Origin of the sequence: Nocardia xishanensis NBRC 101358 (genome assembly GCF_001613365.1) — a bacterium.
Classification (GTDB): Bacteria; Actinomycetota; Actinomycetes; order Mycobacteriales; family Mycobacteriaceae; genus Nocardia; species Nocardia xishanensis.
Window position 1 is genome coordinate 1 of the sequence record NZ_BDCF01000003.1, and the last position, 57,671, is coordinate 57,671.

Below are 57,671 nucleotides of genomic sequence, written 5' to 3' on the forward strand. Positions count from 1 at the left end.
GATGGGCGGGGTGCCCGGGGTGCGGCCCGCGAAGGTCGTCGTGCTCGGCGCGGGCGTCGCGGGCCGCAACGCGATCGCCGTCGCGGTCGGGATGCGCGCCGATGTCACCGTGCTGGACGTGAACATCGGCCGGTTGCGCGAGGTCGACGAGCAGTACCGCGGGCACGTGCGCACCGTCGTCTCCAACGCGCTCGAGGTCGAGAATCTGGTGCGCGAGGCGGATCTGGTGATCGGCGCGGTGCTCGTGCCTGGCGCGAAGGCTCCCGAGCTGGTATCGCACGACCTCGTCGAACAGTTGAAACCGGGCTCCGTGCTGGTCGACATCGCCATCGACCAGGGCGGCTGCTTCGCCGATTCCCGCCCGACCACTCACGCCGAACCCACCTACCGGGTGCACGATTCGGTGTTCTACTGCGTCGCGAACATGCCTGGCGCGGTGCCGAACACGTCCACGGTGGCGCTCACCAATGCCACCCTCCCGTACGTCATCGCGGTGGCCGAGCGCGGCTGGCGCGCCGCGGCCGCCGCCGATCCCGGCCTGGCCGCGGGGCTGAGCACCCACGAGGGGATGCTGCTGTCCGAATCCGTCGCCGCCGCACACGGTTACACCGCGAAGCGGCTCGTCGCCGCCTGAGCGTCGCGCGCCCGGTCGCGGCACTCAGCGGCCGGGAACCGGCGTCTGCGGACGTAGGTGCTCGAAGATGAGGATCGTCTCCGTCGAGGACACCGCGGGATCGGCGCTGAGGTGCTCGAGGACGAAAGCGCGCAGCTCGTCGGTGTTCTCGGTGGCGACGTGGATGAGGTAGTCGTCGGCGCCCGCGATGAAATACACATTGAGCACTTCGGGCAGCGCCGCGAGCCGCTGACCGTATTCGGCGAGCTGCCTGCGCGAATTCCCGTGCAGCCGTAACGCGATCATCGCCTGCAAGCCGCGTCCGAGGGCGGCCGGATCGATATCGGCGTGGAAGCCGCGGATCACGCCACGCTCCACCAGCGCCCGCACCCGCCCCAGGCAGGTCGACGGCGCGATACCGGCCGCGGCCGCCAGTGCGTTGTTGGTGATGCGGCCGTCGCGGGCCAGCTGATCGAGCAGCACGCGGTCGACATCGTCGAGGGGGGCAGGCGCGCGGGTGCGGCTCGAGGCGGCCTGCGATCGAGGTGCGGCTGAATCCTTGCTGGTCACCGACCCGATCGTAGCGAACGGGATTCGATTCCGAGCGTGATCTCCGAACGATCCTCGATGGGGGGAGCGATGGCGCGCGGCCCCGAGGGCGTAGTTATCATCGGTTCGTGGACACCTACTGGCACGCTGTCACGCCGCCGCCGGTCGCCTGACGGGCGCACCCGCGGCGAATCCGTTTCGCACTCCGGCCTGCCACAGGGCGGTCAGGAGTTCGGCCGTGCGCCCGTTTCGATTCCCACCCCCCGGAATCCGAGAACGGAAGTGCACCGTCGTGTCCGACCACGTCACCCTCCCGCTGCGCGGGCCCCTGCCCATCCTCACCGCCGCCGTCCTGTGGGGCAGCACCGGAACAGCCAGTTCGCTCGCGCCGGGCGGCGCGCCCGCGGCGGCCGTCGGCGCCGCCGGGCTCGCGCTCGGCGGCCTGCTGCTCGTCCTGAGCGGCCTCGGCGTCCGTCCCTCTTTCAGCGGCCCCGAGTGGCGGTCGCTGACCGTGGGCGCGGTCGCCGTCGCGGGATATCCGCTCACCTTCTACCCGGCGGTCGCGCGCACCGGCGTCGCCGTCGCCACTGTCGTAGCGCTCTGTAGCGCACCGGTTTTCGCCGGCCTGATCGCCGGGATGCGCGACCGCTCACTGCCGAGTACCCACTGGCTGTGCGCCACTACGGCCGCGGTGCTCGGCTGCGCCGTCCTCGTGCTCGGCCCGCGTTTCACCGGAGCGCAGGGCGGGGTGGACGGGCTCGGTGTCGCGCTCGCCGTCCTCGCCGGGCTGACCTACGTGCTGTACTCGCGCATCGGCGGGGAGCTGATCGGTCGCGGCCACCCCTCCGGCGCGGTGATGGGCGTACTGTTCGGCGTGGCCGGGCTGCTGGTCCTTCCGGTATTGCTCGCGGCGGACACCGCCTGGCTCGGCACGGTCCGCGGGGCGGCGGTCGCCGTGCATCTGGCCTTCTTCACCACATTCCTGGCCTACCGGCTCTTCGGATACGGTCTGCGGCACACGCCGGTGGAGGTGGCCACCACACTGACACTCGCGGAGCCCGCCGTCGCCGCGGTGCTGGGCGTGGTGATCGTCGGAGAACGCCTTCCGCTCGTATCATGGTGCGGCCTGGCGGTTTTGGGTGCGGGCCTGGCGTTGCTCACGCTCGCGCCCGCTCGGCCGAGCCGCGCGGTGTGAACAGTCGCGGGTCCGGGGCCGGACCCGCGCCGGTCGCGCGGTCGAATCGCGGATTCGCGGGTCGGTCGATTCGGCTCGAGCGATAATTGCACCGCTTTTCGAATTGGCGTTTCGCAGCAGTTTTCCGTGGAAGACGTAAAAGCTCTCTACACCGCGATGGAGGGTCTCTTGCGAATTCTTTTGGTGGCCAGTGCGTTCAACAGCCTCACCCAGCGCATCCACGCCGAACTGCGTGCCCGCGACCACCACGTCGGCGTCGAACTGGCGCTCGGCGACGAACCGCTGCGGGCGGGGCTGGCGGCGTTCGGCCCGGAAGTGATCGTGGCGCCCATGCTCACCACCGCGATACCGAAGGACATCTGGTCCGCGCACACAGTCCTCATCGTGCACCCGGGACCCGTGGGTGACCGCGGGCCATCATCCCTCGATTGGGCCATTCACGAAGGCGAACGCGAGTGGGGTGTCACCGTGCTTCAGGCGGTCGAGGAGTTCGACGCGGGACCCGTCTGGGCTTCTGTGCCCTGCACCCTCGCGGCGTGTGGGAAGAGCGATCTCTATCGCAACGAGATCGCGGACGCCGCGGTGCGCGCCGTGCTGATCGCGCTCGACCGATTCGCCTGCGGCCGTTTCGAGCCGGAACCGCCGGACTACCGCCGGCCGGACGTCGGTGGGCGCCTTCGGCCCTATCACGATCAGCGATACCGCCGGATCGACTGGGCGGTCGACGAGACGGCCGTCGTGCTGCGCAAGTTGCGCGCCGCTGATTCGCAGCCGGGCGTCCTCGACGAGCTGTACGGGCGAAAGTTCTACCTGCACGGCGGCCACGACGAGGATCGGCTGCGCGGCAGCCCCGGCACGATCGTCGCCACTCGCGACGGAGCGATCTGCCTGGCGACCGTCGACGGCGCGGTGTGGGTGCCGCAGCTGCGTCCCCGCCGCGCGGCCTGCGGCCCGCCGACGTTCAAGCGACCCGCGACCGACGCGCTCGGTTCGGCGTTGCCCGCGTCCGTCCCGGAGGTACCCGTGACACCCGCGCAGGCCGCCGTCCGGAACACCTGGTCGGAGCTGCGGTACCGGGAGGAGGGCGCCGTCGGCTATCTCGAGTTCTCCTTCCCCGGCGGCGCGCTGAGCACCCGCCAATGCCGCGCGCTGCTGGCGGCGTACCGGCAGGCTTGCGCGCGACCGATCGACGTGCTCGTCTTGGGCTCGGCCCGTGACATCTTCTGCAACGGCATCCACCTGAACGTCATCGAGGCGGCCGACGACCCGGCCGTGGAATCCTGGCTCAACATCACCGCGATGAACGACGTGGTGGAGGCGATCCTCACCACCACGGACAAACTCGTGATCTCGGCGCTCGCGGGAAACGCGGCGGCGGGCGGCGTCATGCTGGCACTGGCCGCGGACGAGGTGTGGTGTCGCGAGTCGGTGGTGTTGAACCCGCACTACCGCCTGATGGGCCTGCACGGTTCGGAGTATTGGACCTACCTGCTGCCCCGGCGCGCCGGGGCGACCGAGGCCGAGCGTCTGACCCGGGAGGCGCTCCCCGTCGGAGCCGCCGCGGCGGCGGCGCTCGGGCTGGCGGACCGCGTGGTCCCCGGCGATGCCGAAACCTTCTGGGACTCGACACGACGAGAGGCCGCACGCCTCGCGGGCAGCGCGGAGCTGGTACACCGCCTGGTGGCGAAGAAGCAACACCGCGCCACCGACGAGTCGGCCGAACCGCTGCACGCCTACCGCGACGAGGAACTGGCCCGGATGCGCCGCGACTTCGCTCCGGACCGGCCGTACCACGCGCTACGGCGCGACTTCGTGCGCAAAGTGCCGCCGCGCGCGACCCCGCCGCACCTCCTCGGCTGACCCGCCGGCGCTCGCCTCGAACAGTCGGCTTACGCCCGAGCTCGTTCACCGGCCGGGGGCGGCGCGGCCGGACCGGTCTGCTGGAGCTTCGAGTGAGTGCGCGAGTACCCGAAATAGATCACCAGGCCGACCACCAGCCAGACCCCGAAACGCACCCAGGTCTGCCATGGCAGCGAAAGGATCAGCCACACCGAGAACACCACGCCGACGATCGGAACCATCGGCATGAACGGCAGTCGGAAGGTACGCGGCACCTCGGGCCGGGTGTAGCGGAAGACCAGCACCGCCACGCAGACCACGACGAACGCGCTGAGGATGCCGATGTTGGTGAGCTCGGCGACCAGGTTTATCGGCAGCACTCCGGCGAGGGCGGCCGAGCCGAAGCCGACGATCCACGTCACCCGGGTCGGCACCTTGCGCTCCGGATGGGTCTTGGCGAACCACTCCGGCAGCAGGCCGTCGCGGCTCATCGAGTACCACACCCTGGTCACCCCGAGCATGAAGGTGAGCACCACGGTGATGATGCCGATGATCGCGCCGACCGCGATGACGTTGGCGATGCCTGGCATGCCGACGGATTCGAAGGCGGTGGAAAAGCCGCTCTCCGGGTCGATTTCGGTGTACTTCTGCATGCCGGTGAGCACGAGGGTGGCCAGCACGTACAGCACCATGGCGATGGCCAGCGAGTAGAGGATCGCCTTGGGCAGGTGCTTCTTGCCGTCGACCGACTCCTCGGCCGCGGTGCTCATCGCGTCGTAGCCGAACACGGCGAAGAACACGGTGGCGGCGCCGGTCATCACCGCGCCCGTGCCGTACGGGAAGTACGGGGTGTAGTTCGCGCTGTCGATCTGGAAGACGCCGAGCACGATGATCAACAGCACGAGGGCGACCTTGATGGCGACGGCCACCGTCTCGAACCGGCCGACGCTGCGGATGCCGCGGGAGAGCACCCACGCGGTGCCGAGGCAGAACACCATCGCGAACACGTCGACCACGTGACCTTCCCCGGTCCCGGAGGCGCCGAGCATCCAATCCGGCAGCGTGATGCCCACCTGATCCAGCAGGAACCCGAAATATCCTGAGACGCCGATCGCGACCACCGCCGCCACCGCGATGTACTCCAGCAGCAGATCCCAGCCGATGAACCAGCCGACGAACTCCCCGAGCGAGACGTAGCCGTAGGTGTAGGCCGATCCGGCCTTGGGCACCATGCCCGCGAATTCGGCGTAACACAGCGCCGCCGCCGCGCTGGCCAGGCCGGCCACCAGGAAGGACAGCAGCACGGCGGGACCGGTGGTCTTGTTGGCGACGCTGCCCGCGAGGGTGAAGATGCCCGCACCGATGATGCCGCCGACGCCGATCGCGGTGAGCTGCCACACGCCGAGGTGTTCGGCCAACCGTTCGTCGGTGGGCGTCTCGTCCTCGACTTCGGCGAGGGGCTTGCGGCGCAACATCTGGTGGCGCAACTCCGCGAGGGACATGCGGCTTCCTTTCTCCGCTGCGTTCGGCTCGGCACGCCCCGGGTCGCGGGGCGTGCGCCGTAACGCGGATCACACTGGTGGCTGTCAGCTAATCGGACCACGAACGCGGTGTGATCGGTGAGTTGGATAAATAATGTTCCGCCCGGCTTGGCCGATCGGACAACGCCGGGCGGAACGCGGGGCGATCAGCGCCGGTTGGCGGGCGCCAGCGCGCGCAGGAAGAACGCCAGGTTGGCGGGTCGTTCGGCGAGCCTGCGCATGAAGTAGCCGTACCACTGGTCGCCGTAGGGCAGGTACACGCGGACCTGGCGGCGGTCTGCGGCGAGGCGGCGCTGCTCGGCGTCGCGGATGCCGTAGAGCATCTGGAACTCGAACTCGTCCGCCTTCCGGTCGGCTTCGTCGGCATAGCGCCGCGCCGCCTCGATCATGGCGGGGTCGTGGGTGGCCACCATCGGATAACCCGCGCCGTCCATCAGAATCCGCAGGCACCGCAGGTAGGCGGCGTCCACCTCGGCGGCCGCCCGAAACGCCACCGACTCCGGCTCCCGGTACGCCCCTTTGCACAGCCGGATCCGCGAACCCGGCCCCGCGAAATCGCGGCAGTCGGCCTCGGTGCGGCGCAAGTAGGCCTGGAGCACGGTTCCGGTGCCGGAGAAGTCCGCGCGCAAGTCGCGCACGATCGACAGCGTCGAGTCCGTGGTGGTGTGGTCCTCGGCGTCGACGGTGACCGCGACGCCCGCCGCGTCGGCGGCGGCGCAGATCTCGCGGGCGTTGTCGAGGGCGATGCGGTGCCCGTCGCGCGGCAGGGCTTGGCCGAGCGCCGAGAGCTTCAGCGAAACCTCCAGCGGCCGAACGGTTCCCGGCTCCTCGGCGGCGGGCAGCTCGGCGAGCGCCGCGAGCAGCTCGCGATAGTGCGACACGGTGTCGCGCGCCATGGCCGGGTCGGTGGTGTCCTCGCCGAGGTAGTCGATGGTGACGAAACGGCCGGAGCTCCGCAGCGCCTCGGCGGCGGCGATGGCCTGCGGTTCGGTCGACCCGGCGACGAACCGGTCGACGAGTGAGCGGGTGGCGCGCATCCGCGTGACGCCGCGCTCCAACCGTGGCGAGCGAGCGGCCGCGAGCAGTGCGGGCCGCAGCAGTCCGGCGGGCATCACCGCACCTCCGTCTCGGTGCCGGTCGTCGGGGCCTGATGCGGATAGCGGTGGTCGGTGGGCGGCACGAAGGTCTCCTTGATCGTGCGGGCGGAGGTCCAGCGCAGCAGGTTCTGCGGCGACCCCGCCTTGTCGTTGGTGCCCGACGCGCGCGCTCCGCCGAACGGCTGCTGGCCGACCACGGCGCCGGTGGGTTTGTCGTTGACATAGAAATTGCCCGCCGCGAAGCGCAGCCGCTCGGTGGCCGCGGCGACGGCGGCGCGGTCGTCGGCGACAATCGAGCCGGTGAGGCCGTAGGCCGATCCGCGATCGACGAGTTCCATTGCCGCGTCGAAGGATCCGGGCGCGGCATCGTCGTAGACGTGCACCGCCAGTATCGGTCCGAAGTACTCGGTGCGGAACGCCTCGTCGGCCGGATCGTCACCGAGCAGCACCGTCGGATCGACGAAATAGCCCACGCTGTCGTCGGTTCGGCCGCCGGCCGCGATCGTCAGCCCCGGCGTCGCCTTCGCGCGGGCGATGGCGTCGGCGTTCTTGTCGAAGGCCCGCCGATCGATGAGCGCGCCGCCGAAATTGCCGAAATCGGTGACGTCGCCATACGTCAGCGCGCCCACCTTGTCGATGAAATCGGCGCCCATCCTCGCCCACACCGACGCAGGGACGAACGCGCGCGAGGCGGCCGAGCACTTCTGGCCCTGATAGTCGAACGCGCCGCGGATCAGCGCGGTGGTGAGCACGTCCGGATCGGCGGAGCTGTGCGCGAGCACGAAGTCCTTGCCGCCGGTCTCGCCGACCAGGCGCGGATACCCTTGGTAGCGATCGAGATTCATCGCCACTGTGCGCCACAGGTGGCGGAAGGTCGCGGTCGATCCGGTGAAATGCACGCCGGCCAGTCGCGCGTCGGCCAGCGCCACCTCCGAGACCTCCGGGCCCGCCCCGTGCACCAGGTTGATCACGCCGGGCGGCAGTCCGGCCGCCTCCAGCAGCTTCATGGTCCAGTACGCGGCCACCGCCTGGGTCGGCGCGGGCTTCCACAGCACGGTGTTGCCCATCAGCGCGGGCGCGGTGGGCAGATTGCCCGCGATTGCGGAGAAGTTGAACGGGGTGATCGCGTAGACGAAGCCCTCCAGCGGCCGGTACTCCAGCCGATTCCACACGCCGGACGTCGAGATCGGCTGTTCGGCCAGGATCTGGCGCGCGAAATGCACATTGAAGCGCCAGAAGTCCACCAGCTCGCACGGGGTGTCGATCTCGGCCTGGTAGGCGGTCTTGGATTGGCCGAGCATCGTCGCGGCGGCGAGGGTTTCGCGCCACGGCCCGGCGAGCAGATCGGCGGCGCGCAAGAACACCGCGGCCCGGTCCTCGAACGAGAGTGCGCGCCAACCGGGAGCGGCCGCGCTGGCTGCCTCGATGGCGTCCCGCGCATCGCGGTGGTCGGCGAACGTGACGGTGCCGAGTACCGCGGCGTGCCGGTGCGGCTGCACCACCTCGACGACCGGGCCCGCCGTGCGGCGATGCCTGCCGCCGATGACGTGGTGCACCTCGGTCGGTGTCGCCGCGAGTCGGTCCAGTTCGGCGCGCAGCCGCTCCCGTTCGGGTGTGCCGGGGGCGAAGCTGCCGACCGGTTCGTTGACGGGCGTGGGTGTGGTCGCGATGGCGTCCATGAATCCTCCTGCCTGGTCGGAGCTGGTCAGCGCAGTCAACTCCGGGAAGCCGAGCGCGGGATCGGCCGATGGGACAAAGATGGGAGCGAGTTGTTGTCCGATCGGCCGAAGCCGAGCGGAGCGAAAGGTATGAGCGTGGTCACCGAGGAACCGGGCCGATGGGCGGGCGTGCCGCTGCGCGAACTGCTCGACGCGCTCGACAGCACCGTCATCGATCTGGTCGAGGCGCCCGAAGGCGACGCGGTCGGTATCGGCTCGGTGGCGTTGCTGGACGGCGACGATCTCGGCGAGGCGCCCGCGACGCCGGTGGACATGGCGCTGCTGGTGGGTGTGCGGGAGTCGGCGGTGCGGCGCTGGCTCGGTGAGCTGGCCGCCCGCCCGCCCGAGCGCCGCCCGAGCGTGGTGCTGCTCAAGTCGACCGCCGAATCCGCCGCGGTGCGCGGGGCGGCCCGCCGGTCGCGGGTCGCGGTGGTCGTCGTGCACCGCAAGGCGCGCTGGGACGCGGTGCTGGCGCAGGTCCGCAGCCTGCTCGACCGGGCGAGCCGGGCTCGCACGGCAGACGACCCGCTCACCACCGACACCGACCTGTTCGGCTTGGCGCAGATCGTCGCGCAGAACGCGGGCGGGATGGTCTCCATCGAGGACGCGCATTCGCACGTGCTCGCCTATTCGGCCTCCGACGACTCGGCCGACGAGTTGCGAATCTTGTCCATCCTCGGCCGCGAGGGTCCGCGCGACTACCTGCGGGTGCTGCACGAGTGGGGCGTTTTCGACCGGCTGCGCCGCGGCGACGAGGTGATCGACCTGCCCGCGCACGAGGAGCTGAACATCAAACGACGCTTGGTCGTCGGCATCCACGCGACGGCGGTCGACGGCGGGTCGCGCACGCTCGGCTCGATCTGGTTGCAACAAGGGGACCGGCCGTTCGAGCCGGACGCCGCGGAGGTGCTGCGCGGGGCGGCCGCCGTCGCCGCCCGCGTCATCGCGCGCTCCTTGGACGCGCCGTCCACCGAAACACTGTTGTTGCAAAGGCTTTTCGGGGCACACGGCGAGGGCGTCGACATACCGTCCGTGGCGGGCGCGTTGCGCGTCCCGGTGCACGGACCTGCGGCCGTCGTCGGATTCGCGGTGCATTCGCCCGCGCGGAAACGGCATTCGGCGCTCGGCAGCGTGATCCGATTGCACGCCAGCTCGTTTCGGCCCGACTCGATCGCGACCGTGCTCGGCGACCGCGTCTACGTACTGCTGCCCGGATACCGGTCCGCGCCTTCCGTCATCGCGTGGACCCGGCAGCTGGTCGACCAGCTGGAGACCGGGCGCGGCGCGGTCCTGCGCGCGGGCATCGCCATTCCCGTCGCCGATCTCACCGAGGTGGCCGCCGCCCGCGCCGAGGTCGACCGGGTGCTGGACAGCACCGCCGCCACCTTTCCGCGCGGCCGGGTGACCACTCTCGCCGAATCCCGCACCACCGTGCTGCTCGGCGAGATCCTCGACCTGCTCGCCACCCGCGACGATCTTCGCGACCCCCGTGTGCGCGCCCTGTTCGACTACGACCGCGACCACGGCTCGCAACTCGGCGAGAGCGTCGAGGGCTACCTGCGCGAGCACGGCGACGTGCGCCGTGCGGCCGCCGCGCTGAGCGTGCACCCGAACACGTTGCGCTACCGCCTGCGCCGCGCGGAGTCCATCACCGGCATCGGCCTGACAGACCCCGCCGACCGCCTGCTGCTCGAACTCCAGCTCGCCCTGCACCGCCGAGGGAATCGCCCGGCGTCGAACTGACCTTTCGATCGAGGGCTTTCGACAGCCGGATCAGCTGGGCCGCGTCATGGTGGCGCCACCGGATTCGAGCGACTCCACCGCCGAATCGCAAGTCCCCACCGGTCGGCGGCCTCAGTGCGCTCGGCGCGGGTGCAGTCCCGCGGCGGTAGCCGCCTCGGCGAGCACTTGCTCGAGCATCGCCGGTGTCAGCCGCCCGGTGAAGGTGTTCTGCTGGCTGACGTGGTAGCAGCCGAACAGTTCCAGCTCGGCGCGGTCCGCGACGGCGGGCGGCAGCGTGTAGCGCACGCCGTGGCCGAACTTCGGGCGCGGGCGCGGCACCACCCAGCCCGCCTCGGCGAGCGCGGGCAGCGCCGCCTGCCACCCGAAAGCCCCGAGCACCACGACCGCCCGCACCGTCGGCGCCAGCAGGCCGAGCTCGAGGTCGAGCCAGCCGCGGCACCGATCGCGTTCGTCGGGAGCGGGTTTGTTGTCCGGCGGCGCGCAGTGCACGGGCGCGGTGACGCGAGCGCCGAGCAGCGCGAGCCCGTCGTCGCGGCGCACGGAGGTCGGCTGATTGGCGAGGCCGACGGCGTGCATGGCGGCGTAGAGCACGTCCCCGCTGCGGTCGCCGGTGAACATGCGTCCGGTGCGGTTGCCGCCGTGCGCGGCGGGCGCCAGGCCGATGATCAGCAGCCGGGCGTCGTCCGGGCCGAAGCCGGGAACCGGACGACCCCAATAGGTTTCGTCGCGGAAGGCGGCGCGTTTCTCGCGCGCCACCCGTTCCCGCCATGCCACGAGGCGCGGGCAGGCGAAGCAATCGGAGACCGAGGCGTCGAGTTCGGCGAGAGTTCGGCACATGGGTACCACTCGATCACGGCCGTCGCCCGGTCGCGGCGGTACGGTCCCGATGCCGGTCGCCATGCCTGCAGGATAGGTTCGCCCGGCGGATAGCGGCCGAGTAGCCAGTATCGACTTGGTCACGAACCGGATGGTTGCCACCCGGCCTGAAACGGCGGTACGTTGCGATGAAGCGGGAGGTCGATTTCCCGTGGTCGCACCTGCGTCAGAGACGCGATGCGCACGAGCGTGAACCGTGAGCAATCCAGTTCGGTGCCGTCTCGTCCGGCGCCGTCCGTATCCCGATGGCGCACATCGTGCGCCGCGACGCAGCGAGGTGGACATGACCGAGGGTTGGCCGAGTTCGATCGGTTCGTTCGACGACATCTTCCAGCGGTTCTTCGGCTCGGGAATGCTGTCGCAGCCACCCGTGCAGCGCACCGATCTCGGGCGGCTGATGACCGACAACGCCAAACTGCTGATCGCCACCGCGCGCGAGGCGGCCCGGGACTGGGGCAATCACGAGGTCACCCCCGAGCATCTGCTGTACGCGGCCACCGAGGCCGAGCCCGGCCGCAGCATCATCGCCGAACTCGGCCACAACCCCGACAAGGTTGCCAACGAGATGCGGGACGCCAGTGACACCGGCGAACCCGTCGAGGACGCCGACGAGCCGGTGACCCTCAGCCCGGCCGCCAAACTCGCGCTGCGGGCCGCGCAGCGCCGCGCGGCCGAATCGGGCAGCAGCTACATCGGACCCGAGCACGTCCTGCTCGGCATCGCCTCCCTCACCGACAGCCCCGCGGCCCACGTGCTGCTGTCCGGCGCGAAGCCCGCCCCCGCCGGCCGCCCGGCGAAAAGCGAGACGCCGACGCTCGACGAATACAGCCGCGATCTCACCGCGGAGGCGCGGGCGGGCGAGCTGGACCCGGTGGTCGGCCGCGCCGAGGAGATCGAGCAGACGGTGGAGATCCTGTCCAGGCGGCGCAAGAACAACCCGGTGCTGATCGGCGATCCCGGCGTCGGCAAGACCGCCATCGTGGAAGGCCTTGCTCAGCGCATCGTGAACGGGGACGTGCCGAGCACCCTCGCCGGCCGCCGCGTGGTCGCCCTCGACGTCGGTTCGCTGGTGGCGGGCAGCAAGTACCGCGGCGAGTTCGAGGAGCGCCTGACCAAGATCCTCGACGAAGTGCGCGCGCACTCCGGCGAATTGGTGGTGTTCATCGACGAACTGCACACCATCGTCGGCGCGGGCGGCAGTTCCGAGGGTTCGATGGACGCGGGCAATCTGCTCAAACCGGCGCTGGCGCGCGGCGAGTTGCACGCGATCGGCGCGACAACCATCGACGAGTATCGCCGCCACATCGAGAAGGACGCCGCGCTGGAACGGCGGTTCCAGCCGGTCCTGGTGTCCGAGCCCTCCGTCGCCGACACCATCGAGATCCTGCGCGGCCTGGTCGACGTGTACGAGGAACACCATCAGGTGCGGTACCAGGACGAGGCGCTCGTCGCCGCGGCCGAACTGTCCGACCGCTACCTCACCGACCGGTTCATGCCGGACAAGGCGATCGACCTGCTCGATCAAGCGGGGGCGCGCGTGCGGCTGCGCACCCGCACGCCCGATCCCGACCTGCGTTCCAAGGAGGAGGAGCTGGCCAGGCTGCGCCGTGAGAAGGACGCCGCGGTGGCCGCCGAGGACTACGAGAAGGCCAACGATCTCAAGGCGAAGATCGCCACCGCCGAGGAGCGGGTCGACGAGGCCGAGTCCGGCGAGGAACCGGAGGTGACGGTCACCGACATCGCCGAGGTGGTTTCGCGCCAGACCGGCATCCCGGTGGCCGACCTCACCGTCGAGGAGCGCGAGCGGCTGCTGAAGCTCGAGGAAGTGCTGCACAAGCGGGTGATCGGCCAGAACGAGGCGATCGTCGCGGTCGCCGAGGCGGTGCGCAGGGCGCGGGCCGGATTGAAGGATCCGAACCGGCCCATCGGGTCGTTTCTGTTCCTCGGACCGACCGGCGTCGGCAAGACCGAACTCGCGAAAGCCTTGGCGGAAGCCGTCTTCGGCGACGAGGACCGGCTGATCCGCTTCGACATGAGCGAGTTCCAGGAGAAGCACACGGTCTCGCGCCTGGTGGGCGCGCCGCCCGGATACATCGGCTACGACGACGCGGCCCAGCTCACCGATCGGGTGCGCAGGCAACCGTATTCGGTGATCCTGTTCGACGAGGTGGAGAAGGCGCATCCGGACGTGTTCAACGTGCTGCTGCAACTGCTCGACGACGGCCGGGTCACCGACAGCAAGGGCCGCACGGTCGATTTCAAGAACACCATCGTCATCATGACCAGCAACATCGGCTCCGATCTGATCCTCTCCGCGCCGGAAGGCGACGTCGACGCGATCACGCCGCAGCTGATGGACCGGCTGAGCGCGCATTTCCGCCCCGAGTTCCTCAACCGGATCGACGAGACCATCGTGTTCCACCGGCTCGACCGGCAGGAACTGCGCAACATCGTCGACCTGGTGCTCGACGGCACCCGGCGCCTGTTGCACGCCCAGGACATCGACCTCGACATCACCGATCCCGCCGTCGACTGGCTCGCCGAGCACGGCTACCAGCCGGAGTACGGCGCCCGCCCGCTGCGCCGCACGGTGCAGAAGGAGCTCGACAACAAGCTGTCTCGCCTGCTGCTGGACGGCAAGCTCGGCCCTGGTGACGCGGTGCGCGTCGACGCAGACGACAGCGGATTGATCCTCGGCGCGATCGAGCATCGCGGCGGGCAAACCGTCGAAGCCGGAGTATGAGCGGTGATCGCTTCCGTGCGGTACGATCGCGACGCCGGTCAGGACAGAGCCGTTGACATGGTGGAAACCGCTGGGGGAGTGGGATATTGGGCAAACACGAGCGGGTGGTGGCGCACGTGAACTCCCGTGAGGATCTGCTGCGCCGAGTCAGGGACGCGCTGGTCGAGCTACCCGATGACGAACGGGTCGTGCCGGTGCCGCGCGCCACCGCCCGCCGCAGCTCCGGCGCCGGGCGCGGCGACTTGGCCGAGCTGGTCGATCTCTTCGCCGAGCGGTTGGCCCAGCACGGCGCGCAGCTGCGCCGGATCACCGACGCGACCATCCCGGACTGGGTGGCCGCCGCCCTGCGTGAGCACGGCGTGCGCTCGGTGATCGCTCCCGACGGGTTGCCCGGCGAATGGCTGGCCGGGTGGGCCACCGAGGAAGGTCATCGCATCGTTGCGGACAGTCCGCTGGCGACGGCGGCCGAGGCGGAAGAGGTCGGCGCGGTGGTCACCACCTGCGCGGCAGCGGCCGCCGATGTCGGTGTCCTCGTGCTCGACGGCGGCGAGGGACAGAGCCGCCGTCCGTCGACGCTGGCGCCCGACTGTCACGTCTGCGTGGTGCGGGCCGAACAGATCCAGCCGTCGCTGCCCGAGGTGATGGACCGGCTCGACCCGCGCCGCCAGACCATCATGGTCGCGGGCCCGTCGGCGACCGCCGACGCCGTCGCGCCCGGCGTGCACGGGCCGCGCAGCCTGATCGTGCTCGTCGTCGACCGAAACGGATAACGCTGCGGAAGGACGTGAACGTGAGTGAGTTCCGGACCAAGCGGATCTACGATGACCCGAGCGACGACGACGGCCGCCGTGTGCTGGTCGACCGGCTGTGGCCGCGCGGCATCAGCAAAGAGCGGGCCCGAATCGACCTGTGGGACAAGGAGATCACGCCCTCGAACGAGTTGCGCTCCTGGTTCCATCACGACTCCGCCGCCGATTTCGCCGAGTTCGCCCGGCGCTACGAGGCCGAATTGTCGGGAGAAGAGCAGCGGCGCTGTCTTCGGGAACTGCGCGAGCTGGCGGCCGAGCATCCCGTCACGCTGGTGACCGCGGCGAAGGACCCGTCGCACAGTCACGTCGCGGTGCTGCTCGAGCATCTGCGTGAGTGAGGCCGGTCGTTCGCGTCAGCACAGCTCCGCCGCGCCGGTGACTTCGTCTCCTTCGATGTGCGGCCGCGCGCCGAGTCCGCTGTGGATGATCCGCCGCGCCGCGATGTTGTCCGGCGTGGTGACGGCGGTGACTCGGCGGGCGCCGGTCCGAGCGGCGAGCTCGCGCAACCGGGCCGCGACGCGACCGCCGACGCCCTGCCCGCGGTGCGAACGGCCGATCCACACGCCCGCCTCGACATCGTCGCCGTGCGGTTCGAGCCGCGCCGCCCCGACGACCAGCCCGCCGACCGTGATGACGAAGGTGTTTTCGTTCGGGCAGGTGGGGTGCAGCGCGCGGTCGCGGTGAAAGGCGAGAAAGGCTTCCTTCCGCTGTTCGGTCCAGCCGGGCGGACCGGGCACCGGCGCCATGACCTCGAGCGGGTCGGCGTCGGCGACCGCCGCGTCCAGCAGGAGCGGGAGGTTGTCCTCGCTGAGTTCGATCAGCTCGACGACCGGTTCGCTGCGTGAGCGCAGGATCGCGTCGGCTCGATCCAGCTGCTTCGGCGACCAGAAAGCGGCCCAGTCGGCGGGTTGTCCGAGCTCGCGGCGGATCGACAGCACCCGGTCGACGAGAACGACCAGATCGGCGAGGGCGCGCTCGCTCTCGGCGCGGTCGACGAAGCCCATGTGGACGGCGGAGTCACGCACCGTGACGATCCGCGTGAGCAGCGCCTCTGGCAGATGAAGGCAGGCGGGTGTTGCGCGGTTCAGCACCTGCGCGGCCTCGAGCGCGCCCACGGTCCACATGTCGGGCAGCGGCCGGTCCGGCTGCTCCGGCCGCCCCGCCAGCGTCAGCGTCGTCTCGATGCCCGCCGACTGCCCGCGCACGAGGTGGATGTCGATCGCGGCGAGGACGGCCTTGAGCAGCACCTCGGCGCACGCGCCGATCGAGACGGCCTGATCGATCAGCGCGAGCGGTTCGCACGGCTCGGTGCTCGCCAGCGCCCGGCGCGCGTGCGCCCGCGCCAGCTCCTCCAGCGCGGCGGGCAGCCGCTCGTACTCGACCGCGCCGAAAGCGGTGGGCCACTTGTGAAGTGCTGCCATCGGTCGGCTCCCGAAGATTGTCGGTCCGGATATCGGGTTGTAGATTGCCACACCGCACCCGGCCCGGCTCGCACTTTTTCACAGGCCCGCAAACGATTTCGACGCCGCACCGCGCCACCGTCGCTGTACGGCGTGCAACAGCCGTGTGGGCCGGACTGCTCAGGCGGGCGCGTCGGGTTGGGGCGGCAAGCCGAGCAGGACCGACTGCACTTCGCGCAGCCGGTCGACGTCGTTGCGGATGCCGGCGGCGGTGTCGGTGTAGAGGAACGCCTCGCCGAGGCGAACGAGAGCGTACGCCAACAACTCTCGCTCGAGGGGCGGCTGGTAGCCGTCCTCCTCCTCGACCCGGGCGATGAGTTCGGCGACGGCCGCCACCGCGCGCGGCTGCACCGGTCCGTCGCTGGCGGTGAGGATGCGCAGTCCCGAGATCGGTTCGTTCTCGAAGTAGCGCCGGAAGGGTTCGTTCACCGTCTCCCAGCGGGCGACGCGGTCGAGCACGTCGAGTATGCGCGCCGCGCCGCGGGTCCGTCGCTTGGCGTCGGCGCGGGCGATCATCTGCTCGTATTCCTGGAGCAGCATCGCGCCGAGCAGACCGTCCCGCGAGCCGTACCAGCGGTAGACCGAGGCGCGGCTGAGCCCGAGTTCGGCGGCGATCGCCTGCACGTCGACGCGTTCACCAGCCAGGAAAGCCCGGCGTGCGAGTTCGATGACCTGCTCGCGAGTGGCCGAAGCCGGACGTCCTGGGGAGCGGGTGGCGGTGGGTCGCGAGGAAGTGGTCACCGGGTGAATCGTACAGCCGCCGGCATTTCATTGGAGACGCAGTGGCTGAGTTGTATTTTATGGTTGTCCCCTCGAATCGGGACCATCCACGACAGTCAGGAGAACCATGAGCGCCCCGACTTCTCGCACGGCCATCGTCACCGGTTCCGCCCGCGGCATCGGCGCCGCCACCGCACGCAAGCTCGCCGCCGACGGGTTCGCGGTCGCGGTCCTCGATCTCGACGAGGCCGCGTGCAAGCCCGTGGTCGAGGAGATCGAGGCCGCGGAAGGCAGGGCGCTCGCGGTGGGCGTCGACGTGTCCGACGAGCAGTCCGTCGGAGCCGCCGTACAGCGCGTCGCCGACGAGCTCGGCCCGCCGACGGTGCTGGTGAACAACGCGGGCATCACCCGCGACAACCTGCTGTTCAAGATGAGCGTCGCCGACTGGGACTCGGTGCTGAACGTGCACCTGCGCGGCTCGTTCCTGATGAGCCGCGCCGTGCAGACGTACATGACCGGGGCCAAGTGGGGACGCATCGTCAACCTGTCGAGCACCTCCGCGCTCGGCAACCGCGGCCAGGCCAACTACTCGGCGGCGAAGGCGGGCATGCAGGGCTTCACCAAGACACTGGCCATCGAGCTCGGCAAGTTCGGCGTGACGGTCAACGCCATCGCCCCCGGCTTCATCGAGACCGACATGACCGCGGCCACCGCCGAGCGGCTCGGCGTGACCTTCGAGCAGTTCCGCGAGGCGGCCGCCAAACAGATCCCGGTGGCGCGCACCGGCAAGCCGGACGACATCGCCAACACGGTCTCCTTCCTGGTCAGCGAGGGCGCGGGATTCGTCTCCGGGCAGGTCATCTACGTGGCGGGCGGCCCGACCGACTGACCACGCGCCGCGGGGCGCTCGCCGCGGCGAACGGTCACCATGATCGGCGGATGGCGCGATCCGCCGGTGCCGGGGCGATACCATCGGAAGGGGTCGGCGTCCCGGAAGGGGTACAGGATGAGCGTTGACCGCGGTACTCGTCGGCGGCCGATTCGCGCCACCGTGGTGGCGAGCGCCTGCGCGGGCGCCGCAGCGATCGCCGTGGCGGCGGCTCCCCCCGCGGGCGCCACGGCGACCGGAGTCGGGGTCCTGCCCGACCTCGGCTACGGCCTCGCGACCAATTTCGGCACCGGTTGCAGTTACACGATCGAGGCCTTCCTCACCGACGCCGTCTCACCGGTGTACTTCTACGACAACGGTATTCCGCTCGCCACCGTGCGGCCGACCGGCGGCGTCGCGCTGCTGAAGTGGGTGCCGGCGACCACGGGCAGGCACACGATCAGCGTGGTGCAGGCGCCCGACGACGTCATCACCGCCTACTATGCGGTGCCCGTCGGCACCGGCGTGCAGGTCGGCCACGGGTGTGTGGTGTTCGACGGCTGATCCAACGGCCGGCGCGGCCGCGGGGCCCGCGCCGGGGGCTTCGCGTCACGGAGGACCGATATGACGACCCAGCGCAGACTCGAGGTCGGATCGGAATTCGGACCGTACCGGCTGGTCCGGCTGATCGGCCGCGGCGGCATGGGCGAGGTGTTCGAGGCCTACGACACCGGCAAGGATCGCGTCGTCGCCATCAAGGTGCTGCCCGAGCGGCTCGCCGAAGACCCCGTCTACCGCGAGCGGTTCCGGCGCGAATCGCACGCCGCGGCCCGGCTCAAGGAACCGCACGTCATCCCGATCCACGACTACGGCGAGATCGACGGCCACCTCTTCATCGACATGCGCCTGGTCGAGGGCGAGAACCTGCGCGCGGTGCTGCGCGAACGCGCGCCGCTGGAACCGGCGGCCGCGGTCGAGCTGATCAGGCAGGTGGCCGCCGCCCTCGACGCCGCGCACGGCGACGACCTGGTGCACCGTGATATCAAGCCCGACAACATCCTGACCACGCCCGACGGCTTCGCCTATCTCGTCGACTTCGGCATCGCGCACTCCAGCACCGCGGAAGGTCTGACCGCCGACGGCTCGGCGATCGGTTCGTTCCACTACATGTCGCCGGAGCGGTTCTCCTCGCGCGTGGTGACCGAGGCCGCGGACATCTACGCCCTCGGCTGCGTGCTATACGAATGTCTCACCGGCGCGAGGCCGTTCCCCGCCGACACCGACGGCGAGATCATGCGGGCGCATATGGTCGAGCCACCGCCGCGGCCGAGCAGGCTGCGCTCGGAGATCCCGACGGCGATGGACACGGTGATCGTCAAGGCGCTGGCGAAAGACCCCGCCGCACGATATGCCAGCGCGGGCGAGTTCGCGTCCGCCGCGCAGGAGGCGCTGCAAGGCAAGGTCGCGGTGCCGGAGGTATTGCCGACTCAGGAGGCGAGCACCGGCGACGACACCGTCACGAGCGCGGAAGCCGTTGTGCCGCAGGGCGCTACAGCCGCGCGTGGTCCCGAGCTTCCGGATGGCGGGCCGCGAATCCGGCCGCTCGCCGAGGACGCGGGCGGCGCGCGAACGCCCGAGCCGCCGAAGCGGACACTCCGGCGGACGGCGCGCAGGCTGGCCGTCCCGGCGCTGATCGCCGCCGTGATACTCGCGGCGGCAACGGTTCTCGTGGCCTGGGTGGCATCGGGCAGACCCGCCGACGGCACCGCGGTTCCCGATCGCGCCGCCCTGAACCCCGACGACGTCGACCTGGTGGCCAGCGCCGGTTCGATCGGCTACAAGCGCGCCAATTGCGTGCACCGCGAGCCGGATCCCGCGACGACCGCGCTCGTGTCCTGCGATGCCAACGACCGGACGGGTGCCCCCGCCGCCCGGCTTTTCCGGTTCCGCACCCTCGACGGCCTGCGGGACTACTACCGGCATTTCGTCATCGAGGCCTACGGCGCCACTAACTGTCCGAACGATCCGCCCGGCGACGACGGCCCGCTCGTGGTGAACGGGAAGCCCACCGGGCGAGACGCCTGCCTGACCAGTCGCGCCGACGACCCGGCGACGCCCGAGCCGGTGCTCGCCGTTGCCGACGAGGACCAGCTCGCGCTGGGTCTCTACATCTGGCCGGGCCCGGGTGACCAGCCGACGCGCGATTACATTGCGTCGCACCATCTTTACCATTTCCTGCCGAAGGAGAAGACGGTCGACCCGGACTTCTTCACCGCCGCGGATCGGCGCGTCCTCGATCATCTGACCGGCGACTACGGGCCCTCGACCTGCAAGCACATGGACCTGCCCGCGGGCAGCGCCGCGGAAGCGGCGATTCACTGCGCCACCCGTCGCGGGGACCCCGCTCCCACGTTCTTCGGCTTCCCGGATCACAGGTCGATGAGCCTCGGATACCAAGCCGGGTTGGGCCAGGTGTCGGGACACGCGTGCGGTGGTGGCGGCGGCGCGGACGACGTGTGGCGCAAGTCGACGGGACCCGTCGGCCGGTTCTTCTGCGACACCGATGAAAACGCCACGCTCGGTGCGCGCCCTTGTCTGCTGGCTGTGCACGATGAATTCCGGCTCATGATCGACGTGTGCGCCTCGGCCAAGGACGATCCGGACGGCGCCGTGAACTCGGAAGCCGATCTGCTGGGTTGGTTCCGCACCAATTTCGGCTGACCGTCAGTCGGTCGCCTTGGGCTGCCAGTCCGCGGCCCACGCGTCGAGCTGGGCGAGGCGTTCGAGAAGGGTCCGGCCTTGTCCGGTGAGTAGGTAGCCCTCGCCGGTGTGCTGGACGAGATCGGCCTGTCCGAGCTCGCGAAGCCGGTCGGCCAGGACACTCGACGAGACGCCGTCGCATCGCTGCTGTAGTCGACGGAAGGTCGGAGTCGAGTCGTCCTGGAGCTCCCACAGGACTCGCAGCGCCCATCGCCGGCCCAGGAGGTCGAGCAGCGCCATGATCGGGCGCCCTGTGTGCGATCCGCGGACCCGTCGGCCCGGGAGAGGTGTCGACGTCATCTGCTTCCCTTTCCGAAGCATCGAGATTAGCATGCCATCATGCCTCTGAAATCGAAGCAACCACGAATCGAACCGCTCTCCCCGCCGTACGACGAGGAGGCGGGCGCGGCCCTCGAGCTCCTCGGGTATTCGCCCATCCAGCTGTTCCGGGTGTGGGCGCGCAGGCCTGAGCTCGCCCGCTCCATCGCGGGCTGGGGAAGCTACTACTTCTCTCGGCGCTCCGCCCTCACGCTCCGCCAGCGCGAGCTGATCATCGACCGGACGACCGCGCTGTGCGGCGCCGGCTACGAGTGGGCCGTGCACGTCGCGGGCTTCGCCGAAAAGGTGGGGTTCGACACCGCGCAGCTCGAGTCTCTCGCGACCGGAAAGCCCGCGGACGACTGCTGGGACGCCGGTGACCGTGCGGTATTCGAAGCCGTCGACCAACTTCACGCGACATTCGATCTCTCCGACGAGACCTGGGCCAACCTGGTCGCCGTCGCCGATGAAGACGCCGCGCTCGAGCTGGTCCTGATCTGCGGTTGGTACCACGCGATCTCGTTCGCCGTCAGGGCGCTGCGCCTGCCTCCCGAGCCCGGCACAGAGTCGCTCGCGGCATTGGTAGGGATGGCAGGCGCGGGCCCGGACAATCGGGCGCACGATCCGGAAGACAGCGCCACCTGACGGCGCGAGAACACCGCGACATATCGCTGCGAGTCACGAGCCACCTTCTGGGCCGATGATCGATCAGCTCGTTCGCGGGTGTTCGCCGAGTAAGTGCAGCTACGGCGTTCGTCAACGCCGAGGGTGCAGCAGCAGTTCGGCGATGTCTTGTACGCGGGCGAGGGAAATGCCGGTTCGCTGTTCCACGGCCAGCGGATGGTCGGTGGGTTCCAGTTCCACCGTCGGGCGGACGCCGACGGGCTGGCTGTGCACCTTGGTCTTCAAGTTCAACGTCGTCGGTTCGTACGTCGGCAGCTCGGTCGACAGCCAGCCGAAATACGGTGGCTCCGCTACCCGCTCCGGACTGGCCCACAACTCCGTGGCACGCGCGAAGTTGCTCTTGCTCAGCGAAACCCATACGCCCCACTCGAACTCGTTCTCCGAGTCCAAGACCGGGAGGATCAGGCGGGCCCGGAGGAAGAAGTGCTCGTCAGCGATCACGCACTGCTCGTCGCCGAGGACATTCCCCGAACCGCCTTCCAGGCTCTCGCTCCAGTAGGCGGGCGCGACCGTGCCGTAAGTGAACGGCAGGCCTCCGTGTTCCTGGCCGCAGGAAGAGCAGAGGAACCCCAGATCTGTTGACATGTCCGACAGCATAGAAACCCGACATCAACACCGACCGCCCGCAGCGAGTTATCGCGCGGACACCCGCTCTCCCGCGCGCCGATGGCTTCGGCGTGAGCGGGAGAGCGGGTTCTGCGGCGTCTTGGGCGGGTCAGCTCGCCGCGGTGGGGACGAGCGCGGCGAGTGCCGTAGCCGTCTCCGGATGCCTGGTCACCAGCGCCGCGACCTCGGTGTGCACAGCGGCCGCCGGACGCTGCCACGTACCGCCGTGGCCGAGCAGCGCGCCGAGCGCGTCGCAGGCCGCCGGGTGGGCGAACAGCAGATCGGTGACCGGACCGCCCGCCGCCGCGAGCGCGGGAACGGCCGCCGGTCGCGGCGTGGCCGTCCACGGCGGACTCCAGCTGTCCACGGCCGCGAGACCGGACGGGAAGGTGCGGCCCGCCTCCCTGGTGAGCGCAGGAATCAGTTCGCCTGCCTGGCCGCGCAGGGTGGTGATCAGCTTCGGCAGCCATGGCAGCAGCACGCTGTCCGGCAGCCTGCCGAACGCCTTCGACAACAGCTCCACCACAAAGGGTTTCAGCGACGGCACCGGATCCATGGCCTGCACGAAACCGCTCAGGTACTGCGGGAACGCGGGCACGACGAGCGGGTTGGCCAGCATGTCGTCGCAGCGGGTACGCAGTTCCGGCAGTGTGAGCAGGCCGAGTTGCAGGCGCGTCGCCCACAGCAGAGCCACCTTCGCCGGCGCCTCGGGATGCGACTGCAACACAGCGAGTTCGAGCTGGGTGTGATCGCAGCCGAGGGACAGCGCCAGGTTCTCCATGCCGAACAGGAAGCCGAGCATGGCGGCGACCGGCCGCACGCCGGAGTTCTCGTCGGTGAAGGCGGTGGGCAGCAGCGTGCAGTAGTGCGCGTAGCCCGTGGTGACGAACCGGCCGCACCAGTCAGGTAGACCGTCCTCGGTCGACCGGAAATAGTTGAGCAGCAGCCGGATCCGGCGCAGCACCTCGGGCGCGTCGTCCACCGAACGCTCGGCGGCGAGCAGTTCGACGGCGCGGTGGCCGAGTTCGTCGGCCAGCCGCGGCGACTTCAGGTACAGCAGAGCGTCTTCCACCGCCGCCAGCGCCACAGCGGCCGTCGCGTCGTCCGCCGTCACCGCGATGCGCAGTCGTTGTTCGAGTACCTGCTCGATGGTCACGCCCTCGTAGCCGAGCTCGACCAGGGCCCGCTGGTGTTTGCCGAGGGCCAGATCCCAGCTTTCCTGGATGGAGCTCTCCCCGAGCGCACGCGAACCCATGATCGGCCGCACCGCGTCCGACGGCAGCAGCCTGCGAAGGATCCACAGTAGATCCGAACACGGCCGCAGGTGCGGATCGGCCCGCAGATCCAGCAGCGACCGCTGTACGGTGCGCTTGCCGGTGTCGATGCCGAGCGGCGCCAGCCGGTCGAGCACGTCGCGGGCGAGCGGCGGCAGCGCCGCGTAGCCCACCTGCCCGATGCGATCCCCGCCGAGCAGGATCTCGCACAGCTTGCGCACGTCGCGGCGGCCGGGCACGTGGTCCTTCTCGATGCACGTGATCGCCGCGTCCTGGAAGTCGTACGGCGTCGGGCGGGCGCGATTGCGCATGCCAGCCAACAGGATCGACGTCTCGAACACCGCGATCGCGTCGGCGGTGCTGGCCAGGTAGCCGTTGCGCCTGGCCAGGCGGACGATGTCCACCGACCAGTCGAGCAGCTCGGCCTCGTCGAGCGAGTCCAATCGCGGCGGGGTGGACAGGAACCCCGTCAGCTGGTCGGCCACCGCGGCGGTGGTCACCACGGGCGGCGTGCGCTTGCTCGTCTTCTTGCTCGCGGACTTCTGGCCCGCGAGCTGGAACGGCTTCACACCGCCCCGCCGCAAGCCCTTCGACCAGGTCGCCGCGGCGATCGACACCGACCCCGATGCCAGCCCGAACTGTTCCTCGATGGCCGAGTGGCTGGACGGGATCAGCCCGTACTGCCAGGTGGTCTTCGACCGCGGCGTGATCTCGTAGGGCGCGGCGTCGGCGGGGAGACCGAACTGCTCGACCCGGCTGGCCGCGTGGAACGCACCGCACACGTACAGGCAGTCGGCCGGGTCGGCGCCGGTCGCTTCCAGATGTTCGCGCATCCGCGTCCACATGTAGCGCTCGCGGTTCTCGTCCTCCTCGGCGCCGGTGCGGCGCAGGCGGCGGAACAGGCTGCCGATCAGCACCATGACCTGGCGGTAGGTGTCGTAATCGGCGCCTGCCAGCGGTTGTTCGACGTACTGGTCCCACCACTCCGACCAGTGCCGCACCTTGCCGTGGTGCAGCAGGTGCTCTTCCAGTTCGGCGAAACGCGGTCGCAGGTCACCGATGTCGATGCCGACGGCGTCGCCGTGCAGCGCGCCGCCCTCGGCGGGCTCCGGAGTCGCCTCGGCGGGTGCGTCACCGTCCTGCGCGCCGCCGTTCGGCGCCCACTGGAAGACGTGGTCGGTGGAGCGGTCGACGAGCACGAGTTCGACGCCGGGGGTGTCGAGCGCGTAGGAGATCGCCTGGTATTCCGCCGACGCCTCGGTGATCGGCGCGACCACCGAGAGCGGCGCCCATGCGGCCGGGAACCCGTCGAGTTCACCGGCCCACGCCTGCACCGCCACCGGCAGCTTGCAGTTGCGCAGCTCGTCCAGGATCGGTCGCAGATCCTCGCACAGCTCCAGATAGACGACCTTGGGCCGCTTCTCGTGCAGCCGCCGCACCATCGCCAGCCCCGAGGCGGGCGAATGGTGGCAGACCGGGAAGATCTCCAGCTCGACCGCCAGCGCCCGGTCGACGTCGTCGACGATGCCCGCCAGGATCTCCGCGACCGCGCCGGGCTCGGCCGCGAATCGCGTCGCGGCCTCCGCCAATTGCTCGCGCAGCGCGCCGAACGGACCGGTCACGAGAGCCTCGCGATCGCCGCCCGGCCGCCCTCCAGGAACTCCGGCCAGTCCCCGCCCGCGTCCTTGCTGCGCGGTTCGACCACGCCGTGCCAGAACTTGTTGAGAATGGCCAGATCCTCCGGCGCCCGGCGGGCCAGCGAGCCGACCAGCGAGCCCGCGAGCGTCTCGGCCCGCAGCGTGCGGTCGCCGAAGAATTGGCTGTGCAGGATGGCGTCCTCCAGCACGCCGATCTGCTCGGCGGTCGAGAGCGCGGATTCCAGCTTCTCGTCGTCGCTGGTCGCGGCGGCGGCCGCGGAGCGAAGATCGGCGAAGCTGTCGAGCAGGATGTCGAGCAGCGTGGGCGGCAGCTCCAGTTCGATCTGGTGCCTGCGCAACAGTTCCGCGGTGCGGAAGCGCACGATCTCGGCCTCGCTGCGCTTGTTGGTCACCACCGGAATGCGCACGAAGTTGAAGCGCCGCTTCAGCGCCGAGGAGAGGTCGTTCACGCCGCGGTCGCGGCTGTTGGCGGTGGCGATGATGGAGAAGCCGGGCTTGGCGAACACGACGTTGTCATCGTCGAGTTCGGGGATGGAGACGTACTTCTCGGACAGGATCGAGATCAGTGCGTCCTGCACGTCGCTGGTGGAGCGGGTCAGCTCCTCGAAGCGGCCGATCACGCCCTGCTCCATCGCGGTCATGATCGGCGATGGGATCATCGACTCCCTCGATTGCCCCTTTGCGATCACCATGGAGATGTTCCACGAGTACTTGATGTGATCCTCGGTGGTGCCCGCGGTGCCCTGGACCACGAGCGTGGAGTTCCGGCTGATGGCCGCGGAGAGCAGTTCGGCGAGCCAGCTCTTGCCGGTGCCCGGATCGCCGATGAGCAGCAGGCCGCGGTCGGAGGCCAGCGTGACGATGCTGCGTTCGACGAAACTGCGGTCGCCGAACCACTTCTGGTCGATCTGCCGGTCGAGGCCGTCGGAGCGCTCGGAGCCGAGGATGAACAGCCGCACCATCTTCGGGCTCAGTCGCCAGGCGAAGGGCTTGGGGCCGTCGTCGATCGATTCCAGCCAGTCCAGCTCCTCGGCGTACTTCAGTTCGGCGGGGGCGCGCAGCGCGGTATCGGTCATGGTCTGAGGTCTCCTAGTCGAGAAAGTTCTTGAGTTCGAACACGAGTTTCTGGATGCGGCCCGAGATCACCGGCGTGCCCATGGCCTTCAAGCGTTCCCGGAACCAGGGATTCACGCTCTGGTGCCCGGAGCTGTTGACCGAGCCGACCGGGATCAGCTTCACGCCGTTGCGATGCACGGCCTGCATGCTCTCGTAGAGCGGCTGGGAGCGGTCGAACTCGTAGAAGTCCGAGATCCACACCAGCACGGTGTTGGTCGGGTCGACGATCTTGGGCTGGGCCATCGCCATGGCGACGGGGCCGTCGTTGCCGCCGCCGAGATTGGTGCGCAACAGCACCTCGAAGGGATCGTGTACCCACGGCGTCAGGTCGATGGCGCGGGTGTCGTAGGCGATCAGGTGCACGTCGACCTTGGGCAGCCCGGCGAAGATCGAGGCGAGGATGGTGCAGTTCACCATCGAGTCCACCATCGAACCGGACTGGTCGACCACCACGATCATCCGCGCGGGCACGGTGCGCTTGGCGGTCTGCCGATAGAACAGCCGATCCACGTAGAGCCGCTCGTCCTCCGGATTCCAGTTGGTGAGGTTCTTCCAGATGGTGCGATCCACATCCAGATTGCGCAGGATGCGCTTCGGCGGCACCGACCGGTCGATGGTGCCCGCGGTGGTCTGCTGCACCTGGGTGCGCAGCACCTCGGCGACTTGCTCGACGTAGCGCCGGATGAGCGATTTGGCGTTGGCCAGCGCGACGCCGGACAGATTCGCCTTGTCGCGCAACAGCTGTTCGAGCAGCGACATGCTCGGCGTCAGCTGGGACGCCAGCGCGGGATCGGCGAGCACTTCGCGCAGCCGCATCCGGGAGACCAGGTCGGCCTCGAGATCGGCGAGCACGCCGCGCACCTCGCCGCCGCCCTTCTCGCCGAGCATGCGCCGCAACCAGCCCGCATCGCGCTGCCAGCCGGCGAGCTGGGTCGCGCTGACCGTGCCGCCGCCCGTCGCGAAGACGTTCAGCAACAGCTTGGACACCAGCGCCGCCGAGCGCACCTCGCCCGCGCCGATGATCGCATCGACCTCTGTGTCGATGGGAGTCTGCTGTTCCCCGGATTCGGTAGCGTCCGATTCCGGCGCGTCTTCTCGGCCACCGGTCGCCGATTCCGCGGCACGCACGTGCTCGCCGAGGCCGTCGAATTCGGATCCCAGATCCGGGAAGCGTTGCACGACATTGTCTATCGAGACGCCGGGGTCGAGCAGCGCCGCGGGCAGGCCGAGGTCGTCGACGATCGCGACGCTCGACGTCTCCAGCGCGGGCTGGGCCTCGCTGTCGAAAATGCCCGCCAGCAGCCGCCAGTAGAGGATCTGCCGTCGAGTCTCGTTGCTGTCGGTCATTTTCTCAGCAGCCGTCCCGCTCGTTCCCTGAGCACCGCCACCGCGTCGCCCGACTTCGCTTGCGCCTTGACCACTTTGGGTTCCGTCGGGCCGCAGGCCCACTCGCCGCCGTGCACGTCGACCTCGACGCCCTTGGCCTTCTTGCGCACCGCGAGCGGTCGCAGCGACCACCGCCCGGCGTCCCAGCGCAGCAGGCCGAGGCAGGTCGATGAACTGTTCACCGCGGCGGGGGTGAGCGGGCCGCAGGTGGGCAGCCGATCCAGCTCGATCGCGAGCCGGCGGCCGTCCAGCTCGATGGCGCCGTCCTCGACCTTGTAGCCCTCCAGCAGGACCGGTTCGCACACGTGCACCGGATCGCGATCGAGCGGCGCAACGGCCGGTGCGAGCGCGCCCGCCAGTCCCACGCGCGCGGTGGCGAACGGATCAGCGCTCGCGCCGAGACGGGCCGACTCGTCGGCCCAGATCAGGTCGCCGCCTGCGGTCATCGGCATGCCGTCGACGTCGAGGCTCAGCCGTTCGGCTATCGCCTTCATCAGCTGCGGATGGTCGGTGAACAGCTGCCAGATCGCGGGGCCGACGATCGTGTCGACCTTGGCCGCGGCGACGCTGACCCGCACCCGGCGCGCCTCGCCCGCCGCCGACTCCAGCAGCGCGTACAGCTGAACCTGCACCGCCGTGCCGTGCTCGTGCACGTCGACGCCGAGCGGCAGCAGACGTCCGGACACCGGCGTCGTCTCCGCGAATCCGCCTGTGCGCCAGGACAACAGGAGCGCACGCGCCCACAGATCCGCCCAGCGGCGCGCAGGCAGCCGGTCCAGCGTCGCGATCGGACAGCTGGCGCGCAGCTCGGCCGTCAGGCCGTCGAGCAGCACGGCGAGCCTGCGCAGGGCCGGTTCGGCCAGCAGCGCCTCGACGGTCTGATCGGCGGCGGAGACCAGGTCGTGGTCGACGCCGCGCCATCCCGTGATGGCCACCTCCTGCAACCAGGCGCGGCTGCCCACCGCAAGGTTGTGCGGTGTGTGCGCGGGCTCCGGCTGTTCCCAGGCGGCGCGCTCGCGTCCCATCGCCGTGTCCACGCGGTCGAGCAGCGCATCGTGCACGGCGCCGAGCAACGCGGCTCGCCCGCCCGCCAGCGCCGAAAGCTCCTCGGGGCCGATCGAACCCGCGCTCAGTTTCGCGACCGCCTCGGCGATCGCGGGCCCGAGCGGGGACCCGCCGGTCGCCGCGGCGAGGTTCGCCAGCGCTGCCGTGTGTTCGTCGGCGAGCCGCGCTAATCCGTGGCTCAGCGCGGTGTCGAATCCGGCCACCACGTCGAGCGCCTCCGCCACCCCCGGCAGCGGCTCGAGCAGTTCGGCCACATGTACGCCGAGCATCAGCGGCTCACCCCCGTCGCGGGGAACCACTGCAACTCGGGGATCGGCGCGGCGCCGCCCGGCAGCTCCAGATACGCCAGATGGCGCAGGAAGCGGCTGAACACGACGGCCGCGGGGGCCGGCTCGTGCGAGCAGTTCAGCGCGTGGTAAAGGCTCGCGCCCTCGGCGATCTCGACGCCGAGATAGCGGGCCACCCGTTCGGCGCCGTACTGGACGATCGCCTCGTCGAGCAGCGCGTGGATGTGCTTGCACGGATAGGAACCGCGCAGGCCGCCGCACGGCCGATTGTTGTTGGTGCTGCAGCTGAGTCCGTGCGTCTTCGCCGACACCGACGAGACGTACACCCGCGCGATGTCCGATCCGCTCGACACCACGCCCTGCAACCGCCCGTCCGCCATTTCGACGAAGGGCACCTTGGCCAGCTTGCGCGGCGCGACGACGGGCAGCGTCTGCACCACCGCCGCCCGCTCCCACTCGCGGTCACCCGAGTCCATCGCGTTCCCTCCCGTTTCTCTCCATGACCGAAAACCTACGCGAGCCCACCGACAAGTTCGCGGCCCAGTTGTCGATCTTGTGGAAAGCGACAAGCGCTGTCCCGCAGTACTTTTCGGAACAGCGGATGTTGTCGGTACCGGCTGCTAACCTCGCGCTGGGCGACGCCTGGCCAGGCCGGGAACCAGCCCAAGAGCTGGCCCCGGAACCGGCCTTCGGCCACTCGCCTCAGCCGGTCACGCGCGGCTCGGCGGCGCGTCGGCGCGCCCGGTCCCGGCACGGCCGTGGTATCGAGGACGGATGACACCGACGCGCTCTTCCTACGACGTCGTTGTGGTCGGCGGCGGCCACAACGGCTTGGTCGCCGCCGCCTACCTGGCGCGGGCCGGGCGCTCGGTGCTGCTGCTCGAACGGCAGTCGCACACCGGCGGCGCGGCCGTGTCGGAGCGCCCGTTTCCCGGTGTCGACGCGCGAGTGTCGCGGTACTCGTATCTGGTCAGTCTGTTGCCCGCGAGCATCGTGCGCGATCTCGGCCTGCGGTTCGAAACCCGGCGCAGGCGGATCTCCTCCTACACCCCGGTCGGCGACGGCGGGTTGCTGGTCGACACCGGATCCGAGGCGCGCACCAGGGCGAGCTTCGTCCGGCTGACCGGTTCGGAGCGTGACTTCGAGGCGTGGCAGCGGTTCTACGAGCGCACCGGCGCGATGGCGCGGCGCGTATTCCCCACCCTGACCGAACCGCTGCCGACCCGGACGGAATTGCGCCGCATCGTCGCGGACGACGAGCTGTGGGACGCCGTGTTCGAGCGGCCGCTGGGGGAGACGATCGAGGAGACCTTCGCCGACGACACCGTGCGCGGGGTGGTGTTCACCGACGCCCTGATCGGCACCTTCACCCATGCGCACGATCCAACGCTGCGGCAGAACCGGTGCTTCCTCTACCACGTGATCGGCGGCGGTACCGGCGACTGGGACGTGCCGGTGGGCGGCATGGGCGCGCTCACCGACGCGCTGGCGGACGCGGCCCGCGCGGCGGGGGCCGAGCTGATCACCGGATGCGCGGTGACCGGTGTCGACAGCGACGGCGTCGCGGCGCAAGTGCGCTACGAGGGCGGCGTCGCCGGTGCGCGGCACGTGCTGGTCAACGCAGCGCCGCACGAGCTCGCGCGGCTGCTCGGCGCACCGGACGAGCCGAAACCCGAAGGCTCCCAATTGAAGGTGAACATGGTGCTGCGGCGCCTGCCGCGCCTGCGCGACACGGTGACCGATCCCGCCGAGGCGTTCGCCGGGACCTTCCACATCGCCGAATCGTATGCCGAGCTCGAACGGTCCTATCGGGAAGCGGAAGCCGGAAAGATTCCCGCGGCGCCACCGTCCGAAATCTATTGCCACACACTGACCGATCCATCGATCCTGTCCGCCGATGCCGTGGCACGCGGCATGCACACCCTCACCCTTTTCGGTCTGCACACTCCCGCGAGGCTTTTCCGCGACGATCCCGCCGCGGCGCGCACGGCTGCGATGAAAGGCGTACTCGTACAACTGGATCGGGTGCTGGCCGAGCCGATCGCCGAATGCCTCGCCGAGGACGCCGACGGAGCCCCCTGCCTGGAGGTGAAGTCTCCGCTCGATCTGGAGCGCGAGGTGGGGCTGCCCGGAGGCCATATCTTCCACCGCGATCTCGCGTTTCCCTACCGCGAGGACCACGGCGCGACCGATCCCGCCGTGCGCTGGGGCGTCGCGACCGGCGTGCGCAATGTCTTCCTCTGCGGTTCGGGCGCGGTGCGCGGCGGCGGAGTCAGCGGCATCCCCGGCCACAATGCCGCGCGGGCCGTCCTGGAGTCGTGAACCGGACGCCGGACATCTTTCAGCGACCCGCACCGATCCGCCCGCGATCCCCATCCGTCGACGACATCAGCGAACCATTGGATACCGCAAAGTGATCGGCTGTACAGTCACCGCGAGTTGCCGAATCTCGTCCAGGAGCCACCGTGGCAGACAATCGCCCCATCCGTACCGATATCCCGCATTCGGCGCGAATCTGGAACTACTGGCTGGGCGGCGGCGACTACTACGAGGCCGATCGGATGGCGGGTGAGGCCGCTGTCGCGCAGTATCCCGAGATCACGGCGATCGCGATGCAGTCGCGGCAGTTCCTGATCAGATCGGTGCGATATCTGGCCGCCGAAGCGGGCATTCGCCAGTTCCTCGACATCGGCACCGGGCTGCCGACCATGCAGAACACTCACGAGGTGGCGCAGTCGGCCGCCCCAGACTCCAAGATCGTCTACGTGGACAACGATCCGCTCGTCCTCGCGCACGCGAGGGCGCTGCTGGTCAACACCACCGACGAGGGCGTGACCACCTATTTGGAGGCGGATTTCCACCGGCCCGAGGTGATCCTCGCCGACTCCCGTCACGTGCTGAACTTCAGCAAGCCGATAGCGATCATGTTCATCGGTGTGCTCGGGCACGCGCGCAGCTACGAGGAGGTGCGACGCGTGGTGGACGCCATGATGGACGGCGTGCCCTCGGGCAGCTACCTGGTCCTGGCCGACGGCGCCACCGACGACAAGGCGTACGTGCGCATGTGCGAGAACTACGCCAAAACCGGTGGGGATCCGTACATTCCGCGCAGCTCCGCCGAGATCGCCGGCATCTTCGATGGACTGGCGCTGGTCGACCCCGGTGTGGTGCCGATCGACCATTGGCGCACCGACGAGGCAGCCCGAGGCGTGCGTGGCGTCTCGGCGTGGGGCGGCGTCGGTCGCAAACCCTGACCCGCGGGCGTCTTCACGAAATCTCCACCGAGCCACCCCGGTATCGGCGCACCGCGCCCCTAGGGTGGCTCACATGGTGATCGAGCAGCTCGAATCGGACGAATTCTCCCGTTGGGCAGGGGAATTCGAGGGGAAGGCGCGCGCGAGGGCAGCGGCGGGCGACCCGGACTGGAGTCGCGGCGGCCGGCTCCATCCGGCCGTCGCGCGCAGCGTACAGCGGTTCCAGGTCGGCGAGAGCGGCGACGGGGCCGACCTCATCGCCAAAGCCGAACGGGCCGGGGACCCGGTGTACACGGCGGCGGTCCGGTTGTTCGTCGAGGAGGAACGCAACCACGCCCGCTTGCTCGCCCGGCTGCTGGACGCGGCGGGGGAGCAGACCATCGCGCACCACTGGACCGATGCCGTCTTCGTCCGGCTGCGCCGGGCGCTGGGGTTGCGCCTCGAACTGATGGTGCTGATGGTCGCCGAAATCGTTGCCCTCCAGTACTACCGGGCGCTGCGGGACGGCTCGGGCGACGCGCTCACCACCAGCGTCGCCGCGCTCATCCTCGACGACGAACGCAGGCACGTCCCGTTCCACACCCAACGGCTCCGCGCGGCCTTCGCGGACGTCCGTCTCCCCAGCCGCCTTGCCGCCCGCGCCTCCTGGTGGATCCTGCTGACCGGCGCCACCCTCGTGGTCGCGCACGACCACGGCCCCGCACTACGCGAACTCGGTTGTTCCCGAACGGAATTCGTTCGCGCGACACTCGGTCTCTTCGCGACGATCGCGCCGACCGCGATTCGCGGTCGGCAGTGATCAGTAACCCTAGGATTCGCCCGCCGGCTTCTCGGCGCGGCGGTCCGCTGCCAGGGCAGCTTGCGGCGCAGCGCTTCCCGGATGTGCCGGTCGAGGCGACATAGGCCTTCTCGGTATCGGCGCCGACCAGGTGGAGGCGATATCAGGGTCGGCGAAGGCCGCTCGAGGTTCCGCCGCGTCGTGCGCCGCGCCGGGCAGTTCCAGATAGTCCCGGATCGTTGTAGTGCTGATCGGCGATGATCAGACTCGATCCTCGAGCCCGAGTTCGTGTAGTTCGGCGAGCAGCAGGTCGCTGTCGTGGCTGAGCAGTTCCGGGTCGGCGCCGTCTTCGACGAGACAGAATTCGACCTGTTCGCGCATCGAGTCCCCCGGATACGTCGTCGCTGATTCGGACCCTCAATATAGGTGGTTTCGCCGGAGCGGGCCGGATCATTCGGCGCAGAATGGAGCCATGCCGGATATCGCGTCGCAGTCGGCCGTGATAATCGATGGGCCGCTGACCAGGGCACAGGTCGTCGCGGTCGCGCGCGACGGCGTTCCGGTTCGTTTGAGCGCCGCCGCCGAGCAGCGGCTGATCGCCGCTCGCGCGCACGTCGACGCCTTGGCAGAGGCGCCGACGCCGACCTACGGCGTCTCCACCGGATTCGGCGCGCTGGCGATCCGCCACATCCCGCCGGAGCGCCGCGCCGCGCTGCAACGATCGCTGATCCGCTCGCACGCCGCGGGCGCGGGCCCCGCCGTGCAGCGGGAGGTGGTGCGCGCGCAGATGGTGCTGCGACTGCGCACCCTCGCCTCGGGATACACCGGAGCCCAGCCCGCGACCGTGCACGCGCTGGCCGCCGTGCTCAACGCAGGCATCACCCCCGAGGTGCCCGAGTTCGGCTCGCTCGGCTGCTCCGGCGACCTCGCGCCGCTGGCCGCGGTCGCTCTCGCGCTCATGGGCGAAGGCGCCGTGACCGATGCCGAGGGACACCGGACCGAGGCCCGAGAAGCCCTGCGCGCCAGCGGCATCACCCCCGTCGTGCTGGCGGACAAGGAAGGGCTCGCCCTCACCAACGGCACCGAGGGCATGCTCGGCATGCTGGTGCTCGCGCTCGCCGACCTGCACCGGCTGCTCGACGTCGCCGACGTCACCGCCGCGATGAGCGTCGAAGCGCTGCTCGGCACCGACCGCGTCTTCGCCGCCGACCTGCAAGCCCTGCGGCCGCACCCGGGCCAGGCGCTGGCCGCGGCGCGGATGCGGGCCGCGCTCGCCGGTTCCCAGATCGTGGCCAGCCACCGGGACTGTCATCGAACGCAGGACGCCTACTCGCTGCGGTGCGCGCCGCAGGTGCACGGCGCGGCCCGCGACACCGTCGCCTACGCGGAGACGGTGGCCGACCGTGAGCTGGCCGCCGCCATCGACAATCCGGTGGTGCTGGCCGATGGACGCCTGGAATCCAACGGCAACTTCCACGGCGCGCCACTGGCCTACGTGCTCGATTTCCTGGCCATCCCGGTCGCCGACCTCGCGAGCATGGCCGAACGCCGCACCGACCGCATGCTGGATGTCGCTCGCTCCCAGGGACTTCCGCCGTTCCTGGCCGCCGACCCCGGCGTCGATTCCGGGCACATGATCGCCCAGTACACCCAGGCCGCGCTGGTCGCCGAACTGAAGCGGATCGCGGTGCCCGCCTCGGTGGATTCCATCCCGAGCAGCGCCATGCAGGAGGACCACGTGTCCATGGGCTGGTCGTCCGCGCGCAAACTCCGCACGGCGGTGGACGGGCTCACCACCGTGCTCGCGGTGGAATACCTCACCGCCGCCCGCGCGCTCGAATTCCGAGCCCCGCTGCGCCCGGCGCCCGCCACCGCCGCGGCGGTGGCGCTGTTGCGCACCAGGGTCGATGGACCGGGACCGGATCGGCATCTCGCCCCGGAGATCGCGGCCGCCGCGGACCTGATCCGCGACGGCGCGTTGCTGCGCGCGGTCGCACCGCACGTCGAGTCGGATTCGGTACCCGGCGAACGGAGGCAGTGATGACAACGGAGCATCCGACGGTGCGTGCGGCGCGCGGCACCCATTTGACGGCCCGCACCTGGCAGACGGAGGCCGCGCTGCGCATGCTGCACAACAACCTCGACCCCGAGGTCGCCGAACGCCCGCACGACCTGGTGGTCTACGGCGGCACCGGCAAGGCGGCCAGGGATTGGGCCAGTTTCGACGCGATCAGCCGCACGCTGACCACGCTCGCGCCGGACGAGACGCTGCTGGTGCAGTCGGGTAAACCGGTCGGCGTGCTGCGCACGCACGAGTGGGCGCCGCGGGTGCTGATCGCGAACTCGAATCTGGTGGGAGATTGGGCGACGTGGCCCGAGTTCCGCAGGCTGGAGGCGCTCGGGCTGACCATGTACGGGCAGATGACCGCGGGCTCCTGGATCTACATCGGCACCCAGGGCATCCTCCAGGGCACCTACGAGACCTTCGCCGCCATCGCGGACAAGCGGTTCGGCGGCACCCTGGCAGGCACGTTGACGCTCAGCGCGGGCCTCGGCGGGATGGGCGGCGCGCAACCGCTGGCGGTGACCATGAACGGCGGCGCGGCGCTGATCGTCGAATGCGATCCCGCGCGGGCGCGGCGCAGGCTGCACGATCGCTATCTGGACGAGATCGCCGACGATTTCGACGACGCGATCCGCCGGGTCACCGCCGCGCGCGAGGAACGAAAGGCGTTGTCCGTCGGCCTGATCGGCAACGCGGCGGAGCTGCTGCCGCGCCTGGCGGCGGCGGACCTGCCCGCCGACATCGTCACCGACCAGACCTCGGCCCACGATCCGCTGTCCTACCTGCCCCGCGCTGTCGACTTGGCCGACTGGCACGGCTACGCGTCCCGCAAACCCGACGAATTCACCGCGCGTGCAAGGGAATCCATGGCCGAACACGTCGACGGCATGCTGCGTTTCCTCGACCGCGGCGCGGAGGTCTTCGACTACGGCAACTCGCTGCGCGGTGAAGCCCGCCTCGGCGGATGCGAAAGAGCCTTCGACTATCCAAGTTTCGTGCCCGCCTATATCCGGCCGTTGTTCTGCGCGGGCAAGGGACCGTTCCGCTGGGCTGCACTGTCCGGTGACCCCGCCGATATCGCCGCGACCGATCGCGCGATCCTGGACCTGTTCCCGCACAACGAATCCCTGCGCCGGTGGATCGCGCTGGCTGGGCAGCGCGTGGCATTCCAGGGATTGCCCGCGCGGATCTGCTGGCTCGGCTACGGCGAGCGGCACCTGGCCGGATTGCGGTTCAACGAGATGGTCGCGAGCGGCGAGCTGCGGGCGCCGGTCGTGATCGGCCGCGACCATCTCGATTCCGGCAGCGTCGCCTCGCCCTACCGCGAAACCGAGGCGATGGCAGACGGTTCCGACGCCATCGCGGACTGGCCGCTGCTCAATGCCCTGGTGAACACCGCGTCCGGGGCCAGCTGGGTGTCCATCCACCACGGCGGTGGTGTCGGCATCGGGAGGTCGATACACGCCGGGCAGGTGTGTGTGGCCGACGGCACCGAGCCTGCGGGGCAGAAACTCGAACGCGTGCTGACCAACGATCCGGCGATGGGCGTGCTGCGGCACGCGGACGCGGGATACGAGCGAGCCATGTCCGTCGCGGAGTCGGAAGGACTGCGGATCCCGTTGCGGGACAACGGCTGAGCTGGTTCAGCGCGCCGGGAACCGGAGGATGCGGTCGTCGCCGGGACGCACGTCGCCGCGGCCGTCGGTGTTCGAGGTGGTTACCCACAGTGCTCCGTCCGGCGCCACCGCCACGGTGCGCAGTCGACCGTATCGCTCCTCGAACAACGCTCGCGGTGTGCCCGCCGATCCGTCCATCAACGGTACGGTCCACAGCCTTTCGCCGCGCAGCGCCGCGGCGTAGAGGGTGTCGCCCGCGATGGCGATGCCCGACGGCGACGCCTCGGCCGTGGTCCACGTGACGACCGGGTCGGCGTAACCGCGTCCCGCGCCGCCACCGCCCTCCACCGCGGGCCACCCGTAGTTGCGGTTCGGCTCGATGAGATTGATCTCGTCGAGGCGATTCTGGCCGAACTCGGCGGCGAACAACCGGCCCGCCCGATCCCACGCGAGACCCTGCACGTTCCGGTGGCCGAGGCTGTAGACCGGCGAATCCGGATTCGGATTGCCCGGCGCGGGTCTGCCGTCCGGCGTCAGACGCAGGATCTTGCCGTTCGGCGAGGCCGGATCCTGGGCAAGCGCGCTGCGTGCCGCGTCGCCGGTGCCGACGTAGAGCATGCCGTCGGGCCCGAACGCGATCCGCCCGCCATTGTGGATGCCCGCCTTGGCGATGCCGTCGAAGACGACCTCGGGTGGTCCGCCGAGCCGGAATCGCACGATCCGGTTGTCCGAGCTCGCGGTGAAATAGGCATAGACGTAACCATTTTCGGCAAACTGTGGCGATGCGGCGAGACCGAGCAGTCCGCCTTCGCCGCCCGCGGCGACCCCTGGTACGTCGTACACCGCCTCCGGCGGCCGTCCTGGCGCCACGCGCAAGATCTTCCCCGTGTCGCGCTCCGCGACCAGCGCCGTGCCGTCGGGCAGGAACGCGAGACCCCACGGCACATCGATTCCCTGCGCCACTTCCTCGGGGGACGCCAGATCGGGCACGCCGGACGGGCTGCTCGCGACGGTGCTGGTCACGATCGGCGTCGTCGTCTCCCCGGTCTGTGTGCGCTCGGAGCTACAGGCGGCGACCACGGAGACAGCGAGCAGGGCGGCGTAGGTCGCTGCCCTAGCCTTCACCCGCACAGATCCCATGATTGTGCTCCCTGTCCGCTCGACCGGCACGGTCCGCGAGTTCGGTGAACGAACCGAGCCCGCTCTCCACCGCTGAGCGGTGTGCCCGAGACCGGAGGCCTCGGTGCTCGTACCGCCCTTCTCGATCATGCACTGTGTCGGCGCCGGGAGAAACGAGGGGCCGCGCGGCCGGTCGCGGCGTGATTACCGCCCGCCGGCCCGGGCATGCACCGGGCAGGGCACATCGGAAGCGCCGATGTGACGGCGACCGCCGTCGGAGATTCGACCACGAAGGTTCGAGGCGGGCGGTAAAATTCCCCACGGGCAGAGATCGGTACAGCGTTCGAGACGTGAAGGCGCACAACGGTACTTGATCAGAATCGGGGCCGGAAGCCCCGGGATTCAGTGCTTACGGTCGGATTCCTCGAATAGTCGTCGCTGTGCCAAACGATCGCCGCACCCCGGAACCCGATCGCCGAGCGGACAGCGCGGTGACCTGAATCGGTAGCCCGCGGCGCGGCCGCTGGAGCGTGTGGACGGTGCGTGGCAATGCAGCGGGCCGTCGCGTCGATCAGCTTGTGCGACAAGGTATCTCCGCATCGGAATGGTTTCTGCGCGGCGGTGCGCCGACCCCTCCTCCTGTTCGGGTGAGGGTCGGCCCGGCATCGGGAACGCCTTCGGACAAAAAGGATCGAAAGGAATGGACATGTCACAGACTCCCCAGGACCGACTGCGGTTGCTTTCTTCCGATCAGGAATCCGACGTCGAAGCGGTCGTGCGCGACCTGCTCACCGGAAACGCCGCGGGCGTCCCGGCCGACCTCGTCGACGACATCGACGCGGTCCGCACGCAGTGCCGCATCGACGCCGTGCAAATACCCGGCGAGGGAGGCGTGCTGCTGGACGCGTTCGCCGCCTGTCCGCTCACCGGCGGCCCGCACCCGCTGATCGTCCTGCCCGCCGGACTCGACCCGTCCGGCTGGAAGATGTACGGCGGCGCCATCATCCGATTGCTGATGCGCCGCTACGCCGTAGTCGCGTACACCGAACGGGGTCTGCCGGGTTCCCAAGGCGAGCTGACGGTGGCCGGGCCGGAAGACGTCGCGGACGGGCGCAAGGTTATCGACTGGGCGCTCGGGAGCACCGGACTCGACGCCGATCCGGAGCGGATCGGCATGATGGGCATCTCCTACGGTTCCGGTATCAGCCAGCTGGTCGCGAACTCGGAGCCGCGGGTCAAGGCGGTCGTCGCGCTGAGCACGTGGGCGGACCTGGGCCGAGCGCTCTACGACAACCGGACGCGGCACATCCTGGCCGCGGAAGCTCTCGCCGCGATCAGCGACCGGCCCAGTGCCGACCTGCGGAGGGTGCTCGAGGACTTCCGGCAGAACACCAATATCGACGAGGTGCTGAACTGGGCGGAACAACGCTCGCCCGCGCACATGGAACCGGGCGCACGAGCTGTGCCGACCTTTTTCACCAGCTACTGGCACGAGACCATCTTTCCGCAGAACCAGCTGCTCGACTACTTCGATCGCTACCCCGGCTCCAAGCGCCTCGATCTCGCCGTTGGCGACCACGGCGCCGTGGAGATTCCCGGAGTCACCCTCGGCGTGTACACCCGGACCACCGAAGCGGCCTACGACTGGCTCGACCACCACCTGCGCGGCGTGGACAACGGCATCGACCGCGACGGCGTCGTGCACACCGAGACGATGGACACCTTCGTCATGAAGTCCGCCGCGGACCTGAAATCCTGGTCGAAGTCGATGCTTCGCTACTACCTCAGCGCCCCCAGCGGCGGATCCACCGACGGCGCGTTGATCCCGGCTCCCGCGTCGGCCTACAGCCAGCGCATTCGGGTTGGCAGCGAAGAGGTTCAGGCGGCGAGCTCGCTGGTATTCGACGGTTTCCTCGAGCGGCTTCTCATGCCCAAGCGCCAACTGCTCGACGACGTCGACCGCGGCGCCGCCGCCGTCTGGACCACCGATGCGCTGCCCAGGCCCCAGCGCATCGCGGGCGTCCCCGAGGTGCAGGTCACCGTCACCCCCTCCGAGAAGACGGTGACCGTGGTCGCCTATCTGCTCGACCTCAATCCCTTCACCGGCAAGATGCGGGTCATCACCCATGCGGCCGTCACGGCGCAGAACGCGGAGGCCGGTCAGCCGTGCGCGGTGAACGTCCGATTGCAGGCCGCCGACTACTGGATCCGCGCTGGTCACAAATTGACGATGATCATCGACACCAAGGATCATCTATACGGCGACGAAACCATCGCCGGGACCGTCATGCTCTCCGATGAGCGCGGTCCGGCCTACCTGGACATCCCCATGTCGTCCTGACCGCGACCTCGCGCACGGGGCCGCTCCGGCGAGTCAGGAGCGGCCCCGCCTGCGGGAAGCTGGGGGAACCCGCCGCGGTGGAGCCGTTTCACAGCCCGCCGAGCGCGGCGAGGACTTCGAAAGCGGCGTCGGCGCTGTGCCACAGAAGATCCATCTCGGCACGGACGGTAGCGGCCAGGGCCGGATCTTGCAGGGCGAGGCCGTTGCCGAAGATCAGGACGTTGGCGCCCGCGTCGGCCAGACGAAGCAGGGGGCTGGTCGCGACGCCCGCGCCGAGGACGGCGTCGAGCCCCTCACCGAGGAAATAGAAGCGCCACAGCGGACCGAGGTCGCCGCCGTAAACCGCCTTGGTGACCTCGACGATGCGGAAGCCCTCGGTGGCGATGGCGTCGACGAGCCGGAAATAGTCCGGTCCGTTCGCGGGGGTGCCGCGCACTGCCGCCACCGAGAACGAGAGGTCGACGCTGAGGTGTGCGTTGTAGCCCGCCATCGCGACCCTTGCGGGGGAGAGCAGGCACTGTTTCGTCAGGGCGAAGTAGTGCGCCCACTGCGGTTCCGTTGCGCCGCCGCTGAATTCGGCGTGCAGGTTGCGCAGGAAGCGGGACAGCAGATCGAGGCTGATCCGGTGCGACCAGTCCGGGTCGTCGAAGGCCGCCTCGGTGCGCTGAAGCGGCATCACCGCCGCCTGTTCGATGGCGTCGAGCCCGATCGCGAACACGCCGCGCCGGTCACCGTGCTCGGCGAGGATCTCGACGATACGACGGTGGTTGGCGACCGCCTGTTCCAGCCGCTGCATGGTGGCGCCGGTCAGCGCGGTGGTGTCGGAGAGTTCGACAACGGCGTCCACTTCGGCGGCCGACAGCGGTGTGCCGCAAGCGGTATCGACGCCGACGGCGCGTGCTCGCGGTGCGTCGACACCCACCAGCGCCGCCGCGACCAACAGTGCGAGCGAGATCGCCAGAGCGAGTGTCGTGCGCGCGGAACCTTTCACGTGTGCGACGCGCGTGCCTGCCGAATTCATCGCTGCTCCGTTTTTCGAGTTCGGGGCCTGTGCTACACCGAGGGCGTGGCCCTGTGTCGTCCGAGAACCAATCTGAGGACTGGGCCTGTCAACCGAACGAGTATCACACGGGTAGTGGTGAATTCGGGTTGTCGGCATTGTCGGTGCTGGTGATTTCCCATTACGCCGTGACGCTCGTCACGACGATGCCGCGACTTCGCCGGCGTCCCCGCCGCTATTGGAGAGTGGGGATCTCGCCGCATCCGTCGTCATCGGGCCAGCTCGATCAAATCTGCGTGCGCCGTGCGTCCGGTCACACGCTGGAGCAGCGGGGAAACGACCAGCGGCGTAACGATTTCCACCACCATCATGGCGATGTAGAACCAGTGTGGCCAGCCGACGTAGGCGACCGTCATCAGGCGAACCAGACCGCCGACGAAGAATACCGCCATCAGCAGATGGATCAGTCCGGCATTCCGCTCCAAATCCCGTGCGGCCCAGACGCATAGGGTGCCGTACGCGAAGAAGGCATTTCCCGCGCCCTGCTCTACCGCCACTTCCCGAAGAAGAGCGCTCTGTTCGCCGCGATCTATCAGCGAGCCGCGGAATCGCTGCGATCCGAGGTCCGGTTCGAACCCGATGTCCCCCTCGCCGAGCAAGTCGCGGCCGGGCTGGACGCGCACCTGGAGTACTTCGCCGCCAACCGCAACACGGTGCTCGCCGCCAACCGCGCACTGTCCGGAGATCCGGTCGTGCAAGCCATCGTCTACGGGGAACACGCCGCGATGCGCGAGGTCGTACTCCGCGCCACCGGCGTCACCGGCGCGGTCCGCGAGACCGTGTCCGCAATCCTGACGTCCTGGTTGATGTTCGTGCACACGCTGTGCCTGGATTGGCTCGAAAACGACAGCCTCACGCGTGACGAAGTCCGTTCGACCTGCCTCGGAGCACTGACCGGAGCGCTTGCGGCACTGGAGGATTCGCCGCACCCGCCGAACTGACCTCGCCCCGGGTCGGACATGCCTCGCCAACCCCGCCGAAATCCTGGCGGGAAGCGGCGTCAGCCGCGGTGCAGCGTGCCCGTGATGGTGCCACCGAAGATGCCCGGCGTGCTGTAGGACAGCGAGCCGTCCGGCTGGAGCCGCACCGTGGAGGTGGAGCCGCTGTCGGCGCAGTCGCCGGGGCTGTCGGCGGTGAGCCGCGCGACGAAGGTGAGCTGGTTCTCGGTGGCGGCGGTGAGCCGTTCGATCCGCCCGCATCGCTGCCGGGACAGCTTGCCGGTATTGGAAGAGGTGGCCACCTCTTGCCCGACTTCGCCTTGCTCGACGGTCAATTCGATGTCGAAGGTGACCAGGCCGTCCGCCGCGGTGCCGCGCCAGGTGCCGATGAAGGCCTTCGGCACGCTCGTCGCGGCCGCGCCGGTCGCGGTACCGGAAGCCCCGACGACCGGGACGGCTGACGCGGACGCCCCGCTTCCCTCGGTGTCGCCGCCTGACCCGCGCAGCTGGATGCCGATGACGAACGCGCCGAGCGCGACCACCACGCAGGCGATCAGCAGTCCGGCCAGCAACGGGCCGCGCCGAACACTTCGGGTCGGTCGGCCTGCGGTGCTCGCACCCGCGGGCGGGGCGGCACTATGCGCTGCGAGAGGCCCTTGTCGCACGGGTTGCCACTGCGAATTCGGCCCGGATTCCCCTTGCTCCCATGGTGTTCGGCCCGCAGGCGAAGCTCCGTGCTGCTGAGGCGGATAAGCGTTCCATGGCTCGCCCCGATGACCGGCTCCATCCGGCGGCGGCGCACCGGCGATCGTCGGCCGACCGAGATCCTCCCCGACGGGCGCGAAGAAGCCGGGAGGTCCGCTCAGCTCGGCGGGCACGTCCACCGGCCCGAAATCGAGGTCGAGCAACCGCACCGCGCGCACGCTCACCTCCTCCAGAACCGGTGCGGGCAGCCATCCCGCGCGCTCGGGCACCCCGAGCGCGGCCAGGTCGTCGAGCAGCCGATGTGGCGTCGGCCTGGCGACGGGATCCTTGGCGAGGCACGACGCGATCAAGGGCCGCAGCCGATCCGGCACGGCGTCCAAGTGCGGGTCCTCGTACACGATGCGCCACAGCATGTGCATCGTCTCGCCCGTGCCGAACGGGCCGTGCCCGGCGGCGGCGAACGCCAGCACGCCGCCGAGGGCGAACACATCGCTCGCCGGACCGACCGGCTCGCCGGTCACCTGCTCCGGGCACATGAAACCCGGTGAGCCGATGACCTTTCCGGTGGTGGTCAGCGCGGTGTCCGCGACGGCGCGCGCGATGCCGAAATCGATCACCTTGGGCCCGTCCACCGCGAGCAGCACATTGGACGGTTTCAGATCGCGATGCACCACCCCGGCCTCGTGCACCGCAACCAGCGCCTCGGCCAAGCCGTGAGCGAGCACCAGAAGCGTGTTCTCCGGGAAGGTGCCGAACCGCTCCACCGCCTCGGACAGCGCGAAGCCCGCCACATAACCGGTCGCCAGCCAGGGCGGGTCGGCGTCGACGTCGGCGTCGAGCACCGGGGCGGTGAAGCGCCCGCCGACCAGTCGCGCCGCCGCCACCTCGCGCCGGAACCGGGTCCGGAATTCGTTGCCGCCAACCAGATCCGGTCGGATCACCTTCACCGCGACGGTGCGCCCGCCCGCGTTGCGCCCGAGATAGACCCGCCCCATTCCGCCCGCCCCGAGGACGCCGAGAAGCCGGTAATCGCCGATCCGTCGCGGATCGTTCGTGCCGAGCGGTTGCATCGCGCAGTCGGTTCCCTTCGAACGGTCGAACATCGAAAGGCTACCGACCCGGACCCGGCGGCACCGAGCGGCGCGACGACCCCGGTTCGAGGGCAGCCGCGCCGCGCGGCGTCAGAGCTGGGACTTGACCCTGTCCGCGATGAGCTCCAGGTGCGCGAGGTCGTCGAGGTCCAGGATCTGCAAGTAGATGCGGCTCGCGCCGATCTCGGTGTAGCGGCCGATCTTGTCGACCACCTCGTCCGGCGTTCCGGCCAGACCGTTGGTCTTCAGCTCGTCCACCTCGCGGCCGATGGCGGCGGCGCGACGGGCGACCTCGGCGTCGTTGCTGCCGACGCAGGCGACCAGGGCATTGGAGTAGACGAGGTCGTCGGCGCGGCGTCCGTACGACTCGGCCGCGGCGCGGACCCGCTCGAACTGGCGGGCGCTGCCCTCCAGCGAGGCGAAGGGCATGTTGAACTCGTTCGCGTACTGCGCGGCCAGCCGCGGCGTGCGGGTGGCGCCGTGGCCGCCGATCAGCACCGGCAACGGGTCCTGCACCGGCTTCGGCAGCGCGGGGGAGTCGGTGAGCTGGTAGTGCTTGCCGTCGAAACCGAAGGTGTCGCCGGGCTTGGTCGCCCATAGACCGGTGACGATCGCTAGCTGTTCCTCGAAGCGATCGAACTTGTCCGAGGGGAACGGGATGCCGTACGCGGCGTGCTCCTCGGCGAACCAGCCTGTGCCGAGGCCGAACTCGACGCGGCCGCCGGACATCCGATCGACCTGCGCGACCTGGATCGCCAGCGGTCCGGGCAGCCGGAAGGTCGCGGCGGTGACCAGCGTGCCCAGCCGGATCCGGCGGGTCTCCCTGGCCAGGCCCGCGAGGGTGATCCAGGCGTCGGTGGGGCCGGGCAGACCGTCGGAGCCGCCCATGGCGAGGTAGTGGTCGGAGCGGAAGAACGCGTCGAACTCCAGATCCTCGGCGGCTTTCGCAACGGTCAGCAGGGTCTCGTAGTCCGCGCCTTGCTGCGGCTCGGTGAAGATGCGCAGTTTCATGGAGTCCATCGTGCCCGAGGGATCTGGGTGATTCGCGCCGTGCACCCCAGGGAGTGGCCGATGCCACTAGGGTCGGCTGCGATCGCACCGGCGCACGTCCGTCTTCGAGGAGGACCCCGTGACTCGAGCCCCCGTTCCGCGCGTCGTCGTCATGGGCGTCTCCGGGGCGGGCAAGTCGACCATCGGCGGCAGGCTCGCGCACGCCTTGGGCGTCCTGTTCGCCGAGGGCGACGATTTCCACCCACCGGCCAACGTCGCGAAGATGCGAGCCGGTGAGCCGCTCACCGATGCCGACCGCGTCCCGTGGCTGGACAGCATCGCCGCCTGGCTGGGCGAACGGGCGGCCGAGGGCGGCGTCGTCAGCTGTTCGGCACTGAAGCGCGACTATCGGGATCGGCTGCGGGCGGCCGCGACCGACGTCCTGTTCCTGCATCTGACGACCTCGCGCGAAGAGCTTGCCCGCCGGATGTCAACGCGCCGCGACCATTTCATGTCGGCGAGCCTGCTCGACTCCCAGCTCGACACACTGGAACCGCTCGGCGCCGACGAACGAGGCATCGTCGTCGACGCCACCCGCGCGCCCGCGGACCTGGTTCGGGAGACGATCGCGGTACTGGTCAGCGCCCGCCCGACCTGAGTCTCGGTTATCCGGCAGCAGCGGTAACGTGTGGCTCCGCGGGCGGGGTACCTTGACGTCGTGGTGACAGCAAGCGGCCCGACGATCAATTGGACGAAGTGCCTTACCGTTCAAACCATTTCGAGTTCAAGCGGAGGGATATCGACATGTTTGCCGACACCTGGCAGGTCGCGACTCGGCGCGCCCCACGATGGGTTCGAGGATTTGCTGTAACGACGCTGCTACTCAGCGGGATGGTTCCTGCATGATCGCTCTCCCACGAGCTGCGTACATCCCGTTCCGTCGAGAAACCGGATACGATCCAGCCGTCGAGATGGCAGCCGCCTTCCTGGAGCGTCTCGGCGCCTGCTCGTCCGCGATCGTCATCGTGCCGCAGAAAGGCACTCTCGACTATTCGGGGCCACTGAAGCAGTACGCACGGAACCGGACGATCCTCACACCCCGGAACTCGAATCAATCCCCGATCGGTCTAGGTCACCCGGCCCTGGTCTACGCGCCCGCGCTGAAGGAACTCGAGCTGGCGACCAGATACACACGCGACAGTCCGATCGCGGTCGTCGAAGACCAGTTCTTCTCCTGCGCCCGTTGGGCGGACGAAATAGGTGCGGTGAACCTCGTAGAACTGAGGATTCACTCCACGGAGCGATCGGTCGCACACCAGCGAATCCTGGAACGGATCGACTTCGCGGGCGACAGTGGATGGGCCGACGCGCCCGGAAAGAGGGATCTCATCCGGCATTTGGGCGAGCTGGCGGAGATCGACGCGCTCGACAAGGACGAGATTCTGGCCTACCAGCTCATCCGCGGGAGATACAGGTACTCCGAGTTCTTGGCGCGCCTCGGCGAGGAGATCGACGGGTTCCAGCACCGGTCGTGAGCGCGCCGATCCGGTCCAGCGGGCATTGGGGCCCAAGCCGGGACCGGCGAACAGGGTATGCGGAATCACGGGGCCTGTACGCTGGGCGGCGCGCATTCGCCGGAGACCACCGGCAGGCAGATCCCTGTCGCGTCCGACAGCATCAGTCCGCCGCCGAACAGCAGCGCGGCCAGCGCGAGCGCCCCGAAGAAGAGGACCCACAGCAGTGCCGGGATGTGGGTCAGGCGGGCCAGTTGATCGGCGTCGGAGTCGACATTGCCCGGCTGGCGCCAGCGGTGCACCCGCCCGCGTTGCATCTCGATGACCGGACGCAGCCCTGCGAGCAGCAGGAACCAGGCGGCGAGGTAGGCGAAAGCGGCCTGCACCGTGTCGGTTCCGAACCACGACACCGCGAACACCGTGGCGCCCAGCGCGAACACCGTGAACAGGCCGTAGATATTGCGGACCTTGATCAGCACGGCGGCGAGCAGCGCGATGGACGTCCACAGCATCAGCGTGATGCGGTCGGCGCCGAGCAGGGCGGCGAAGCCGAGGCCGAGCAGCGGTGGCGCGGGATAACCCGCCATGGCGGTGAATATCATGCCGGGGCCATAGGGTTTTCCGCTGGAGACGGTCAGCCCCGAGGTGTCCGAATGCAGCGTGATGCTGTTCAGCCTGCGTCCGGTGAGCAGCGCGGTGAGCGCATGGCCGCCTTCGTGCGCGATGGTGACGACGTTGCGGGTGAGGCGCCACAGCGGGCTGTAGCCGACCAGCACCAGCGCCGCCACCCCCGTGACGACGACCAGCTCCCAGGGCGGCGGGGTCTGCGTGGTGGTGAGCCGATCCGCGATGGAGGCGCCGCGGTCGACCAGTTCGGCGGTGTTCACCGCCGCACCCTATCGGTCGCGCGCCGGAATCGCACCGGGTCGGACCCGCGCGGGCGTCCGTTCAGGTGAGTGGTACGGGCGTCCCGGAGCCGGACGAGCGCCGCGCGGCCTCGAGCACCCGCAGCGCCGCGACGGCGTCGCGCGGATTCACCGGCACCGGCGCGCCGTCGAGGATCGCGGCGGCCATCTCGGCGTAGAAGGCGGGGTAGTCGCCCGCCAGCGTCGGATACGGCGACAGATCCGGTTCCGCGCCGAGCAGTCCCCACCGCTCGGAGTCGACCGAGCCCCAGTCGTCCTCGCGCGGGCCGCGGCCGGCGCGCAGCGCTTCTTCTTGCGGGTCGAGGCCGTAGGTGACGTAACCGGCCTCCGCTCCGAGCACCCGGAAGCGCGGGCCGAGCTGGGGCGACACCGCGCTCATCCACAAGTGCGAACGGACACCGTTCTCGTGGGTCAGCGCGAGGAAGACGTCGTCGTCGGTCTGGATGCCGGGGCGGCGACGGTCGAGTTCGCCGTACACCGAGCGGACCGGCCCGAACAGGGTGAGCGCCTGATCCACCAGGTGGCTGCCCAGATCGAAGAGCAGACCCGCACCCTCGGCGGCGCTGCCGATCTCCCGCCATCCGCCCTTGGACACCGGACGCCACCGCTCGAACCGGGACTCGAAGCGTCGCACCGTGCCGAGCGTGCCGTTCTCGACCAGTGCGCGGACCGTCCGGAAATCGCCGTCCCAGCGCCGGTTCTGGAAGACCGACATGGCGACGCCCGCCCGATCGGCCCGTGTCACCAGCTCCTCGGCCTCGGCGACGGTGACGGCGAACGGCTTGTCCACCACCGTCGGAATCCCGGCGTCCAACGCTCGCGCGGTCAGCGGCGCGTGGGTGTGATTGGGCGTGGCCACGACCACGAGGCCGATGCCGCGGAGGTCTTCGAACAGCGCGTCGGCGTCCGGGAACACCCGCACCCCGTCGTGCGCGCGGCGAGCCTGCTCGGCTCGCTCCGCCGATCCGGTGACCACCGCCGCCACCCGCATCCGCGGCTCCGCGGCGATCAGCGGGGCGTGGAACACCGCGCCCGCCAGACCGTATCCGACGATTGCCACCTCCAGGCTGCTCATGCCGCCGACGCTACCGCCCGGGAACAGTGCCCCCGCGCAGCGGCACGGAGCGCTCGACGCGACGGGCTCGCTCAGCGCGCGCGGTTGGGCGCGAAAGTGGTTCGGTCGGTGATCAATGCGACCAAGGTGAGCAGCCAGGCGCCGACCGCGATCACCAGCAGCAGCCTGCCGAGCAGTCGCAGGCCCGCCGCGTCGATCGCGGCGCCGGTGGAGAACGCGGCGACCGAGGTCATGCCGAGCGGGAAAACCGTGGCCCAGCGCCGGATGTCGTATTGCCGCCGGGGTCGGACGGCCTCGGCCAGCAGCAGCACCGTGTATCCGAAGAGGTTGAGCCCCAACACGATCAGTGTGGTCACCCGAAGGACGTCCTGTGTGACGCCGGTCCACTGGTGCGCCGCCACGAGTTTTGCGCCCGCCAGTGCCGAGATGGCCAGCGCACCGGTAGCCACCCAGTGATCGCCGGCGCCGGTCCAGACCTGTCCGACATCGAAATACGCGAAGGCCGCCAGGTAGAGGCACAGCCCGACGGTGAAGAAGACGAGCGCCACATACAGCAGCCAACCCAGGCCCAGCGCGGTGGCCAGCGTGGCCGAGAGCACCGCGACACCTTGCGTCGAAACGCACACCAGGAACACCGCGCCCGGCATGCGCCGATGCCAGTGCCGCAACACGGTGGTCAACAGCACCGGCCACTCCACCGCGGCCACCACGAGCAGCAGCGCGGCCACCGCCTGCCAGCCGAGCAGCGAGATCCGGGTGCCGAGCACCGTGGTCGCCGCGACCGCCGTCAGCGCGGGTGGGGTATCGGCCTCGGAGGCCCAGCGAGGGCGGTCGCGTACGAAGCGGGTGACGAAGTCGATCGCGAGCAGCGTCCACACCAGGGCGGCGATGGTCAGCCAGATCCACGACAGCACTTCGTATCCGGTGAGATGCAGCCCGATCGACACGATGCCGGTGGCCATCACGAACGCGCCCGCCGCCGGGGGCCACTCCTGCCACCATCCCTGTGCCACCCGGCTATCACAGCCGGAAAGCATTCGGGCGTCAAACAACTCGACGGCTATCGGCTCGGCGAGGCGGCTGCGCACAGCGAGGGGAATGGTCTTCGGCCTGCGGCGAGGGGGCATCGGCGGACCGGAAGTGCTCGGTGAGGACGAGTCCGATCGCGCGGAGTGCGTCCGGGTCGGTCATCCGTTCGTGCCGGGCGGGAATGCGGTGTTCGGCGATACGGCCGGTGATGTGATTGTTCCATGCGAGAGCCGGAGAGGCGCCGTCGCTTGTGTGGTCCGCGGAGCTGAAGTAGATCAGGTCACCGTCGAAGGATGCGAGCCGGTGGTTCCTGGTGAGGTCGATGAGCCGGGTGAAGTCGCCGTGCAAGGTCTCGAGATGCTCGGCGGTCAAGGCGGTGAAGAGTCCGCCCTGCCGGTGCAGCAACTCGGCCGCGACCTCGAAGGTGAGGTCGGCGGGGAGCTCGGAAGCGGCGAGGCCGCCGAACTCGGTGAGCAAGTCCGCGGTGGTGGGTGTGGGAGTTTCGATGCTGCGGTCGGTGACGACTCGGGTGTCCATCATGGCCAGGGTCGCGACCTGCTCACCGTCGCGACAGAGCCGGACGGCGATCGCGTGGGCGATGGTCCCGCCGAGCGAGTAGCCGAGCAAGTGGTATGGGCCGTGCGGCTGGACGGACCGGATCTCCCGTACATAGCGGGCGGCGAGTTGATCGAGCGTGTCGAACCGCGCGGTGGGGTCGGTCAGCGTCGGGGACTGCAGTCCGTGGACGGGATGTTCGGGGTCGAGGTGCTGCACGAGTCCGCTGAAGCCCCAGGCCAATCCGATGGCCGGGTGGACGCAGAACAGTGGTGGGTCGGTGCCGGCAGCGCGCAGCGGGAGCAGCACCGACAGTGCGTCGCCGGGATCCTGTTCGTCGAGACCGCGCAGGCGGGTCTCGATGCGTCGGGCCAGCAATTGCGGTGTCGGGTCGGTGAACACCCACTGAACCGGCACCGTGGCACCGGTCGATTCCGCGAGCCGCGCCACCAGTTGGGTGGCGGCCAGCGAGTTGCCGCCGAGGGCGAAGAAGCCATCATCGACGCCGACTCGTTCGATGTCGAGAGTCCGGGTGAAAGCGTCGCAGACAGTGGCCTGGAGCGGGGTGGACGGCGAACGGAAGCGGGCGTGTCGCCGGTCGGGCGCTGGTAGGGCTTTGTAGTCGAGTTTGCCGGTTGAGGTGAGGGGGATCCGGTCGAGGGTGAGGATCGTCGTCGGGATCATGTGGGTGGGTAGCCGGGTCGCGAGGTAGGTGGTCAGTGCGATGGCGTCGGGTGTGGTGCCCGGGGTGGGCACGACATAGCCGGTGAGTTGATCGTTGCCGTTGGGTTGGGTGTGGATCGTGACGGCGGCGTGGGCGACGTCGGGGTGGCCGCACAGCGCGGCTTCGATGTCGCCGCGTTCGATGCGGTGGCCGCGGATCTTGAGTTGCAGGTCGCTGCGGCCCTTGTATTGCAGCGTTCGGTCGGCGGTCCAGGTGACCAGGTCGCCGGTGCGGTACATCCGTGTCCCAGGCGGCCCATAGGGGTCGGGGACGAATCGGGATGCCGTGGTCGTGGGTTGCTTGTGGTAGCCGCGGGCGAGGCCCGCTCCGGACACATACAGTTCGCCGACGACTCCGGGTGGGACGGGGCGTAGCCTGCGGTCGAGTACGACGGCGGTGAATCCGCGGGTCGGGCCGCCGATCGTGATCGGACCGTTCGTGGTCCACGGCGCGCTGGCGCAGCTCATGACGGTGGATTCGGTAGCCCCGTAGGAGCTGATCACCGTCCGGCCTGGTATCCACTGCTCTGCCAGGTCTGGTGGGCATGTCTCGCCGCCGACCATCAGGGTGCCGAGGGTGTCGAGTTCGTCGGGAGGCAACGATGCGAGCACTGTCGGGGTGAAGGCGGCATGGGTGACGCTTTCGGCTTCGATCGCCTCGGCCAGTTCGGTGCCCGCGACTACCCGTGCGGGTGCGAGGACCAGTGTGGCGCCGGCGGCTGCGGCGCTGAGCAATTCGAGGACCGAGACGTCGAAGGTCAGCGCGGCGGCGCCCAGCACTCGTGCGGCCGGGGTGAGGCCGAACCGTTCCCGTGTTTCGGCGGCCAGGTCCGCTATCCCGCTGTGGGTCACCACGACACCTTTGGGAATCCCGGTGGAGCCCGAGGTGTACATCAGGTAGGCCGGGTGGTGTGGCCATAGCGTGGCTGTGCGGTCGTTGTCGGTGATCGCGTTGGGCGACGCCGATGCCGACTTCGCGGCGAAGGAAGGGTCGTCGAGGGCGAGCCATCCGGTGGTGTCCGGCAGTTGGTCTCGGTGGACCCCGAGTGTCATCCCTACGGCGGCACCGGAATCGGTGAGCATGCCGGTGATCCTGTCCCGGGGATGGGTGGGATCGATCTGGACGAACGCGCCACCGGACTTGGCGACCGCCCAGACGGCGATCACGGCGTCGATGGAGCGCGGTACCGCTATGGCTACCAACGATTCCGGTCCTATTCCCGCCTCGATCAGTACCCGCGCCCACCGATTCGAGGTCTCGTCGAGTTCGCGGTACGACAGTCTTACGCCGTCGCAGACCACCGCTTCCGTGTCCGGCGCCATCGCGGACGTCAACACCTGCGGCAATACCGACATCGCCGTACCGGGCCGACCGCGAACGGGTACCAGCGTGGCTCGTTCGACCGGCGACAACAGCTGCAGCCGGGTCAGCGGGAGGTCGATGTGTTCGGCGATGGTGTCGAGCACTCGCAGCATTCGGTCGGCGATGGCGTCGATCTGGTGTTCTGTGAACAGCTCCGGCAGATATTTGAAGGTCAGGTGTACTTGGGTGTCCTGGTGGACGACCAGGCCGAGCGGATAGTGCGCGGCGTCGCGTCCGTGCACGCCGAGGACATGCATGCCCGCGATGTCGGTGTCTTCGGACAGCCCGGCCCGGTCGACCGGGTAGGACTCGAGGACGGTCACCGTGTCGAACATCGCGCCGGGACCGGCCACGCGCTGGATATGGGCGAGCCCTAGGTGGTGATGGTCGAGCAGCGAGGCTTGTTCGGTTTGGATTCGCCGTAGTAGCTCGGCCAGGGTTTCGCGGTGATCGAGCCGGATCCGGACGGGCACGGTATTGACGAACAGCCCGATCATCGATTCGATGCCGGGGATCTGCGCTGGGCGCCCGGAGACGGTGGTGCCGAACACCACGTCCTCGCGGGCGGTCGAGGTGGCGAGCACGATCGCCCAGGCGGCTTCGACGAGTGTGTTGAGGGTGGCCTCTTGTCGATGGGCCACCGCGACCAGCGCCGCGCTGCGCTGTTGGCTCAGCTGCACTTGGACTTCGCGCGCGGCGATGGTGGGCCTGCGGCCACGGTCCGCGGGCGCCAGCAAAGTCGGCTCGGCGGTGCCCTCGAAGGTCCGCGCCCACGCGGCTTCCGCCGCGTCCCGGTCTTGGTTGTTCAGCCACCTCAGGTAATCGCGGTAGGGACGCACCGGCGGCAATACAGCGGGATCGCTGTCGCCGGCGTAAAGGGTCAGCAGTTCCCGGATCAGCAGTGGCGTGGACCAGCCGTCTATCAGGATGTGATGCATGCTCAACAGCAGCCGATATTGCCTGGGCGCGGTGCTGATCAGGGTGAATCGCAGCAGCGGCGCCGCGGTCACGTCGAAGCACGCCCGGCGGTCGGTGTTCATGAGCTGTTCGAGCGCGGCTTCCGTGTCGGCGCGCCCGGCCAGGTCGATCTCGGTGACCGGCACGTCGACGTGCTGGTGCACCACTTGGACCGCTTCGCGTGCGCCGTCGCGCACGAACGCGGTCCGCAGGTTCGGGTGCCGTCCGATGAGAGCCTGTACGGCGCGGCGCAGCCGGTCCGTGTCGACGCGCCCGCCGAGTTCCAGACAGAGTTGCACGATGTACGCGTCGAGGGTGCCCTCGGCGAGTTGAGCGTGGAACAACAATCCTGCCTGCAGCGGCGTGAGCGGCCAGATGTCGTCCAGTGTCGAACGTCCGGCCTCGAGCCGGTCGATCGCGCCTTGGTCGAGGTCGACGAGGTCGAGGTCGGAGGGGGTGAGCCCGCCTGCGCCGGGGCGGGACGCGTGTGCGGCCAGAGCGGTCACCGCGTCGCGCCACAGTCCCGCGAGCTCGGTGACCTCGGAGGAGGTGAGCAGGCCGGTCGGATACTCCCAGGCGGCGGTAAGGGTAGGCCCGTCCGATGTGTCGATGGTGACCGCGTTGATGCCCAGCAGGGCCGCGACGGGTGCGTCGGAATGCTGGACGCTGCCGCCGTCGGGGCCGTCGCCGACGGGCATCCACCCGATGTCGCGCAACGTCGCGGGCGTGGTGTCGAGCCGACCGAGATAGTTGAAACTCACTTGGGGGGTGGGCATTTCACGCAGGACGCGGGCGGTATCGGCGTTGAGGTGGCGCAGCAGCCCGTAGCCGATCCCGTGGTCGGGGACCCGCCGGAGCTGGTCTTTGACCGACTTGACGACCGCCGCGGCGGCGCCCCCGGCGGCGAAGGCGTCGTCGATGTCGATATCGGACAGGTCGAGCCGGACCGGGTAGGTGGTGGTGAACCATCCGACGGTGCGGGTGAGGTCGGCACCGGGGAGCACCGTGTCGTGGCGGCCGTGGCTTTCGAGGGTGAGCAGCGTCTCGGCGACGGCATTGCCGTGGCGGCGCCGCCATCGAGTCAGCGCCAACGCGAGCGCGGCGACGAGGGCGTCGTCCACGTTGCCGTGGAATGCCCGGGGCAGGGTGGTGAGTACGGTGCGGGTCACCGCGGTGGGGAGCGCCACCTCGACGGTGGCGACGGTAGCTTGCACGTCCACGCCTGGATCGATCGGGCGGGCGCCGATCGGCGGATCGTCAGCGGCGAGCGTGGACTGCCACCAGTCGAGTTCGTCGAGGTTCTCGGCGGCGGTGTTCAGAGCATGCGCCCAGCGTCGCATCGAGGTGCCGACGGGCGCGAGCCGCGGCCGTTGCCCGGCACTCAGCTGGGCCCACGCCGTGGCGAGATCGGGGACGAGAATCCGCCACGACACGCCGTCGATCACCAGGTGGTGCGCGACGACGAGCAGCCGTCCCGGCTGTCCGGCCCAGTCGAACCAGACCAGCTGCAGCATGACTCCGGCTGTGGGGTCGAGGCGTTCGGCCGCCGCGTTCGCCTCGGCGTCGGCAAGCGCCGCGAACGCGCTGCTGTCCGGTGCCACATCCACCGGCACGCGCCGGACCAGCCCGGCGGCGGGCACAGCGGTCGGCTGCACCCGTAGCGTCCACCGCGATGCGTGCGCGGGTTCCGGCTGAAGTCGAGCTCGCAGCATGTCGTGGTGATCGATCACCGCTTGGACGGTGGCACCGATTCCATTGGCGTCGATGCCGGTCGGCAGAGAGAGCATCACCCACTGGCAGAAGCGGTCGAAGCCGCCGCGCTCGATCATCCAACACATGATCGGCGTCACCGGCACCGGTCCCACACCACCGCCGGGCAATTCCGCCGGAAGGGCGGTCGCCGCGGCGCTGTCGTCCAGAACGGCGATCTCGGCCAACCCGGCAACAGTCTTGCGCTCGAACACCTCGCGCGCGGAGAACACCACACCCGCCGCCCTGGCTCGCGTCACCAGCTGGATCGACATGATGCTGTCGCCGCCGAGGGCGAAGAACGAATCGTCGGCGCCGACCGTGTCGATACCCAATACCTCGGCGAACAGTTCCGCCAGCGTCGTCTCCACTTCGGTGGCCGGTGCCCGGAATTCGGCTCGGCCCGTGGTGAAGTCCGGCTCGGGCAGAGCGGCGCGGTCGACCTTGCCGTTCGCCGTCACAGGCAGCGCGTCGAGCACCATCACGGTCGCGGGCACCATGTGCGAGGCCAACCGCTCAGCGGCGAACGCGAGGACCGCGGCCGCGTCGGGGTCCGCGTGGTGTTCGGGCTCCACGTACCCGATCAACCGGTCGCCGGTGGCGGCGTTCCGGTGCACATTCGCCGCTGCTCGGGCCACACCCGGGCAGGCGGCCAGAGCCGCTTCGACCTCGCCGAGCTCGACGCGGAAACCACGAATCTTGACCTGGAAATCCGACCGGCCCACATATTCGAGCGTCAGACTCCCGTCCGGTAGCCGCAGCCACCGCACCAGGTCGCCGGTCCGGTACATGCGTTGCCCCGGGCCCGCGAACGGGTCGGCGACGAACCGCGACGCCGTCAGACCCATCGCGTTGCGGTAGCCGCGGGCCAGGCCAGGGCCGGCGAGATACAACTCGCCCACGATCCCGATCGCCACCGGCCGCAGCCACGCGTCGAGCACGACCTCGCCGACCCCGCGGATCGGTCCGCCGATCGTCACCGGCTCACCCGCCGCTATCGGCGCACCGGCATCGGTCAGGATCGTGGCCTCCGCCGGGCCGTAGGTGTTGAAGAATCTCCGGCCCGGCGCCCAGCGCGACACCAGTGTGGGTGAGGGCGCTTCGCCACCGGTCACGATGGTCCCGAGGTCATCGAGCCCGTCGGGATCGACCGTCCCCATGGCCGCGGGCGTCAGCGCGATGTGGGTCACCTTCGTGCGCGACATGATCTGCGCCAGCTCGCCTCCGCCGTAGACGGTCGGGGGCGCGATCACCAGCCGCCCGCCGGCCGCGAACGCCAACAGCAGTTCCAGGACCGCCGCATCGAAACTCGGAGACGCGAAATTCAGCACCCGCGCGCTCGGCCCGACGCCGAACCGTGAACATTCCTCGGCCACCAGATTCGCCAACCCTCGGTGCGACACCACCACCCCCTTCGGCACACCTGTCGAGCCGGACGTGTAGATCACGTACGCCGCATTGTCGGCCCGCACCGCCGATATTCGGTCCGCATCGGTCACCGGCGCCGACGACAAACTCGCGGCCTCCGCTTCGACCTCCGACTCGTCGAGGATCAACCACGGTACGGGCCCGGCCACCCTAGGACGCCACTCCGATCGGGTGATCCCCACCGCCACACCGGAATCGGTGAGCATGTGCTCGATCCGGCTCGCCGGGTACTGCGGGTCCACCGGCACGAACGCTGCCCCCGACTTGGTCACCGCCCATACCGCCAGGACCGAATCGATCGACCGTGGCAAACCAATCGCGACACTCGCCTCCGGCCCGACACCCCGGCCGATCAACAATCGGGCCAACCGATTCGACTCCGCATCCAACTCGCCGTAGGTCCACCACCGATCCCCGGACACCACCGCGACCGCCCCCGGATCCCGCTGCACCGCCGCCGCCAACAACTCCGGCAACGTCTGCTCCGGCACCGCCGGAGCGCCTGAAACCGGCGTCAACTCGCGGTGTTCCGCCGGGGAGAGCAGATCCAGCCGGGCCAGTGGCAGATCCGGGTCGGCGACGATGACGCCGATGACGCGCAGGAGCCGCCGCAGGGTCGCGTCCATCGTGTCCTGGTCGAAGAGTTCGGGCAGGTACTTGATTTCGACGTGCAGTCGCGTGTCGACCCGCGCGATCACTCCCAGCGGATAGTGCGCGCCGTCGGTGCCGGTCACGTCGAGCAGCCGCATGCCTGCGATATCGGTGTCCGCGGTCAGCCCGCCGCGATCGATCGGGAACGACTCGAACACCGTGATCGTGTCGAATACCGCCGCGGGCCCGGCAACACGCTCGATGTCGGTCAGACCCACGTAGTGGTGATCGAGCAGCCCGGCCTGCTCCGCCTGGATTCGGTCGAGCAGCTGTCCCAAGCTCTCGGCGGGATCGAGGCGGACGCGCACCGGGAGTGTGTTGATGAACAGCCCGATCATGGACTCGATGCCCGCGATCCGCGGAGGCCGTCCGGACACCGTGGCGCCGAACGTCACATCATCCCGGGACGTGAACGCGCCCAACACGATCGCCCATGCCATCTGGATCACGGTGTTGAGGGTGACGCCACGGGCGCGCGCCAGGCCTGCCAGCGACGCGGTCTGTTCCTCGGTCAGTTCGCCGAGTACCTCACGTGATTCGGTGTACGGGCGGCCGGGATCGGCCGGTGCCACCAGGGTCGGCCCGTCCGCGCCGTCGAACGCGCGGGCCCAGGCGTCGAGCGACGCGGTCGGGTCCCGCCTGACGATCTCCGCCAGGAAGTCCCGGTAGGGACGTATGCGAGGCAGGATCGCGGTGTCGCCGTCGGTGGCGTAGAGGATCAGCAACTCCTTCAGAAGCAGCGGCGTCGACCAGCCGTCGAGGAGCAGGTGATGATTCGTCAGCACCAGCCGGTGATGCTCGGGCCGCGTGGTGACCAGC

43 protein-coding genes (1 of these 43 running past the window's edge) are annotated in these 57,671 nt (G+C 69.6%); 20 read left to right on the forward strand and 23 right to left on the reverse strand.

Annotation, left to right across the window (positions count from 1 at the left end):
• Positions 1-634 (forward strand): alanine dehydrogenase (locus tag NX1_RS04560; RefSeq protein ID WP_373864863.1); only part of this gene is annotated, 634 nt, incomplete at its 5' end.
• 24 nt (positions 635-658) lie between these two features.
• On the opposite strand, the gene NX1_RS04565 is transcribed toward NX1_RS04560, so the two are convergent.
• Entirely contained in the window at positions 659-1,183 is a 525-nt protein-coding gene (locus tag NX1_RS04565) for an Lrp/AsnC family transcriptional regulator (protein WP_068054286.1), read from the reverse strand.
• A gap of 271 nt (positions 1,184-1,454) precedes the next feature.
• Between NX1_RS04565 and NX1_RS04570 the strand changes: the two genes are divergently transcribed.
• Positions 1,455-2,357 carry a DMT family transporter gene (locus tag NX1_RS04570; protein WP_068054288.1) on the forward strand — a complete coding sequence of 301 codons (903 nt, stop codon included), beginning with the start codon at positions 1,455-1,457 and terminating at the stop codon, positions 2,355-2,357.
• A gap of 168 nt (positions 2,358-2,525) precedes the next feature.
• Complete coding sequence (locus NX1_RS04575; protein ID WP_068054538.1) at positions 2,526-4,217, forward strand: hydrogenase maturation protein; 1,692 nt, start codon at positions 2,526-2,528, stop codon at positions 4,215-4,217.
• Positions 4,218-4,246: 29 nt separating this feature from the next.
• On the opposite strand, the gene NX1_RS04580 is transcribed toward NX1_RS04575, so the two are convergent.
• The 3 genes from NX1_RS04580 to pruA all read right to left on the reverse strand — a co-directional run bounded on the left by NX1_RS04580 (position 4,247) and on the right by pruA (position 8,513).
• The gene (locus NX1_RS04580; protein WP_068054292.1) at positions 4,247-5,698 is read right to left on the reverse strand and encodes an amino acid permease; all 1,452 of its coding nucleotides are present in this window, start codon (positions 5,696-5,698) and stop codon (positions 4,247-4,249) included.
• Positions 5,699-5,883: 185 nt separating this feature from the next.
• Entirely contained in the window at positions 5,884-6,849 is a 966-nt protein-coding gene (locus NX1_RS04585; protein WP_068054294.1) for a proline dehydrogenase family protein, read from the reverse strand.
• On the reverse strand, positions 6,849-8,513 hold the full coding sequence (pruA, locus tag NX1_RS04590; RefSeq protein WP_068054297.1) for an L-glutamate gamma-semialdehyde dehydrogenase: 1,665 nt from the start codon (positions 8,511-8,513) through the stop codon (positions 6,849-6,851). Before pruA ends, NX1_RS04585 begins: the two co-directional genes overlap by 1 nt.
• A 129-nt stretch (positions 8,514-8,642) precedes the next feature.
• Here pruA and NX1_RS04595 point away from each other — a divergent pair, with 129 nt between their 5' ends.
• Positions 8,643-10,295, forward strand: a complete 1,653-nt coding sequence (locus NX1_RS04595; protein ID WP_084501002.1) for a PucR family transcriptional regulator — start codon at positions 8,643-8,645, stop codon at positions 10,293-10,295.
• Positions 10,296-10,406: 111 nt separating this feature from the next.
• Here NX1_RS04595 and NX1_RS04600 read toward each other — a convergent pair whose 3' ends face one another.
• Positions 10,407-11,132, reverse strand: coding sequence for a uracil-DNA glycosylase (locus tag NX1_RS04600; RefSeq protein WP_157119550.1), 726 nt, complete (start codon positions 11,130-11,132; stop codon positions 10,407-10,409).
• Between the two features lie 322 nt (positions 11,133-11,454).
• On the opposite strand from NX1_RS04600, the gene NX1_RS04605 reads away from it, so the two are divergent.
• The 3 genes from NX1_RS04605 to NX1_RS04615 all read left to right on the forward strand — a co-directional run bounded on the left by NX1_RS04605 (position 11,455) and on the right by NX1_RS04615 (position 15,061).
• Complete coding sequence (locus NX1_RS04605; RefSeq protein ID WP_068054544.1) at positions 11,455-13,914, forward strand: ATP-dependent Clp protease ATP-binding subunit; 2,460 nt, start codon at positions 11,455-11,457, stop codon at positions 13,912-13,914.
• Positions 13,915-14,000: 86 nt separating this feature from the next.
• On the forward strand, positions 14,001-14,684 hold the full coding sequence (locus tag NX1_RS04610) for a LutC/YkgG family protein (RefSeq protein ID WP_068054303.1): 684 nt from the start codon (positions 14,001-14,003) through the stop codon (positions 14,682-14,684).
• A 20-nt stretch (positions 14,685-14,704) separates the two neighbouring features.
• On the forward strand, positions 14,705-15,061 hold the full coding sequence (locus NX1_RS04615) for a DUF488 domain-containing protein (protein ID WP_068054547.1): 357 nt from the start codon (positions 14,705-14,707) through the stop codon (positions 15,059-15,061).
• Between the two features lie 15 nt (positions 15,062-15,076).
• On the opposite strand, the gene NX1_RS37700 is transcribed toward NX1_RS04615, so the two are convergent.
• Both NX1_RS37700 and NX1_RS04625 read right to left on the reverse strand, forming a co-directional pair.
• Complete coding sequence (locus tag NX1_RS37700) at positions 15,077-16,144, reverse strand: GNAT family N-acetyltransferase (RefSeq protein WP_245668318.1); 1,068 nt, start codon at positions 16,142-16,144, stop codon at positions 15,077-15,079.
• A gap of 159 nt (positions 16,145-16,303) precedes the next feature.
• Complete coding sequence (locus tag NX1_RS04625) at positions 16,304-16,924, reverse strand: QsdR family transcriptional regulator (RefSeq protein WP_068054306.1); 621 nt, start codon at positions 16,922-16,924, stop codon at positions 16,304-16,306.
• Between the two features lie 106 nt (positions 16,925-17,030).
• On the opposite strand from NX1_RS04625, the gene fabG reads away from it, so the two are divergent.
• From fabG to NX1_RS04645, 3 genes are all read left to right on the forward strand, one after another.
• Positions 17,031-17,792 (forward strand): 3-oxoacyl-ACP reductase FabG, encoded by a 762-nt coding sequence (gene fabG / locus NX1_RS04630; protein ID WP_068054309.1) that lies wholly within the window; start codon positions 17,031-17,033, stop codon positions 17,790-17,792.
• 117 nt (positions 17,793-17,909) lie between these two features.
• A complete protein-coding gene (locus NX1_RS04640) occupies positions 17,910-18,335 on the forward strand; it encodes a hypothetical protein (protein ID WP_157119540.1) in 426 nt (141 codons plus the stop codon).
• A 60-nt stretch (positions 18,336-18,395) separates the two neighbouring features.
• A complete protein-coding gene (locus NX1_RS04645) occupies positions 18,396-20,492 on the forward strand; it encodes a serine/threonine-protein kinase (protein ID WP_068054318.1) in 2,097 nt (698 codons plus the stop codon).
• A gap of 3 nt (positions 20,493-20,495) precedes the next feature.
• Here NX1_RS04645 and NX1_RS04650 read toward each other — a convergent pair whose 3' ends face one another.
• Positions 20,496-20,771 (reverse strand): winged helix-turn-helix transcriptional regulator, encoded by a 276-nt coding sequence (locus NX1_RS04650; RefSeq protein WP_245668319.1) that lies wholly within the window; start codon positions 20,769-20,771, stop codon positions 20,496-20,498.
• A gap of 99 nt (positions 20,772-20,870) precedes the next feature.
• Here NX1_RS04650 and NX1_RS04655 point away from each other — a divergent pair, with 99 nt between their 5' ends.
• Positions 20,871-21,494, forward strand: a complete 624-nt coding sequence (locus NX1_RS04655; protein ID WP_084501005.1) for a carboxymuconolactone decarboxylase family protein — start codon at positions 20,871-20,873, stop codon at positions 21,492-21,494.
• 111 nt (positions 21,495-21,605) lie between these two features.
• Here the strand turns inward: NX1_RS04655 and NX1_RS04660 are convergent, their stop codons facing one another.
• The 6 genes from NX1_RS04660 to NX1_RS04685 form a co-directional block, all read right to left on the reverse strand.
• Positions 21,606-22,118, reverse strand: a complete 513-nt coding sequence (locus NX1_RS04660) for a DUF2199 domain-containing protein (protein WP_068054556.1) — start codon at positions 22,116-22,118, stop codon at positions 21,606-21,608.
• A 130-nt stretch (positions 22,119-22,248) separates the two neighbouring features.
• Positions 22,249-25,035, reverse strand: coding sequence for a DUF5682 family protein (locus NX1_RS04665; protein WP_068054321.1), 2,787 nt, complete (start codon positions 25,033-25,035; stop codon positions 22,249-22,251).
• On the reverse strand, positions 25,032-26,147 hold the full coding sequence (locus NX1_RS04670) for an ATP-binding protein (RefSeq protein ID WP_068054324.1): 1,116 nt from the start codon (positions 26,145-26,147) through the stop codon (positions 25,032-25,034). The genes NX1_RS04665 and NX1_RS04670 overlap by 4 nt, the downstream gene beginning before the upstream one ends.
• 13 nt (positions 26,148-26,160) lie before the next feature.
• A complete protein-coding gene (locus NX1_RS04675) occupies positions 26,161-27,534 on the reverse strand; it encodes a VWA domain-containing protein (protein ID WP_068054325.1) in 1,374 nt (457 codons plus the stop codon).
• A complete protein-coding gene (locus NX1_RS04680; protein WP_068054559.1) occupies positions 27,531-28,907 on the reverse strand; it encodes a hypothetical protein in 1,377 nt (458 codons plus the stop codon). Before NX1_RS04680 ends, NX1_RS04675 begins: the two co-directional genes overlap by 4 nt.
• Complete coding sequence (locus NX1_RS04685) at positions 28,907-29,401, reverse strand: hypothetical protein (RefSeq protein WP_068054328.1); 495 nt, start codon at positions 29,399-29,401, stop codon at positions 28,907-28,909. The genes NX1_RS04680 and NX1_RS04685 overlap by 1 nt, the downstream gene beginning before the upstream one ends.
• Positions 29,402-29,699: 298 nt before the next feature.
• Here NX1_RS04685 and NX1_RS04690 point away from each other — a divergent pair, with 298 nt between their 5' ends.
• The 5 genes from NX1_RS04690 (at position 29,700) to hutU (ending at position 36,659) form a co-directional block, all read left to right on the forward strand.
• Positions 29,700-31,247, forward strand: a complete 1,548-nt coding sequence (locus NX1_RS04690) for a phytoene desaturase family protein (protein WP_068054331.1) — start codon at positions 29,700-29,702, stop codon at positions 31,245-31,247.
• 143 nt (positions 31,248-31,390) lie between these two features.
• Positions 31,391-32,179: an SAM-dependent methyltransferase gene (locus NX1_RS04695; RefSeq protein WP_068054332.1), complete on the forward strand. Its 789-nt coding sequence runs from the start codon at positions 31,391-31,393 to the stop codon at positions 32,177-32,179.
• 73 nt (positions 32,180-32,252) lie between these two features.
• Complete coding sequence (locus NX1_RS04700) at positions 32,253-32,978, forward strand: ferritin-like domain-containing protein (protein ID WP_068054335.1); 726 nt, start codon at positions 32,253-32,255, stop codon at positions 32,976-32,978.
• Between the two features lie 451 nt (positions 32,979-33,429).
• Positions 33,430-34,998, forward strand: coding sequence for a histidine ammonia-lyase (gene hutH / locus NX1_RS04705; RefSeq protein WP_068054338.1), 1,569 nt, complete (start codon positions 33,430-33,432; stop codon positions 34,996-34,998).
• On the forward strand, positions 34,998-36,659 hold the full coding sequence (hutU, locus tag NX1_RS04710) for a urocanate hydratase (protein ID WP_068054341.1): 1,662 nt from the start codon (positions 34,998-35,000) through the stop codon (positions 36,657-36,659). Before hutH ends, hutU begins: the two co-directional genes overlap by 1 nt.
• Positions 36,660-36,665: 6 nt before the next feature.
• Here hutU and NX1_RS04715 read toward each other — a convergent pair whose 3' ends face one another.
• Positions 36,666-37,778, reverse strand: coding sequence for a PQQ-dependent sugar dehydrogenase (locus NX1_RS04715; protein WP_068054344.1), 1,113 nt, complete (start codon positions 37,776-37,778; stop codon positions 36,666-36,668).
• Positions 37,779-38,463: 685 nt separating this feature from the next.
• Here NX1_RS04715 and NX1_RS04720 point away from each other — a divergent pair.
• Positions 38,464-40,098, forward strand: a complete 1,635-nt coding sequence (locus tag NX1_RS04720) for a CocE/NonD family hydrolase (RefSeq protein WP_157119541.1) — start codon at positions 38,464-38,466, stop codon at positions 40,096-40,098.
• Between the two features lie 88 nt (positions 40,099-40,186).
• Here the strand turns inward: NX1_RS04720 and NX1_RS04725 are convergent, their stop codons facing one another.
• Entirely contained in the window at positions 40,187-41,119 is a 933-nt protein-coding gene (locus NX1_RS04725; RefSeq protein WP_068054350.1) for a DUF5995 family protein, read from the reverse strand.
• 248 nt (positions 41,120-41,367) lie between these two features.
• Positions 41,368-41,856 carry a DUF4345 domain-containing protein gene (locus NX1_RS35980; protein WP_169812181.1) on the reverse strand — a complete coding sequence of 163 codons (489 nt, stop codon included), beginning with the start codon at positions 41,854-41,856 and terminating at the stop codon, positions 41,368-41,370.
• Between NX1_RS35980 and NX1_RS35985 the strand changes: the two genes are divergently transcribed.
• Positions 41,851-42,099, forward strand: coding sequence for a hypothetical protein (locus NX1_RS35985; RefSeq protein WP_169812182.1), 249 nt, complete (start codon positions 41,851-41,853; stop codon positions 42,097-42,099). The two genes, NX1_RS35980 and NX1_RS35985, sit on opposite strands and share 6 nt — an antisense overlap.
• 59 nt (positions 42,100-42,158) lie before the next feature.
• On the opposite strand, the gene NX1_RS04735 is transcribed toward NX1_RS35985, so the two are convergent.
• Together NX1_RS04735 and NX1_RS04740 are read right to left on the reverse strand one after the other, a co-directional pair.
• A complete protein-coding gene (locus tag NX1_RS04735) occupies positions 42,159-43,904 on the reverse strand; it encodes a protein kinase domain-containing protein (RefSeq protein WP_245668320.1) in 1,746 nt (581 codons plus the stop codon).
• Positions 43,905-43,982: 78 nt separating this feature from the next.
• A complete protein-coding gene (locus NX1_RS04740) occupies positions 43,983-44,903 on the reverse strand; it encodes an LLM class F420-dependent oxidoreductase (protein WP_068054565.1) in 921 nt (306 codons plus the stop codon).
• Positions 44,904-45,054: 151 nt separating this feature from the next.
• On the opposite strand from NX1_RS04740, the gene NX1_RS04745 reads away from it, so the two are divergent.
• Complete coding sequence (locus tag NX1_RS04745; RefSeq protein WP_068054356.1) at positions 45,055-45,540, forward strand: gluconokinase; 486 nt, start codon at positions 45,055-45,057, stop codon at positions 45,538-45,540.
• Positions 45,541-45,784: 244 nt separating this feature from the next.
• The gene (locus tag NX1_RS04750) at positions 45,785-46,417 is read left to right on the forward strand and encodes a hypothetical protein (protein ID WP_169812183.1); all 633 of its coding nucleotides are present in this window, start codon (positions 45,785-45,787) and stop codon (positions 46,415-46,417) included.
• 65 nt (positions 46,418-46,482) lie between these two features.
• Here NX1_RS04750 and NX1_RS04755 read toward each other — a convergent pair whose 3' ends face one another.
• The 4 genes from NX1_RS04755 to NX1_RS04770 form a co-directional block, all read right to left on the reverse strand.
• Positions 46,483-47,283 (reverse strand): M50 family metallopeptidase, encoded by an 801-nt coding sequence (locus NX1_RS04755; RefSeq protein ID WP_068054363.1) that lies wholly within the window; start codon positions 47,281-47,283, stop codon positions 46,483-46,485.
• Between the two features lie 61 nt (positions 47,284-47,344).
• Positions 47,345-48,397, reverse strand: a complete 1,053-nt coding sequence (locus NX1_RS04760; protein WP_068054366.1) for a Gfo/Idh/MocA family oxidoreductase — start codon at positions 48,395-48,397, stop codon at positions 47,345-47,347.
• Between the two features lie 71 nt (positions 48,398-48,468).
• Entirely contained in the window at positions 48,469-49,410 is a 942-nt protein-coding gene (locus tag NX1_RS04765) for a tellurite resistance/C4-dicarboxylate transporter family protein (protein ID WP_245668321.1), read from the reverse strand.
• A 31-nt stretch (positions 49,411-49,441) separates the two neighbouring features.
• Positions 49,442-57,671 carry the 3' portion of a non-ribosomal peptide synthetase gene (locus NX1_RS04770; RefSeq protein WP_084501011.1) on the reverse strand. 9,005 nt of this gene lie beyond the right edge of the window, so 8,230 of the gene's 17,235 nt are visible here — the last part of the coding sequence; its start codon lies beyond the right edge, outside the window; the stop codon is at positions 49,442-49,444.

Excerpts from the sequence above, each read along its gene's own strand:
- NX1_RS04745 (WP_068054356.1), top strand. The coding sequence starts at position 45,055 with ATGGGCGTCTCCGGGGCGGGCAAGTCGACCATCGGCGGCAGGCTCGCG.
- NX1_RS04720 (WP_157119541.1), top strand. The coding sequence starts at position 38,464 with ATGTCACAGACTCCCCAGGACCGACTGCGGTTGCTTTCTTCCGATCAG.
- NX1_RS04685 (WP_068054328.1), bottom strand. The coding sequence starts at position 29,401 with ATGGACTCGGGTGACCGCGAGTGGGAGCGGGCGGCGGTGGTGCAGACG.
- NX1_RS04700 (WP_068054335.1), top strand. The coding sequence starts at position 32,253 with ATGGTGATCGAGCAGCTCGAATCGGACGAATTCTCCCGTTGGGCAGGG.
- NX1_RS04660 (WP_068054556.1), bottom strand. The coding sequence starts at position 22,118 with ATGTCAACAGATCTGGGGTTCCTCTGCTCTTCCTGCGGCCAGGAACAC.
- NX1_RS04680 (WP_068054559.1), bottom strand. The coding sequence starts at position 28,907 with ATGCTCGGCGTACATGTGGCCGAACTGCTCGAGCCGCTGCCGGGGGTG.
- NX1_RS04750 (WP_169812183.1), top strand. The coding sequence starts at position 45,785 with ATGATCGCTCTCCCACGAGCTGCGTACATCCCGTTCCGTCGAGAAACC.
- hutU (WP_068054341.1), top strand. The coding sequence starts at position 34,998 with ATGACAACGGAGCATCCGACGGTGCGTGCGGCGCGCGGCACCCATTTG.
- NX1_RS04670 (WP_068054324.1), bottom strand. The coding sequence starts at position 26,147 with ATGACCGATACCGCGCTGCGCGCCCCCGCCGAACTGAAGTACGCCGAG.
- NX1_RS04650 (WP_245668319.1), bottom strand. The coding sequence starts at position 20,771 with ATGGCGCTGCTCGACCTCCTGGGCCGGCGATGGGCGCTGCGAGTCCTG.
- NX1_RS04735 (WP_245668320.1), bottom strand. The coding sequence starts at position 43,904 with ATGTTCGACCGTTCGAAGGGAACCGACTGCGCGATGCAACCGCTCGGC.
- fabG (WP_068054309.1), top strand. The coding sequence starts at position 17,031 with ATGAGCGCCCCGACTTCTCGCACGGCCATCGTCACCGGTTCCGCCCGC.
- NX1_RS04725 (WP_068054350.1), bottom strand. The coding sequence starts at position 41,119 with ATGAATTCGGCAGGCACGCGCGTCGCACACGTGAAAGGTTCCGCGCGC.
- NX1_RS04675 (WP_068054325.1), bottom strand. The coding sequence starts at position 27,534 with ATGACCGACAGCAACGAGACTCGACGGCAGATCCTCTACTGGCGGCTG.
- NX1_RS04585 (WP_068054294.1), bottom strand. The coding sequence starts at position 6,849 with ATGCCCGCCGGACTGCTGCGGCCCGCACTGCTCGCGGCCGCTCGCTCG.
- NX1_RS04645 (WP_068054318.1), top strand. The coding sequence starts at position 18,396 with ATGACGACCCAGCGCAGACTCGAGGTCGGATCGGAATTCGGACCGTAC.
- NX1_RS04600 (WP_157119550.1), bottom strand. The coding sequence starts at position 11,132 with ATGTGCCGAACTCTCGCCGAACTCGACGCCTCGGTCTCCGATTGCTTC.
- NX1_RS04605 (WP_068054544.1), top strand. The coding sequence starts at position 11,455 with ATGACCGAGGGTTGGCCGAGTTCGATCGGTTCGTTCGACGACATCTTC.
- NX1_RS04640 (WP_157119540.1), top strand. The coding sequence starts at position 17,910 with ATGAGCGTTGACCGCGGTACTCGTCGGCGGCCGATTCGCGCCACCGTG.
- NX1_RS04715 (WP_068054344.1), bottom strand. The coding sequence starts at position 37,778 with ATGGGATCTGTGCGGGTGAAGGCTAGGGCAGCGACCTACGCCGCCCTG.
- NX1_RS04595 (WP_084501002.1), top strand. The coding sequence starts at position 8,643 with ATGAGCGTGGTCACCGAGGAACCGGGCCGATGGGCGGGCGTGCCGCTG.
- NX1_RS37700 (WP_245668318.1), bottom strand. The coding sequence starts at position 16,144 with ATGGCAGCACTTCACAAGTGGCCCACCGCTTTCGGCGCGGTCGAGTAC.
- NX1_RS04580 (WP_068054292.1), bottom strand. The coding sequence starts at position 5,698 with ATGTCCCTCGCGGAGTTGCGCCACCAGATGTTGCGCCGCAAGCCCCTC.
- NX1_RS04690 (WP_068054331.1), top strand. The coding sequence starts at position 29,700 with ATGACACCGACGCGCTCTTCCTACGACGTCGTTGTGGTCGGCGGCGGC.
- NX1_RS04655 (WP_084501005.1), top strand. The coding sequence starts at position 20,871 with ATGCCTCTGAAATCGAAGCAACCACGAATCGAACCGCTCTCCCCGCCG.
- NX1_RS04740 (WP_068054565.1), bottom strand. The coding sequence starts at position 44,903 with ATGAAACTGCGCATCTTCACCGAGCCGCAGCAAGGCGCGGACTACGAG.
- NX1_RS04760 (WP_068054366.1), bottom strand. The coding sequence starts at position 48,397 with ATGAGCAGCCTGGAGGTGGCAATCGTCGGATACGGTCTGGCGGGCGCG.
- hutH (WP_068054338.1), top strand. The coding sequence starts at position 33,430 with ATGCCGGATATCGCGTCGCAGTCGGCCGTGATAATCGATGGGCCGCTG.
- pruA (WP_068054297.1), bottom strand. The coding sequence starts at position 8,513 with ATGGACGCCATCGCGACCACACCCACGCCCGTCAACGAACCGGTCGGC.